The 57,671-nt window shown below is 36.1% G+C and carries 60 protein-coding genes and 2 pseudogenes (1 of these 62 running past the window's edge); 42 read left to right on the top strand and 20 right to left on the bottom strand.

The genetic code is table 11. From position 1 onward, the window contains the following. Positions 1–2,188, bottom strand: partial view of a TonB-dependent receptor family protein gene (locus tag J536_RS16945; protein ID WP_032055752.1) — the 5' portion only. 2 nt of this gene lie to the left of the window's left edge; the window shows 2,188 of its 2,190 coding nt (coding positions 1–2,188); the start codon lies at positions 2,186–2,188; the stop codon is cut by the window's left edge — 1 of its three bases falls inside, at position 1. A 497-nt stretch (positions 2,189–2,685) separates the two neighbouring features. Between J536_RS16945 and J536_RS16940 the strand changes: the two genes are divergently transcribed. Together J536_RS16940 and J536_RS16935 are read left to right on the top strand one after the other, a co-directional pair. Continuing rightward, the gene (locus J536_RS16940) at positions 2,686–4,920 is read left to right on the top strand and encodes a TonB-dependent receptor (RefSeq protein WP_017386725.1); all 2,235 of its coding nucleotides are present in this window, start codon (positions 2,686–2,688) and stop codon (positions 4,918–4,920) included. Positions 4,921–5,014: 94 nt separating this feature from the next. Further along, positions 5,015–5,698, top strand: coding sequence for a Fe2+-dependent dioxygenase (locus J536_RS16935; RefSeq protein WP_005073730.1), 684 nt, complete (start codon positions 5,015–5,017; stop codon positions 5,696–5,698). Positions 5,699–5,739: 41 nt separating this feature from the next. On the opposite strand, the gene J536_RS16930 is transcribed toward J536_RS16935, so the two are convergent. The 3 genes from J536_RS16930 to J536_RS16920 form a co-directional block, all read right to left on the bottom strand. Further along, complete coding sequence (locus tag J536_RS16930) at positions 5,740–6,135, bottom strand: Fur family transcriptional regulator (RefSeq protein ID WP_005073733.1); 396 nt, start codon at positions 6,133–6,135, stop codon at positions 5,740–5,742. 399 nt (positions 6,136–6,534) lie between these two features. After that, entirely contained in the window at positions 6,535–7,050 is a 516-nt protein-coding gene (locus J536_RS16925; protein WP_031944603.1) for a hypothetical protein, read from the bottom strand. Positions 7,051–7,163: 113 nt separating this feature from the next. Further along, on the bottom strand, positions 7,164–7,886 hold the full coding sequence (locus tag J536_RS16920; RefSeq protein WP_017398409.1) for a GMP synthase: 723 nt from the start codon (positions 7,884–7,886) through the stop codon (positions 7,164–7,166). 266 nt (positions 7,887–8,152) lie between these two features. Between J536_RS16920 and J536_RS16915 the strand changes: the two genes are divergently transcribed. The 10 genes from J536_RS16915 to J536_RS16870 all read left to right on the top strand — a co-directional run bounded on the left by J536_RS16915 (position 8,153) and on the right by J536_RS16870 (position 14,396). Then, positions 8,153–8,383, top strand: coding sequence for a hypothetical protein (locus J536_RS16915; protein WP_032063425.1), 231 nt, complete (start codon positions 8,153–8,155; stop codon positions 8,381–8,383). Positions 8,384–8,533: 150 nt separating this feature from the next. Beyond that, positions 8,534–8,908 carry a TonB C-terminal domain-containing protein gene (locus tag J536_RS16910; protein ID WP_032063424.1) on the top strand — a complete coding sequence of 125 codons (375 nt, stop codon included), beginning with the start codon at positions 8,534–8,536 and terminating at the stop codon, positions 8,906–8,908. 265 nt (positions 8,909–9,173) lie between these two features. Then, entirely contained in the window at positions 9,174–9,443 is a 270-nt protein-coding gene (locus J536_RS16905; protein ID WP_017386729.1) for a hypothetical protein, read from the top strand. Between the two features lie 307 nt (positions 9,444–9,750). Then, the gene (locus tag J536_RS16900; protein WP_017386731.1) at positions 9,751–10,209 is read left to right on the top strand and encodes a hypothetical protein; all 459 of its coding nucleotides are present in this window, start codon (positions 9,751–9,753) and stop codon (positions 10,207–10,209) included. A 186-nt stretch (positions 10,210–10,395) separates the two neighbouring features. After that, complete coding sequence (locus J536_RS16895) at positions 10,396–10,596, top strand: hypothetical protein (protein WP_002114613.1); 201 nt, start codon at positions 10,396–10,398, stop codon at positions 10,594–10,596. A 183-nt stretch (positions 10,597–10,779) separates the two neighbouring features. Continuing rightward, positions 10,780–11,289 carry a hotdog fold domain-containing protein gene (locus tag J536_RS16890; RefSeq protein WP_017398403.1) on the top strand — a complete coding sequence of 170 codons (510 nt, stop codon included), beginning with the start codon at positions 10,780–10,782 and terminating at the stop codon, positions 11,287–11,289. 16 nt (positions 11,290–11,305) lie between these two features. Beyond that, positions 11,306–11,878: a lysozyme gene (locus tag J536_RS16885; protein ID WP_017398402.1), complete on the top strand. Its 573-nt coding sequence runs from the start codon at positions 11,306–11,308 to the stop codon at positions 11,876–11,878. Between the two features lie 559 nt (positions 11,879–12,437). Next, positions 12,438–12,680, top strand: a complete 243-nt coding sequence (locus tag J536_RS16880; protein WP_017398401.1) for a hypothetical protein — start codon at positions 12,438–12,440, stop codon at positions 12,678–12,680. 183 nt (positions 12,681–12,863) lie between these two features. Further along, positions 12,864–13,970, top strand: a complete 1,107-nt coding sequence (locus J536_RS16875) for a minor capsid protein (protein ID WP_032063423.1) — start codon at positions 12,864–12,866, stop codon at positions 13,968–13,970. A 162-nt stretch (positions 13,971–14,132) separates the two neighbouring features. Further along, positions 14,133–14,396 carry a hypothetical protein gene (locus J536_RS16870; protein ID WP_014207061.1) on the top strand — a complete coding sequence of 88 codons (264 nt, stop codon included), beginning with the start codon at positions 14,133–14,135 and terminating at the stop codon, positions 14,394–14,396. Between the two features lie 56 nt (positions 14,397–14,452). On the opposite strand, the gene J536_RS16865 is transcribed toward J536_RS16870, so the two are convergent. Next, positions 14,453–15,307, bottom strand: a complete 855-nt coding sequence (locus tag J536_RS16865; RefSeq protein ID WP_032063422.1) for a DMT family transporter — start codon at positions 15,305–15,307, stop codon at positions 14,453–14,455. Between the two features lie 222 nt (positions 15,308–15,529). On the opposite strand from J536_RS16865, the gene J536_RS16860 reads away from it, so the two are divergent. From J536_RS16860 to J536_RS16845, 4 genes are all read left to right on the top strand, one after another. Next, positions 15,530–16,399: a LysR family transcriptional regulator gene (locus tag J536_RS16860; protein WP_005073761.1), complete on the top strand. Its 870-nt coding sequence runs from the start codon at positions 15,530–15,532 to the stop codon at positions 16,397–16,399. Positions 16,400–16,588: 189 nt separating this feature from the next. Continuing rightward, the gene (locus tag J536_RS25305) at positions 16,589–16,720 is read left to right on the top strand and encodes a hypothetical protein (RefSeq protein ID WP_002114618.1); all 132 of its coding nucleotides are present in this window, start codon (positions 16,589–16,591) and stop codon (positions 16,718–16,720) included. 274 nt (positions 16,721–16,994) lie between these two features. Beyond that, positions 16,995–17,282 (top strand): hypothetical protein, encoded by a 288-nt coding sequence (locus tag J536_RS16850; protein ID WP_002114606.1) that lies wholly within the window; start codon positions 16,995–16,997, stop codon positions 17,280–17,282. Positions 17,283–17,529: 247 nt separating this feature from the next. Continuing rightward, positions 17,530–17,892 carry a NirD/YgiW/YdeI family stress tolerance protein gene (locus J536_RS16845; protein WP_032055769.1) on the top strand — a complete coding sequence of 121 codons (363 nt, stop codon included), beginning with the start codon at positions 17,530–17,532 and terminating at the stop codon, positions 17,890–17,892. A gap of 91 nt (positions 17,893–17,983) precedes the next feature. Here the strand turns inward: J536_RS16845 and J536_RS16840 are convergent, their stop codons facing one another. Beyond that, the gene (locus J536_RS16840) at positions 17,984–18,490 is read right to left on the bottom strand and encodes a GNAT family N-acetyltransferase (protein WP_032055771.1); all 507 of its coding nucleotides are present in this window, start codon (positions 18,488–18,490) and stop codon (positions 17,984–17,986) included. 54 nt (positions 18,491–18,544) lie between these two features. On the opposite strand from J536_RS16840, the pseudogene J536_RS25720 reads away from it, so the two are divergent. Together J536_RS25720 and J536_RS16835 are read left to right on the top strand one after the other, a co-directional pair. Then, positions 18,545–18,661 (top strand): annotated as a pseudogene (locus tag J536_RS25720) (hypothetical protein). Between the two features lie 37 nt (positions 18,662–18,698). After that, complete coding sequence (locus tag J536_RS16835; protein ID WP_032055773.1) at positions 18,699–19,127, top strand: PPC domain-containing protein; 429 nt, start codon at positions 18,699–18,701, stop codon at positions 19,125–19,127. Between the two features lie 68 nt (positions 19,128–19,195). On the opposite strand, the gene J536_RS16830 is transcribed toward J536_RS16835, so the two are convergent. Both J536_RS16830 and J536_RS16825 read right to left on the bottom strand, forming a co-directional pair. Next, positions 19,196–20,779 carry an ATP-binding cassette domain-containing protein gene (locus J536_RS16830; protein WP_032055775.1) on the bottom strand — a complete coding sequence of 528 codons (1,584 nt, stop codon included), beginning with the start codon at positions 20,777–20,779 and terminating at the stop codon, positions 19,196–19,198. Between the two features lie 261 nt (positions 20,780–21,040). After that, complete coding sequence (locus J536_RS16825; RefSeq protein WP_002115225.1) at positions 21,041–21,484, bottom strand: universal stress protein; 444 nt, start codon at positions 21,482–21,484, stop codon at positions 21,041–21,043. A gap of 290 nt (positions 21,485–21,774) precedes the next feature. On the opposite strand from J536_RS16825, the gene J536_RS16820 reads away from it, so the two are divergent. The 3 genes from J536_RS16820 (at position 21,775) to J536_RS16810 (ending at position 23,062) form a co-directional block, all read left to right on the top strand. Further along, positions 21,775–22,002 (top strand): hypothetical protein, encoded by a 228-nt coding sequence (locus J536_RS16820; RefSeq protein ID WP_032055776.1) that lies wholly within the window; start codon positions 21,775–21,777, stop codon positions 22,000–22,002. 175 nt (positions 22,003–22,177) lie between these two features. Beyond that, positions 22,178–22,348 (top strand): hypothetical protein, encoded by a 171-nt coding sequence (locus J536_RS25300; protein ID WP_032055777.1) that lies wholly within the window; start codon positions 22,178–22,180, stop codon positions 22,346–22,348. 270 nt (positions 22,349–22,618) lie between these two features. Beyond that, positions 22,619–23,062, top strand: a complete 444-nt coding sequence (locus tag J536_RS16810) for an RDD family protein (RefSeq protein WP_005073782.1) — start codon at positions 22,619–22,621, stop codon at positions 23,060–23,062. Between the two features lie 60 nt (positions 23,063–23,122). On the opposite strand, the gene J536_RS16805 is transcribed toward J536_RS16810, so the two are convergent. Further along, a complete protein-coding gene (locus J536_RS16805; protein WP_032055778.1) occupies positions 23,123–24,298 on the bottom strand; it encodes a benzoate/H(+) symporter BenE family transporter in 1,176 nt (391 codons plus the stop codon). Positions 24,299–24,484: 186 nt separating this feature from the next. Between J536_RS16805 and J536_RS16800 the strand changes: the two genes are divergently transcribed. Next, positions 24,485–24,958, top strand: a complete 474-nt coding sequence (locus J536_RS16800) for an Lrp/AsnC family transcriptional regulator (RefSeq protein WP_002115169.1) — start codon at positions 24,485–24,487, stop codon at positions 24,956–24,958. A gap of 50 nt (positions 24,959–25,008) precedes the next feature. On the opposite strand, the gene leuE is transcribed toward J536_RS16800, so the two are convergent. The 3 genes from leuE to J536_RS16785 all read right to left on the bottom strand — a co-directional run bounded on the left by leuE (position 25,009) and on the right by J536_RS16785 (position 27,746). Then, complete coding sequence (leuE, locus tag J536_RS16795) at positions 25,009–25,659, bottom strand: leucine efflux protein LeuE (protein WP_032055779.1); 651 nt, start codon at positions 25,657–25,659, stop codon at positions 25,009–25,011. Positions 25,660–25,732: 73 nt separating this feature from the next. Beyond that, entirely contained in the window at positions 25,733–26,722 is a 990-nt protein-coding gene (tal, locus tag J536_RS16790; protein WP_017387331.1) for a transaldolase, read from the bottom strand. 130 nt (positions 26,723–26,852) lie between these two features. Then, positions 26,853–27,746 (bottom strand): LysR family transcriptional regulator, encoded by an 894-nt coding sequence (locus J536_RS16785; RefSeq protein WP_005073797.1) that lies wholly within the window; start codon positions 27,744–27,746, stop codon positions 26,853–26,855. Between the two features lie 90 nt (positions 27,747–27,836). On the opposite strand from J536_RS16785, the gene aceI reads away from it, so the two are divergent. Next, positions 27,837–28,271 (top strand): chlorhexidine efflux PACE transporter AceI, encoded by a 435-nt coding sequence (gene aceI, locus J536_RS16780; RefSeq protein WP_032055780.1) that lies wholly within the window; start codon positions 27,837–27,839, stop codon positions 28,269–28,271. Positions 28,272–28,335: 64 nt separating this feature from the next. Here aceI and J536_RS16775 read toward each other — a convergent pair whose 3' ends face one another. Beyond that, complete coding sequence (locus J536_RS16775; protein WP_032055781.1) at positions 28,336–29,904, bottom strand: acetyl-CoA C-acetyltransferase; 1,569 nt, start codon at positions 29,902–29,904, stop codon at positions 28,336–28,338. Between the two features lie 235 nt (positions 29,905–30,139). On the opposite strand from J536_RS16775, the gene J536_RS16770 reads away from it, so the two are divergent. The 3 genes from J536_RS16770 (at position 30,140) to J536_RS16760 (ending at position 33,791) form a co-directional block, all read left to right on the top strand. Then, complete coding sequence (locus J536_RS16770; RefSeq protein ID WP_019767650.1) at positions 30,140–31,531, top strand: 3-oxoacyl-ACP reductase; 1,392 nt, start codon at positions 30,140–30,142, stop codon at positions 31,529–31,531. 74 nt (positions 31,532–31,605) lie between these two features. Further along, positions 31,606–32,460 (top strand): MaoC family dehydratase, encoded by an 855-nt coding sequence (locus J536_RS16765; protein ID WP_032055783.1) that lies wholly within the window; start codon positions 31,606–31,608, stop codon positions 32,458–32,460. A gap of 71 nt (positions 32,461–32,531) precedes the next feature. Continuing rightward, on the top strand, positions 32,532–33,791 hold the full coding sequence (locus tag J536_RS16760) for a serine hydrolase domain-containing protein (protein ID WP_032063421.1): 1,260 nt from the start codon (positions 32,532–32,534) through the stop codon (positions 33,789–33,791). 46 nt (positions 33,792–33,837) lie between these two features. Here the strand turns inward: J536_RS16760 and J536_RS16755 are convergent, their stop codons facing one another. Continuing rightward, complete coding sequence (locus tag J536_RS16755) at positions 33,838–34,416, bottom strand: TetR family transcriptional regulator (RefSeq protein WP_016145712.1); 579 nt, start codon at positions 34,414–34,416, stop codon at positions 33,838–33,840. 124 nt (positions 34,417–34,540) lie between these two features. On the opposite strand from J536_RS16755, the gene amvA reads away from it, so the two are divergent. From amvA to J536_RS16730, 6 genes are all read left to right on the top strand, one after another. Further along, on the top strand, positions 34,541–36,019 hold the full coding sequence (gene amvA / locus J536_RS16750) for a multidrug efflux MFS transporter AmvA (protein ID WP_032063419.1): 1,479 nt from the start codon (positions 34,541–34,543) through the stop codon (positions 36,017–36,019). A gap of 258 nt (positions 36,020–36,277) precedes the next feature. Continuing rightward, positions 36,278–38,059 (top strand): metalloendopeptidase CpaA, encoded by a 1,782-nt coding sequence (gene cpaA / locus J536_RS16745; RefSeq protein ID WP_032063418.1) that lies wholly within the window; start codon positions 36,278–36,280, stop codon positions 38,057–38,059. Positions 38,060–38,081: 22 nt separating this feature from the next. Next, entirely contained in the window at positions 38,082–38,714 is a 633-nt protein-coding gene (gene cpaB, locus J536_RS16740; RefSeq protein WP_017480918.1) for a metalloprotease secretion chaperone CpaB, read from the top strand. Between the two features lie 123 nt (positions 38,715–38,837). Next, positions 38,838–40,949 (top strand): DNA polymerase III subunit gamma/tau, encoded by a 2,112-nt coding sequence (locus J536_RS16735; protein ID WP_032063417.1) that lies wholly within the window; start codon positions 38,838–38,840, stop codon positions 40,947–40,949. 144 nt (positions 40,950–41,093) lie between these two features. Further along, entirely contained in the window at positions 41,094–41,246 is a 153-nt protein-coding gene (locus tag J536_RS25715; RefSeq protein ID WP_153301268.1) for a hypothetical protein, read from the top strand. Between the two features lie 26 nt (positions 41,247–41,272). Continuing rightward, complete coding sequence (locus J536_RS16730; RefSeq protein WP_032063416.1) at positions 41,273–43,501, top strand: phosphocholine-specific phospholipase C; 2,229 nt, start codon at positions 41,273–41,275, stop codon at positions 43,499–43,501. A 48-nt stretch (positions 43,502–43,549) separates the two neighbouring features. On the opposite strand, the gene J536_RS16725 is transcribed toward J536_RS16730, so the two are convergent. Beyond that, positions 43,550–43,984, bottom strand: a complete 435-nt coding sequence (locus J536_RS16725; RefSeq protein WP_032055796.1) for an acyl-CoA thioesterase — start codon at positions 43,982–43,984, stop codon at positions 43,550–43,552. Then, entirely contained in the window at positions 43,984–45,141 is a 1,158-nt protein-coding gene (locus tag J536_RS16720) for an iron-containing alcohol dehydrogenase (RefSeq protein ID WP_032055798.1), read from the bottom strand. Before J536_RS16720 ends, J536_RS16725 begins: the two co-directional genes overlap by 1 nt. A 341-nt stretch (positions 45,142–45,482) precedes the next feature. Between J536_RS16720 and J536_RS16715 the strand changes: the two genes are divergently transcribed. Both J536_RS16715 and J536_RS26020 read left to right on the top strand, forming a co-directional pair. Continuing rightward, positions 45,483–45,812 carry a YcgJ family protein gene (locus tag J536_RS16715; protein ID WP_185126873.1) on the top strand — a complete coding sequence of 110 codons (330 nt, stop codon included), beginning with the start codon at positions 45,483–45,485 and terminating at the stop codon, positions 45,810–45,812. Between the two features lie 289 nt (positions 45,813–46,101). Further along, the gene (locus J536_RS26020) at positions 46,102–46,332 is read left to right on the top strand and encodes a hypothetical protein (protein ID WP_005068773.1); all 231 of its coding nucleotides are present in this window, start codon (positions 46,102–46,104) and stop codon (positions 46,330–46,332) included. 181 nt (positions 46,333–46,513) lie between these two features. Here the strand turns inward: J536_RS26020 and J536_RS16710 are convergent, their stop codons facing one another. Then, complete coding sequence (locus J536_RS16710) at positions 46,514–46,981, bottom strand: winged helix-turn-helix transcriptional regulator (RefSeq protein WP_017480922.1); 468 nt, start codon at positions 46,979–46,981, stop codon at positions 46,514–46,516. 62 nt (positions 46,982–47,043) lie between these two features. Between J536_RS16710 and J536_RS0104585 the strand changes: the two genes are divergently transcribed. The 5 genes from J536_RS0104585 to J536_RS16690 all read left to right on the top strand — a co-directional run bounded on the left by J536_RS0104585 (position 47,044) and on the right by J536_RS16690 (position 51,242). Continuing rightward, positions 47,044–47,271: a tautomerase family protein gene (locus J536_RS0104585; RefSeq protein ID WP_002115197.1), complete on the top strand. Its 228-nt coding sequence runs from the start codon at positions 47,044–47,046 to the stop codon at positions 47,269–47,271. A gap of 256 nt (positions 47,272–47,527) precedes the next feature. Continuing rightward, the gene (locus tag J536_RS16705) at positions 47,528–48,031 is read left to right on the top strand and encodes a low molecular weight protein-tyrosine-phosphatase (RefSeq protein ID WP_032005952.1); all 504 of its coding nucleotides are present in this window, start codon (positions 47,528–47,530) and stop codon (positions 48,029–48,031) included. 19 nt (positions 48,032–48,050) lie between these two features. Further along, on the top strand, positions 48,051–49,085 hold the full coding sequence (murB, locus tag J536_RS16700; RefSeq protein ID WP_032055802.1) for a UDP-N-acetylmuramate dehydrogenase: 1,035 nt from the start codon (positions 48,051–48,053) through the stop codon (positions 49,083–49,085). A gap of 4 nt (positions 49,086–49,089) precedes the next feature. After that, positions 49,090–50,214 (top strand): YdcF family protein, encoded by a 1,125-nt coding sequence (locus J536_RS16695; RefSeq protein WP_032055804.1) that lies wholly within the window; start codon positions 49,090–49,092, stop codon positions 50,212–50,214. Beyond that, complete coding sequence (locus tag J536_RS16690; protein ID WP_002115207.1) at positions 50,214–51,242, top strand: alpha/beta hydrolase; 1,029 nt, start codon at positions 50,214–50,216, stop codon at positions 51,240–51,242. Before J536_RS16695 ends, J536_RS16690 begins: the two co-directional genes overlap by 1 nt. 56 nt (positions 51,243–51,298) lie before the next feature. Here the strand turns inward: J536_RS16690 and J536_RS16685 are convergent, their stop codons facing one another. From J536_RS16685 to J536_RS16675, 3 genes are all read right to left on the bottom strand, one after another. Then, on the bottom strand, positions 51,299–51,793 hold the full coding sequence (locus J536_RS16685; RefSeq protein ID WP_002115218.1) for a hypothetical protein: 495 nt from the start codon (positions 51,791–51,793) through the stop codon (positions 51,299–51,301). Between the two features lie 62 nt (positions 51,794–51,855). Further along, positions 51,856–52,911, bottom strand: a complete 1,056-nt coding sequence (locus J536_RS16680) for a linear amide C-N hydrolase (protein ID WP_002115231.1) — start codon at positions 52,909–52,911, stop codon at positions 51,856–51,858. A gap of 209 nt (positions 52,912–53,120) precedes the next feature. Then, entirely contained in the window at positions 53,121–54,794 is a 1,674-nt protein-coding gene (locus J536_RS16675; RefSeq protein WP_002115187.1) for an FMN-binding glutamate synthase family protein, read from the bottom strand. Positions 54,795–55,476: 682 nt separating this feature from the next. On the opposite strand from J536_RS16675, the gene J536_RS16670 reads away from it, so the two are divergent. The 3 genes and pseudogenes from J536_RS16670 to J536_RS16660 form a co-directional block, all read left to right on the top strand. Further along, positions 55,477–56,007 (top strand): spore coat U domain-containing protein, encoded by a 531-nt coding sequence (locus J536_RS16670; protein ID WP_005068793.1) that lies wholly within the window; start codon positions 55,477–55,479, stop codon positions 56,005–56,007. An 83-nt stretch (positions 56,008–56,090) separates the two neighbouring features. Next, positions 56,091–56,798 carry a molecular chaperone gene (locus J536_RS16665; RefSeq protein WP_032063415.1) on the top strand — a complete coding sequence of 236 codons (708 nt, stop codon included), beginning with the start codon at positions 56,091–56,093 and terminating at the stop codon, positions 56,796–56,798. 40 nt (positions 56,799–56,838) lie between these two features. Further along, positions 56,839–57,671 (top strand): annotated as a pseudogene (locus J536_RS16660) (fimbrial biogenesis outer membrane usher protein); the annotation flags it as partial.

The raw sequence follows: 57,671 nt of genomic DNA, 5'->3' as shown, positions 1-57,671 counted from the left end.
AAAAATCAAAAGATGTTTGTAGATAGAACGTACGTGGCAGTCCTACATACTTACCGCCAGTAGAGTCTGTTGAGCGAGTAAAATATTGCTTATCAAAGACGTTTTTGATTCCACCAGCGATTTTTAAACCTTTAACTTGTGAACTTAAGTCATAAGAGGTACGTAGCGCAAAAGTGGTGTAACCCGGAATATCTCCATATTTACCATCAGCAGTTTCTTCTGTTTGATAGACATTACTATCTGGAAGATCTGGTGAATGCTGCTTAGATTGAGCAAACATATCCGCATTTAAAGACCATTTATCTACTGTGTAACCTAACCCAACATTACCGACATGCCGCGAGTAAAACGGTAGGTCTTTATCTTTAAATTGACCAGCTTCAGCCACTGCTTTGGTAAAAGTATAGTTTCCATATACTTTTAAGCCTTCCAGTGCATCAGACAATTGTCCGAAATCATAGCTAATACCTGTTTCGACACCTTTATGGCTGGTTGCCCCTAAATCTGTCCAGATTCCGTTATTAGCAGCATCACGAACCAATGAAAGCTCTTTATCAAAGTCTAAATAGAACACGGTAAATTCGGCATTTAAACCATTGCCCAAATATTTGGTGCCAATTTCATAGTTGTTCGACTTTTCAGGATGTAAGCCTTCGGTTGTAGCCGTTGCGGTTGTTCCTTCAAGACGAGCTAATTGACTGTATTGCTGTGGACCGAACGATACGCCTGCGTTTGCAAATATATTCCAGTTTTCATTTGCTGAGTACATCACGGATAAACTTGGTAAAAATTCGTCTGAATCAATTTTTGGATAAACAGTATTAGGTTGTCCTTTGTTATAACCTGTGAAGTTATTATGGGTTTCAATTGATTCGAAACGAACACCCGGTGTAATCGTCCAACGGCCGAGTTCCATACGGTTGTCGATATATACAGCATGTGCTTTAGTACCGCCTTCACTACTACTACGCGGAGCAAAATCTGGCACTGATGAACCTGCTGCATAAGATGCAGTACGTCCTGCAAATTCAGAACTTTCTTCTTTTAAATAGCGATAGCCAACCGTTACTTCATTTTGAGTATTACCAAGTTCATAAATGCGAGAGTAACGCGGTTCAATTGCATAGACTTTATAATCGCGTGGAGCAGAATCGAGGCGTTTTTGCCCATTCGCTAGTGTAGTCTCAAGATTACTAGTACGGAAAGAGTCGATGTAGTAACTCAAAACCTCGAAGTTATTTTTTTCATCTTTATGGTTATAACGTAAAGAGACATCTGTACGTCGACCTGCAAAATAGTTCTTTTCACCAGAAGATTGATAAGGGTTTTCAGCATATTGCGCCTGAGTTAAACCCTCTGGCATTTCACCACGACCTTCATAATGATGCAGATTTAAAGCAACCGAGTCTTTATCATTAAATTGATACGCAGACTTTAGCATTACATCATCGATATCAATCTTATTGTTAGCTTCTCGATAACCATTTCCTTTAGTCCCTGAATATAGAAGGGCAAGGCCTAAACCATTATCTAAAGTTCCTCCCACAAATAGATTAGGGCTCAGTTTTACGTGGTCAGTACCAGAAGCATATTCTGAAGTCAGGCTAACAGTTCCGCTAAAATCTTGAGGAATTGAGCGAGTCGCAAAGTTAATAATTCCGCCTACGTTTTGAGGCCCAAAACGTACCGAACCTGCACCGCGCACAACGTCAACTGACTCAATATTACCAATTGAAACAGGAGCTAAAGATAACTGTGGCTGACCATAAGGTGCAAATGAAAGTGGAACGCCGTCTACTAGAACTGTTGAGCGAGGTGATAGGCGAGATGCTAGACCACGAACCCCAATATTGAGTGAAACATCACTACCACCTGTTCCGCTGCTATCTTGAGCTTGAACCCCGGGAATTTGTTTTAATGCTTCTCGGATTGAAGTTGCAGCTGTTTCATCTAAACGCTTACGGTCAATAATAGTTCGAGCGCCAGCATGCTTGTGAACAGTTTCTGCATTTGCTTCTTCTAACCAGTTACCTTGTGCCTTAATGGTAATAGTCGGTAAAGCACTAGCAGTTGTATCTTCAGCATGTACAGGAAGTGCGAGATAAGTACAAGCAATTCCGATTGCATAGCTAAGTGTAGAAACTTTGAACCTAAAATTTGGTAGTGAAAGAGGGGTTGAGCGGTCCATGTTGATGTATCGAAATCCTAAACGATAATTATAATCATTATAGCGAAAAAGTAACAAAATTTTATAAAACGGTTTAGTTTTTTTCTAAGAATTTTAAACTTTTTCTAAAAGGTTACTTTTGATAATAATTTCAAAGAGCTGACTATGATTTAGATATAGATAATAAGATTCTAGCTAGACATTGGCTGTTAAAAGATCGAAGCCCTCTTATGTACAGCCACATATAATTTCTATTTAAAGACACAGTAAGTATAAAAGTAGTGGTGAGATCAAAAGTACACTATTACAAACTTAGTGTAGATAATCAGGTAATAAGTTGACTTTAAAGGCTATTTGTGTGAAATTGAAAATAATTTCATAAATATTTTTAATTAAAATCAAATAATTATTAATTTTTATTGAACATTTGTTATAGGATTTTTATATTAAATTATTGTTTTAATAATCAATAATCATTATTATTTGCGCTAATATTTACATGAACACACAAAATATATATGGAATTTATTAAGTCTCGTAAGAAGATTGCTAAATCAGCAATAGCTTCTTCATTATCAATTGTAGCTACAACTGCAATGGCTGCTCAGGAAAATTCTGTAGCGCTTCCATTAATTCATGTTCAAGCAGATGCAGAAGTTGCACAGAGCCTTAAAGTTGATAAATCGGCTAACTCTAAATTTGTCGCACCTCTGTTAAATACACCAAAATCAGTTTCAGTAATTTCAAAACAACTTATTGAAGATACCAAAGTAAATACTTTAAGCGACGCACTTCGTACTGTACCAGGCATTACCTTAGGTGCTGGAGAAGGCGGTAACCCGAATGGGGATCGACCATTTATTCGTGGTTACAATTCAGAAAGTTCGATGTACGTTGATGGTATTCGTAACTCATCATCACAAAACCGTGAAATGTTTGCTATCGAGCAAGTTGAAGTGACTAAGGGGTCTGCTTCTTCTATGGGTGGTGCAGGTTCTGTTGGCGGTAGCATCAATATGATTTCTAAAGTTGCTAAAAAAGGTGACTTTTTAGAAGGCTCTGTACAAGCAGGTACCGATAATTATCAACGTATCACATTAGATGGTAATAAAGACTTCGGTAATGGTACTGCTGGTCGCGTTGTTCTTATGGGGCATAAAAATGAAAAAGCGGGTCAAAGCGATGGCGCTGAATACAAGCGTGTAGGTATCGCACCTAGTATTACATTTGGATTGGATACACCAACACGTGCAACTTTAAGTTATTACTACTTAAGATCTGATGACACTCCAGATTCAGGTGTTCCATATAATTACGATACGGCTAAAAAGGCAACTGTTGGTAAGCCTGTTGATGTTAAACAAGGTATTTACTATGGTTTAAAAGGTCGTGATTTCCAAAAACAAGAAAATCATATTGGTACTTTTAAAGTAGAGCATGATTTAAATGAAAATCTTACTCTTGCTAACACCGTACTCTACAGCAAATCAAAAAATGATTACCTTTGGACTCAGCCAGATGATTCAAAAGGTAATGTAGCAAACGGTAAAGTTTGGCGCCGTATTAACTCTCGAATTACTGACACTGATATTTTCACCGATCAATTATCTTTAAGAGGTAAGTTTAATACTGGAGCTATCAAGCATAGCTTTAATGTCGGTGCAGAATACAGTGATCAAGAGTCAGATAAAGGTAGCTACACAACAACATATCCGGGGTACGCAGGTTCTACAACGGGCGGTTTTAATAGTGATTGTGCTATTAATGATGCATGGTGTACTTCATTAACTAATCCTAATTCTAAAGATGCGTGGTTAGGTGGTCGTATCGCCAATAAAGCAACTACGACAACGACTACAAAAAATACTTCTGTCTATTTATTAGATAATATTGAGTTTAATCCTCAATGGTTACTTGATTTAGGTGTTCGTTGGGATAAGTTTGATACCGAACAGGTGACAAATGCCACTGGCGCTAAAATCGAGAGTAATAAAGATTTTGTTACTTACAATGCAGGCGTAACTTTCAAACCTACTGAAAATGGTAGTATTTATGCAAGTTATGCAACTTCTGCTAACCCTGTAGGTGTTGATGGCGGTGATGGTTCTGAGTCAATCGGTCAAGCTTATATGGACCTTAAACCAGAAGAAAGCCAAACCATTGAATTGGGTACAAAGTGGAACGTTCTAAACGAAAAACTTAATTTAACTGCTGCCATTTTCCGTACAGAGAAACAAAATACACGTATTCAAGTTGACTCAAGCACTTATACGAATGGCGGCGATAGTAAAGTTGACGGTATTGAACTTTCAGCAAACGGAAATATCACTGATAAATGGGCTGTGAGCGCAGGTTACACCTACTTAGATAGTGAAAATACTGATCCAGGGCCAAGTTGTAGTCGTGCTGGTGTATGTAATCCAGAAAATGCAGCTAAAGGTAAGCAACTTCCAAACGTGCCTAAAAACTCTGCAACTTTATGGACTACATATAAAGTATTGCCTCAAGTTACTGTGGGTGCTGGCGCTTTCTATGCTGACAAAGTATATGGTGATGCAGCTAATACAAAATGGGTTCCTTCATATGTTCGATATGATGCAATGGCTCGTTATGACGTTAACAAGAATGTTAACTTGCAACTTAACTTAAATAACCTTTCTGATAAGCGTTACTTTACTAAAGCATATGCTTCACACTATGCAACTGAAGCAGAAGGCCGTAGCGCAGTATTATCAGTTAACTTTAAATACTAATAAGTTTAAAAATTTATTAGTTTGAATAAGTAATCTAAAATAGCCTCAATATGAGGCTATTTTATTAATTAAAGCTATTTTTAAAGGTATCGCCGTGATTCACCATATTCCTAATGTACTTAATAAAGACCAAGTCCAGTTTTTCCGTCAAGAAATGGACAAAGCAGAATGGGTTAATGGAAAGGTCACTGCTGGTACACTTTCAGCTACAGTAAAACATAATCAGCAATTGCCTGAAGAACATCCTCTAACTCATCAACTGAGCAATATCATTCTTGATGCTTTAGGAAAACATCCATTATTTCTATCTGCCGCAATTCCCCTAGATATAATCCCACCATTATTTAATCGCTATGAAAATCATGAGTCTTTTGGTTTTCATGTAGATAATTCAATACGCCTAATACGTGGCAGTAATCAGCGTTTAAGAACAGATTTATCGTGTACGGTTTTTTTAAGTGAGCCAGAAGAGTATGAAGGTGGGGAACTCGTAATTGAAGATACGTATGGATATCATGAGATTAAATTACCTGCTGGTGATATGATTTTGTATCCATCTACTAGTCTACACGAAGTCACCGCTATTACTTCAGGCTGTCGTATAGCGTCTTTTTTCTGGGTTCAGAGCATGATTCGTGATGATGCAGAGCGACATATGTTATTTAATCTAGACCAAACTATTCAAAACTTACGTATGCAACTAGGTGATGATCATAAAGAAGTTTTGAACTTAACCAATACTTATCACAACTTAATTCGTAAGTGGGCTGAGGTTTAAATAACAAGGCGAGTAATTAAGTAGCGTAGATTATTTATAGGTTACTTATAAATATTTACTTCAATATTTAACGCTTTTTCATCAATTTTTTTCAACAGGCATTCTAGTAGTTCTTCTACTTTTTCATCATATTCAAAAGGATGAGATTTTCCAGTTTTGGTATTAATAAGATTTAAACTAATTTTATTAGAGGCTGGTCTATAAATCCCTCTATTACTTTTACCCAAAACAACTCTTTTAATTAATTTTCTATGTTCGAGTTCCGCTAAAGTACGATATGTCGTGGCTAGACTAATTTTTAAATTTTTCTTTTGAGATAGTAGGTATATTTCTTCTGCAGTTATTCCCTTATCGTTCTCATGTAAAAAACGAAAAATAGCAACTCGCGAAGGTGTAGCTGATAAACCCGTTTCCATTAACGCTTGATGATAATCCATTTAGTTCCTCTGCTAATGGCTTCTTTACATTTAAATTGATTACTAAGGCTTTTTTAGTAGCAGGTAAAAAAATCTATTTGAAAACCAATGATATTAGGCTTAATTGTAAACCATTCGGTATAAAAAGTATTATGATAAAAAGTAAAAATACTAATAGAAATAACAAAAGTTAGCAGTCGATTCTTTTTTAGAAGCTCATATTTACCATACCATTAAATTTTTAGACTCTCATGACTGAGTTCTATTTTGCTCAATGATCTCTGTTAGCTTTTCACATGATTGATTTACTTTTGCTATAGGTGAGAGGCTGCAATACCTATGAATTGAGAGCTGTAAAGATGAAGGAAGTGGCATTCCTAAAAGTAACATTTAATAAGCCCTCCGAAGAGGGCTTCAAATTTATTTAAAGTTAGGTTGATTTAAGATTTTGTAGACCTTTTCTTTATATACATCATTAGAAATAACGCCTTTATCTCGCTGTTGTTTTAGCGATTTAAACTGTTGGCCACGAATTTCTCTTTGAATACTCACATTATCATGATGTCTAATGTAGTAAAGACTACGCTCATGATCGCTCATATTCACTGTTTCATCAGTAAACGAAGAAGGCTTTGCTTCATTTTCTTGATATTGTTTTGCAATTTCAAAAAAATCTACGTTTTGAGAATGAGGGGAATTAAATGAATTTTGTTGTTCAGTCAGCTGATGGTTCTGAGTGTTAGTATTTACTTCAAGCATACTTTTATGCTGGTTAAATCTAGGGCGGTTATATTCTTGTTTCGTTTGAAATGTGTTTGTTTCAGCAAAGATGGAAGAAGAAAAAAGCCCAATATTTAAAGATAAAAAAGTTAATAAAAATCTATTCATTTCTTTGGGAGTCCAATTGAAATTGAGTAAATTACTGTATTGTAACATTAAAATTTAATTTTTGAAGGTTTGACTTCAAGAGTGCTTGATCAACTGGTAAATAATAACATCTGTAGCGGAGCGTAAAAGCCAATTTAAAAAGGCTTTTTACACTCATTTTTTTAAGATCGTTTTGAATATTCTTCTTTCAATTTATCCAGAAAAATAAAGAGGTTTTGATTCATTTCTTGATAGTCATGCTTCCGTAATTCTTCACGAGTATTCACAAATTTATAATTGTGAGCATCATTTAACTCGACTTCTGAATGTTGAATCAGTAATTCAACTACTTCTGAAGTTAATTCCATATGACATTGTAGGCCATAAACTAATTTGGAATATTCAATAATCTGTCTTGGACAGCCTGCGCTAAAAGCAATAATTTTCGCGTTGGGAGTTAAACCTGGCATGTCGTTATGCCAATGGCCAACTTCGGTCATTTTTCCTAAGTGAGAAAGCTTAGAATGTATTATTCCGTATTCTGTAAGCATAATTGGAAACTTACCAATTTCTCGCTCTGGACTATGTTCAAATTTGGCACCTAAAGCTTCACCGATCAATTGAGATCCTAAGCATACTCCAATAACCACTTTATTTGCTTCAATTGCTTTTTTAATCATTGCTTGTTCGGCTAATGAATTAAAGTGAGGGCACATATCTAATGTTGTATCAGGACTTTGTGGGCCACCCATTATAATAAGAAAGTCGATATCTTCAACAGAACTTGGCAAAACTTCATTTAAATACACTCTTGAATAGGTAATTTTGAAGTTATTCATTTTGCCCCAAATTTCATATGCGCCAGGCGCTTCAAAATCTTCATGAACAATAAAATGTAACCGCATAACAATCCTTAAAATCTAAACATTAATAGGTCGATCATTGGTTAAAAATCAAGGAAATATTAAAAGTAGAATAGGGCCTTTAATACATCCAGTTTTGAAAACTTATATGGGCCAGCTTTATTTGTTTTTATCGAAGTTGGAATTAGTTATTTCTTTTTAAAATACATTCGATATATTTATTGTTAAGTTAAACTAAATTATTCTGGTGTGACAATAGCAGTTCAATTTGTTAAATTGTTTAGCTTTTATCAAAGTGGACAAAATTTATGAAGACATTTTTAGTTATATCTTTATTGGGTTTTGGGCTAATTGGTTGTGCTTCATCTCCATATAATTCTCAAGAAAATTATTTGAATAAATCTCCAATAGTTCCAGAGAATAAAGCTTTTAATAGTTTTAAAACACCTGAACACGGGATTTTTACTGATCGAGATGTCTATAATATAAATATATCAGAAAATTCGAATCTAAATTTTCGTTATGAAGTTCCTTTTTAAAGAAAAATAATATATTAACTAAAAAGGACGGAGCAAAGGTGTTAAGCCACCTTTGCTAACTCATAATAATCAATGATTAATACAACCTTTTGGGTGGTTTTTTAAATTTTAAACTGTTAAATTTTAGTTATTGAAAACAAGGTATTTTAAATGAAAAACTTCACTATTGTTGCTTCTTTATTTTTGTTAGTTGGGTGTGCCACAGATCACAAACAAGTCACTCCTGCGCCAGTGGCTGATAATAAAATTATTTCAGAGGCTGAAAAATATAAAAAACAATATCAAAAGAAAATTTATAAAACATGGGATATTCCCAAGTCTTCTACAGGTATGAGTGCAAGCGTTAAAGTCTTTTTAACGGATACTGGCGAAATTGAGCAAATTATCTTTTTAGATAAAGAAGAGCAAAAATTTAAAACAAGTATTGAAAAAGCTATCTGGCGTTCAAGTCCATTTGTTTTACCATCTAATCCGGAAGTAAGAAAACAAGCAAGAAAATTCAATATTAAATTTCAGGTAAAATAAAAGAAGATCTTACTAAAAATGAGGTGCGAATTTAAGGGTTATACGTTTGTATTAAATTCGCCCCGTTGTTATAAATATCTGTGGTATTATTTACTTTAAAATTTTGAGGCTGCAGAAATATTAAATATATTAGTTAATATTTTTTGATAAACAAAATATAAAAATTAATAACATTTTTATCAAAAAGTTAAAGAAATAAAACTTTAAATACATGGCGAATTAATATACAAGAATATGTAAATCTAGAAGTTTATCAAGAAAAATTATGAGTGAAGTGAAGAAATCTTTTAAAGAAAGTAAGACAACATCAGTTGTAGCATGGGTTGTGATTTTGTTTGGAATTGTCTTAGGCTTGGCTTTTATTTTGTCATATGGGCAAGTTGAAACTCGAAATGATAATTTAGACATTATTCAAGTGTGGTCTAAAGAAATGGTCACTGTTGGTCTTTTTATTATATTTAATGGACTACTTTTCGGTTACTTGTTTTTAAAAATTAGTAGTATTTTGAATCACCTTGAAAACAATAAAAATTAAAAAATATCTTAGTAAATTAATATCTTGTATAAGTATATTTCATCTAAAATGGATGGTAAGTTAGTATTGGAAGTATTGCTCATCTATAAAAATAAATTGAAAGAAAAATTTTCAAAATCTTCTTTTATTTTGGTATTTTATGTTGCATGTTTCGCATTTTTAAATGTTTTTGATAAGTAATTTACTATTAGCTTTCAAAAACCTTGTATTTCTTACATTTAGTTGATGAGTTTTACCCTATCTTACATAAAAAAATAATAGTTTAAAGAAGTATATAAATATACGCATGAGAAGATAGGAGGTTAAGATGCCAAAATATCTAGCAATAGCAGATAAGGTTTATAAAAAAATTAAAAATGACAACTTGTTTTCTGATGATGTAATAGAAAATTTAAATTGTTTGGTTGGGCTTATTCGTAATGCGATAAAAGGTACTGAATTCAAATTAAAGTATAATTTTATTAATTTTGAAGACTGCTTAACCAAGCCCATCGAGCAATGCTCGGTAAAAGTTGATTTTAGTCTTATGCCTAAGTTTGATAATGAAGGTGAGTTTATTTTATGGCTTGCAGGATTTATTGAAAGAATCACTGAGGGAGGTAAAGCCAAACTTCCTCCTATTTCTCAATTGGTCCCTCAAGGCTTTAGTATGGGAAATGAAAATATTCCAGTAACTACTTTACCAGTAAAAGAAGAAAATGCAGAAATGATTGTTAATTATTTTAAATCAGATGATTATATTAAAAATAATAAACTACCTTCTTAAAATATATAAAAGTTATAAGCCAATTATCTCTATCAATTTAGAGCTTAGTAACCGCCTTCGAGGGCGGTTTTCTTTGTTATATGTATCTTAAAGTGTCTGTTACATAAATGATGATTGTTTCATGTTGAATGTATCTGTTAATTATTTGAGCATGGTATGAGACAAGTGAAGTAAAGGATAAATCTCATGATAGATGAAGAAAAACCCTTAAATTTTGATGATGATGAAGAGCCTCTTGATTTTGCAGATGAAGAATTTATTGATGATAAAAAAGAGGATGAGTTGTATAACAGCATTACCAAAGATGGCTCTAGTGTCGATCCGGCAGATGATGGTGAGCGACATATTCGACCTGAAGATGGCGATCCCATAGAAGTCGAAGAATAATCTATAGCCCAATTTTATATTGGGCATTTTAATTTTTAGCTTATTTGGTTGAACAACAACAAACCCTAGATGTTATTCAAAAATTATCATTAATGACTTAAAAAACACGAAAGTTAAGCAATGAGTCTAGAGATATGAGGCTATATATTTATTAAATTCTTATTTTCAGCCAGAAGTAAAACTATGAGTAATTATATTTATAAATTTGCCAACCAAATCAAACATAACGCTGTACCACCAATTAATGACGTTTTGCTCGCTTTTAGAACATTGAAAGCAATACCAGGTGGATTAACGTTGTTGTCAAAAGTTGTTAGCCGTGTTGCTCCATATTTTCAAACAGTAAATCCAATTATTCAAAAACTAGATGCTGACGTGTGTGAAGCTTTCATCAAAAAGAATAAATCAGTCGAAAATCACATAGGAACAGTTCACGTTATTGCCATATGTAATGGATTAGAATTTGTTATGGGTGTACTAACCGAAGCATCTATTCCTCAACATTTAAGATGGTTACCTAAAGGCATGAATGTAAATTATGTCGCCAAAGCCGATTCTGATATTAAAGTCGTCGCAACAATTGATGAAGAATGGAAAGTTGGCGATATGCAAATAAAAGTAAATGCCTATAGAGCAGATGGACAGCCTGTAGTTCAAGGGTATATTACACTTTGGGTTACAGAGAAAAAGTAAGATGACAGAGGATTAGATGCAAAAAATATTGGATTATCTTTGCAAGCTTTTTACTACTCAGTCTCGGTCACGTGCCGCTACAAATAGCTCGATTGCTACAGCAACAGACAATGGCGATCAGGAAATGGGTTTTGCGGTAGATGAGATGTCTCTGAGTCAGGTAGGGGTAAACCATATTTGTAATTTTGAAGGATTAAGACTCAGTGCTTATGATGATGGCATAGGTGTCTGGAGCATTGGTTATGGCACAACCAGATACCCAAATGGTTTGAGCGTTCAAAAAGGTGACACATGTACTCTTGAGCAGGCCAAAGTATATATGCAGCATGATTTGAAAATATTTGAGCGTGCAGTCAATGGCGCTGTAAAAGTTCCTTTAACGCAAAATCAATTCGACGCATTAGTCTCTCTGAGTTATAACATCGGCGTAGGAGCCTTTAAAAAATCGACCTTATTAAAAAAATTAAATTCAGGAGATTACAAAGGGGCCGCAAACCAATTTGATGTATGGGTAAACGCAGGTGGTAAGCGTTTGGCTGGATTGGTTAGACGCCGCGCTATTGAAAAAAAATTGTTTTTAGGATCATAGTCTTTTTAATTTTTATAGGGTTTTATCAGAAAAGCTATTCCGATCTTTATAAAATTTAAGCATGAAAAAAGCCTGATGCTACGAATCAGGCTTCAGTATTCATCGACAATAGGAGTTGATGAACAAGACCAATCTAACAGACCTGTTCAGTAAAGGCAAACCAAGGCTTGAATTGCTGAGTCAGATAAAAGTAATTTTTCCAAATTACACACATTAAAAAAGCCCTTGCTCGAAAGCGAAGGGCTTAGTCATTCATTGATCTACCAATGAACTATATAAGGCTCATCTCATACTAAGGTCAGTATATCTGAAATTGGAGCAACTGAGAAGAAAACCTTATAAATAGCTTTTCATTCTATTTAAAATTAATTTATTTGGGCATATAGCAAGTTACATCATTGGTAAATCAATACACAAAAATTGCACTTTGCATTTTTATGGATGTGGTATTTGTGTAGGCTCTGATTGGCTTGGGAAATAAAACAATAGCTATCTTTTAAAGGTTCAATAAAGTTTTGAACGAAGACATCAGGAGCCAGATATAAGCAAGGAAGTAAATATGAATTTAATTAGATTAGAAGAATTATCATTGATGAGTAATGCGGTTTTAACACCTCAATTAAACAAGTGGCCATGTATACAATCACCAAATTTAGAAGATACTGATTGTCAGAAGCATAGAGATAGTTTTTCCGAACAATCTGTTAAAAAATTTCATAAAGAATGGCGAAAACAACAAAAGAAAATACTTAAAAATATTCCGAGTAATGCTGTTTTACTCAGCATTAAAGAGATTGTGTAGTTAGACACGAGACAAGTTTATAAAGATATAAATTACAAGGATAAGCTGTTAGCTAAATAACTTTACGTAGGTACACTTGTTAGTCATAACTTATTCTAGAGATATTAATAATAAGCAAATTATATAAGGTAAGACAAACAAATAGAAAATAACAAAAAGGGCAATTCTGTAGAGGTAATTTTTATGGTTAATCTTCATCAGAAATCACTTTTTGATGTTCTGACTCAACATCAAGCTTATCTATATCGAGCATCTTCAAGATCGGTCAATGAACTTCTTAATTTATTTAATTCCGAAACAGTTAACATGCTTACCAAGTTAAGTAATTTGTTAGATGGACTAAATGAAAAGGAAAAAACAGCGCTAGCAGGCGGACTTTACTCAACAGCTCCATTAAAAGAGATACGTGCACTAATTTCTCAATGGTTTAATGTAACGAATGATGCACTCATTGATACGTTTACTGTCTCTGCTGTGGCATTGGCTGTCTATGAAGTCAGATATATGTCAAAAATTTTTGGTGGCAAACATAAAGAATTAAAAGGTGAACAGCTCTATAAAGCTGCTAAACGTGTTCCTTTAGCAGGTGGAGCATTGGTAGATGAGTTATTTTCTACAATTGCAGAGGTGGCCCGTCAAAGAGTGGAGTATGCAATTCGGGATGGCCTCAATACTGGAGCAACGAATCAACAAATTATTCAAAGGATTCGAGGGACTAAACGCCTTAAATATGAAGATGGACTACTAAATAGCTCTAAGATTGATATTGAACGAACTGTGCGTACGATTCGAAGCCATATATCCAATCAGGCCTATTTACACAGCTATAAACAGTTAAAGTTTGAATATGTCAGATTTGTAAGTGTGCTTGATGGTAGAACCTCAAAAGTATGTGCAGCCCTCGATAGTAGTGTGTGGAATATCAATGATCCTACAAAAAAAGTTCCGCCTTTGCATCCTCATTGCCGCAGTATTCTAGTTCCAACTCATGAAGATGGTCAGCTAGTTGGTAGCCGAGCCTTTATTATGGATAAAAGAAAATTTAGGGATATTCCTAAAAATGAACGTGAACAGTTAATTGGCCAATTAGATGCAAATATGTCATTTAAAGAGTTTTTTAAACTAACAGATGATTTCTTTCAAAAAGAGTGGTTAGGGCCTAAAAGATATCAACTATATAAAGAAGGACAATTCGACTTTGAGAAGTTTTTTGATCCAGAAGGACGGTTGTATACACTTGAGGAGCTTAAAGAACTTGATGAACGAGCTTTTAAAGCATTGGGATTGTGAGATAGAGTAGAAATATTAGAGATAAGATTTTTATCTTGAATAATATTTTTAGTTTTAACTAAATACACACACTTAAACAATTAGTTGAAAAAAGTTTCAATAATCTAGCCAGATAGCATGTTAAGTTTTTCTCAATCATAAAAATTTAGAAAGGATCAAAACATGAAATTTTCCTACCAAGATCTTGCTGGAAATAATATTGAAGTGGAATGTGAAAGTTATATTCATATTCCATCAGGAGCAGCTGTAAAATCCACAGAAGCCGGCAATTACCATATTACTGAAAATTTCAGCTTCTATAAAAAAACTGAAGCTGATTCTGTGCCCATCTATCGATTTGCTATTGATCGTAATTTCAATGTTTTTAATAGCGATGAACTGCCAGCATTAGCTCAAATTGGTAAAGATTGGAAAAACTTAGACTAGTCTTTAACTCAGCATAAAGCCCTCAGTCGAGGGTTTTATAATGTACTTTAAATGAGTTATTTCTTTTTAAATACAAGTGTTAAGCCTATTAAAATCGCAATCATTCCTATTAAGCCTGCAAGCGGCAACTTATTTTTTAAAATTAAAAAATCTAAAAGTGCAGTAACAACAGGGACTAAATAGAATAGGCTTGTCACATTTACAAGATTGCCCTGATTTAGAAGTCGATAAAGTAAAAGTTGAGCAACTACAGAAATTAAAATTCCAAGGAATAAAACCGAAATAATGAGTTGTGAATTCCACGTTATTTCAAAATGTTCAAATGGAACTATAAATAAACAAACTAGAAGGCTAACTACATATTGGAGCGGTAAGACATCTGTTGGGGCTTGTTGAATGTTTTTTTGCAAGATAGCACCAAAAGTTATACAGATCAGTGCTGCTAAGGCAAAGAATATTCCGATTGGAGCGATAAAAGACATAGTTAAGCTTTTCCACACTAAAAGTATGAGTCCGGCTAAAGCAATCAATAGACCTAATAATCTCTCTTTTTGTAAACTCTTTTCTAAAAGACAAAGCGTCAAGATTGGCTGTATGCCCATGATTGTGGCCATTAAACCAGGGGTGACTCCGTGAGCCATGGCTTTAAAATAACAAATTGAATAACCTGCAATAATGAGGAGTCCAGTTAATAAAACTTGCTTTCGAGTTCCATGCTTAGGTAAAAGTCTTCTTCTAAAAATAGCAATTAACAATAGAACAAACAAAGCTGTGGCAAAGCGCAGAATTAATAATGCTATAGGTGAGGCACTGTCGAGTCCCCATCGAGTAAAAATCGCAGCACTTCCCCAAAGTAAAACGAAAGTGGATGTCGCACTTTGTGACGCAAGCATCTGTTTATTTAGGCGCATAAAACCTCCTCCTAGTGCGTAATACCTAAGAAATACGAAGTGATAAAATTGTTAGTAAGGACAGTGATTAACGAGTTATTCAGTTGTTAATCAATTCACCGTTAGCGACGTTAAAAATAAATTGTTTTAACTTCTTATAAGCTCAGTATGAAAGAGACAATAAATAAAGAAAAGCGCATAATTCTTTTATATACTATTTGAAAATCGAATAGATAAATTCTAATGACTTTAAAAAATTTACAGATTGATTGGCTAAAGTGTTTTGTCACCGTAGTAGATACAGGCTCTTTATCAAACGCAGCACCTGAGTTATATCGGTCACAGTCAGCTGTTAGCATGCAACTAAAAAAACTTGAAGAAGCCCTACATTGCCAACTTTTAATACGAACGCACCGACAAATTGAATTAACGTCTCAAGGACAGCTACTTTTAGGTTATGCGCGCCGTATTCTTGACTTACATGCAGAAGCCCAAATGGCTTTTCACGGAGATGAGCTGAAGGGGCGTATACGCCTTGGGGTGCCCGATGATTATGCTGCAAAATATTTAACGCCTGTACTTAAGCGTTTTGCTCCACGTTATGGAGGTGTTGAAATTGAATTAATTTGTGAGCAGTCTACTTCGTTAATACCACGGGTAGAAACTGGGGATATAGACTTGGCATTAATTTCGAGAGATAACGCTCGTCAAGGAACACTTTTATTTCATGAACCAATGGTGTGGGTAGGCTCTCCACAGTTTGAACTCTGGCGAGAAGATCCACTCCCAATTGCAGTTTATGAAAGTACTAGTCAAGCCAAAAAGAGTGCTATTAATTCTTTGGCCTTACAGGGACGCCGTTATCGGGTAGTATACAACAGTTCAAGTTTAGCTGGTCAAATTGCAGCAGTGGAAAGTGGTTTAGCAATTGCTGTGTTCACACAGTGTAGTGCGCCTGAGCATTTAACTATTTTAAGTGCTGATCATGGCTTAGGACCTTTAGAACCTATGGAGGTCGCTGTTTATCGGAGTCGGGCATCTTTGGAGTCTAAAGCTGTGGATCACTTATATGACTTACTCCTCAAAACGCTCAGGCATTCAGTTAATATTTAATTTAAGTTTATTTTAGGTACTGGGCTTTGAAATTGTTGAGTTAAATTTAAATGAGCACTTAAAGTCAAAACTAAATAGCTTTACATTTTTGCGCTAAATCTACAAAAAAGCCTAGAAACCTATGCTGATCGTAAAACTAATAAAAAGTATTTATTAACTCATCAATCTGAATAACTCATGAGGTGAAACATGACAAAAATTATAGCGACCTTGGGTTTAGCCGCCTTTATTTCTTTGAGTGTGAGTGCTTGCCAAGGTGAAAACGACACAAAACAGCAAGATAAAACCACAACTCCTCATTCAATGGATAAAGATTCATAATCTAGTTGAATGCCCAAAGCCCATCGTAAGATGGGCTTTTTTATATCTTTTTATTTTTGTCTTAAAGTGTGATTTGTAACTCAAAAGATTTATTTTTAATGGCACTGTTCAAAATATGTTGACTAATACACTCGGTTTTAAATATATTTAAATTCGACACTAATTATTTTAAATAGAACTCTATATTTAAAGTAAATTAGTTCAAATATCCTCAGATCAGAAATTTAACCTTTAAATTTGATTATAAAAATATTAACTAATCAAGGAGGTAGGTATGGACGCTAAATTTCATTCTGAAAATGAATACGGTTTTATCTTAAATATATTGAACAACTATGTTGTTATAAAGAAGACATTAAAAGATGATCATTATCCTTATGATTCATTTGGTTATCTTCTTGCTCTTTATCAACCACTAAAAGTCTATATCCCTCAGCTTCCACATCCAAAAATTTATATTGAGGTTGGTGGAATTTCTTATGACAGAATGATTGTTATGCAAACTGAGGACGAGACAGAAGCCATAAATATTTTATTGAGTTTAGGACAACTTGTTGCCTAACAATGAAGTGATATTTAAATGCTGAGTTTAATTTACTTAAGAAAAAGCTTTCTTAAGTAAATTCACGAAAAAATAAAGACCATAAAATAGTTGTTGGAAAAGAGAACTTAAAGAAATTTTTTAATATTACTATTTATTCTCATTAAAAAAAGATCCTAATAAGATACAAAAAGCCACAAAAGCTAAATCTATAACTTTAAAAGAATTTGTTTATATAACTAAGAATATTAAAAAGTAGGTAATCGTCATGAAAAAAATACTTTTAACAGCGTTGGCTGGATTTGCTTTATTAGGAAGTAGTGCTGTGATGGCTAAACCAGATGCTGCTTTATTAAAAGAAGCAACAAAAAATGTAGTCACGGTGGCTAAAGTAAAAACTTTGGCTGATGAATCTGGAGTAACTTTAACTGGTACGATCGTAAAGCATATTGCTGGGGATCATTTTGAGTTAAAAGATGCTACGGGTTCAATCATAATTGATATCGATGATGACTTATGGAAACCTCTTGAACTAAAAGCAGGGGATAAAGTACGTGTCGTTGGTGAGGTAGATAAGCATAGAGTTAAGCCTACCGATATTGAAGTTTTCCAAATTGAGCGTGTTAAATAAAAGCTAATGTTTTAAGTAAATATTGTTCAAAACCAATGAAAAAGAAAACTCCTATTTTTAGGAGTTTTCTTTTGAAGATAGTAATTTTTTATTATTGCGTTGCATTAAAAGCCTCATGGTATTTGACATTAGCTTTTGGAATATTGCCCGAGAAAGTTAGAGCCTGAAAATATTCACTCGGTACATCAGGAAAAATTAGCTCAGGATAATTTTTAAAACCAAATCGGCTGTAATAATTTGGATCACCTAATAAAACACATCCTTGAGCGGCAAGTTGTTTTAATTTTTCTAGTGATTTATTGATGAGAAGAGAGCCAACACCGCATCCTTGTTTATTTGGATGAACTGAGATAGGACCTAAACCATACCAACCTATTTCGCCTGAGCTAATCTCAACCGGAGAAATAGCAATATGTCCAATAATAGACTCATCTTCAATTGCAACTAGAGAAATAGTAAGTTGTCCGTGATCTCTTAGACTATTAACAATAAAATGCTCGGTATGACTTGTGTGCTCAGCATTTTGAAAAGCTGCTTTTGTCAATTCTTCAATGGCTTCAATATCTTCGGCTTGCTCATCACGAATAATAATATTCATTAAAAATTCTTCCAGACTTATAGATTATTCATATACTTTAACTTTTAAATAATTATTGAAAAGAAAGATAATTTAGATTTCTAAGATACTTTATTTGTTACTGGTTATAAAAAGCAACTACTACTCATCAAACTCATACATAAAGTAAAATTTTATAAAAATTATTTTTAATATAATCATTGTAAAAATAATTTCGAGGGTCAATAAATTGAGGAAAATCATTAAAACATTATTACTATCTACGCTTATTTCAGCTACTTCGTTCACTATCTATGCCAAAAATAATGAGCAAAAAGTTAATTTTTTACAAAGTTCACCACATACCACTTTAACTGGAAAATTTCAGGGCTACGATGATGTAAGGTATAGAATTTATGCAAAAAAAGGCCAAATATTAAAATTTGATATCAATAGTCTGGGGAATTTAGCCTACATAAATATTTTTGCACCTGGTAAGAAGCCAGGTAAAGATAACGCATTATTGATTGGCTCAACTATAGGTTTTAAAGGAGAGTTTACTTTACCAGTTGACGGTGATTATATTATTCAAGTTTATCAAATGCGTAATAGTGCTCGTAAAAATAAAACTGTCAAATATACTTTAGACCTCGAGTTATTAAATAAAGTGAAAAAATAATAACTGATGAAATTTACTAGCTCTCAAATGAGAACTAGTAAATTTGAAAATTGGTATATTACTAACTATTACGTTAAGGAAAATGACTCATGAATGCCCGAGCTTTCAACAAACAGTTGATCGTGTGAAACGAGCAATACCGCACCTTCATAACTCTGAATAGCATTAGCAAGTAGCTCTCTAGATTCAATATCCAAATGATTTTCTGGTTCATCTAATAACAGAAGTTCAGGTGCAGGATTTAACTGGCTAAGAGCCAATAAAGCTACTTTTAATTTTTCACCACCACTTAACTGAGACAATAGTTGGGTACCTTTATCCCCACGAATTCGAAGTTGACCTAGCAAATTTCTCCATTCGAGTTCTGAAAGTTCATTATTCATGTGAGATAAATTTTCAATAACAGTCATTTCATCACACAAAAAGCTAAAGTTCTGGTCGAGATAGAAACACTCTACAGATAAGTGAATGCTGTCACAGGGTTGATTGTTCTCTGCATGAATTGCCTTAAGTAAAGTTGATTTTCCAATACCATTTTCTCCTGCTATGTGAATTTTTTGAGCTGCTTGTACAGCTAGATCGATGGGTTTTTGAGTACCATGTTTCAGTTTCAATTTTTTAATCCGCAGAATTTCACCAGATTTCTTATGAAAAGACGGGAAGAAAAACTGTTGAGGTTTAACCGTTTCGAGAAACAATTTCTTATCTTTTAAATCATTTTGACTGTTCGAAATCTGACGTTGGTGTTGAGACTGTATAACAGCAATGCTTTGGCCTGCTTGTTCCTTTTTAAAGTCGAGCAAAATCTTGGCTTGAGAATTTGATTCTCTTAATTTATTGCCAGCACGCTCTCGTTTTTGAGCTTTCATTAATACATCATGTTGCTTTTGCTTCATGTGCTTAACTTCACGTTGGCTCTGTTGAATAGATTGCTCTAGAGCTGCAATATTGGTTTGATACTGCCCATAAAATTTTTCATAATTTCCGGTGGTGTGATGTAGACCATGTTCATTTAAATGATAAATATGATCGACTTCATTTAATAAAGTCCGATCATGGCTAATGATAAGACTACCTGCCGGGTGTTTTTTTAAATGATCGATTAACCATTGTCTAGATTCCTGATCTAGATGATTACTAGGCTCATCAAGTAATAGATAGTGATCTGATTTTAAAAATAAACAGCTTAGAGCCAATTTGGTTTTTTGACCTTCACTTAAATTTTTAACTGGGAAATCTAAATCTGTTGGTAGACCAGCAGATTCTAAGAGGTTGTTCCATAAAGTGGGCAGGTCCCATTTACCTTCCAATAAATCATAATCATCGAAGTCGGCATTACCTTGTTCAACTCTTTTAAAAGCATCGTAAATATCTAAAATATCTAAGGCTTCAGCAATCGTCAGTGCTGTCAAACGATGCAATTGAGGTAAATACGCATGTTTTACATGCCAGGATATTTGCCCTGATGTAACAACTGAATCTAATGCAAGCGTCTCATTTAAAAATTGCATAAGCAAAGATTTGCCTTGGCCATTACGACCAATTAGGGCAGATACCTGATTCGATTCAAGACTAAAATTTAGATGCTTAAACATTACCTTTGAAGGGAACTCTAAGGTAAGTTGCGATATTACACATGCCTGCTGAGTCATAAAAAAACCTCATAAATACAGGATGTACAAAATAGGAGAATGATAATTTTTAATAGAGACGGTAAATCACAAAAATAGTCTATTTTGCACATCAAAAAAAGAAAAAATTGATGAGAAAAAAGACTTACTTCATTGGCGTGACTCACGAAATTGATGGAATAGTGAACTATTCTATAGGGTTTTTTAGTGGGTGTAAAATTTCTATAAGTTATTTTATTAAAAAACCCAATCATAGGATTGGGTTTTTATCTTTCAAGAATTTTACTCTTTTACGACTAAAACTTGAATCTTGGTGCTATTTAAAACATCTTGAGCAAAACTTCCCAAAATTAGTTTTTGGAAACCTTTACGGCCATGCGAACCAATCACAATCAAATCAGAACCTAAGTCTTCTACGGCTTTCAAAATACCATCTGAAGAAATTTCACCTTGGATGATTTGAGTCTCTGCATCAATACCTTCTTCAGCACATAAAGCTTTAACTTTTGCGAGAGTTTTTTCTGCGTTGGCACGTGCTTCAACAAAATAATCTTTTACAACAGGTGAGATGTAATAAAAATCTACGCCACTAAAAGGATCTACCGCAACCAAACTAATGGCGGTCAATTTACTACCAAATGCTTTTGCAATGTGAGCTGCTTGTCGAGCTGCTGCTAAAGAAATCTCAGAACCATCTACTGGTACAATAATATGTTGGTAATTCATGATGTTATTCCTCTTATTTACAGTTGTTATATGTATGAAGCTTTTATTAATTAAAGATTAACATATTTCATTCTATGGAGACATCTATTCAATTAAAAGTAATTGAAATTAAATAAAATAAATATAAATCAAATAGTTGAATTGATTGCTTTGCTGGTTTTGAACTGATAAGTATGCTATAGACCAATAATTGTTAATATTTACATGAAAATTACAAAAAATTACGGTTCATATTTCTGTCACAAAGAAGCCGTATAACAAAATAGTAAATTAAAGGGGGGCTAAGAAAGATGGCAGATTTAACAGCAAAGAAAGTCAATAAACTCATTGAAGAGTTTAGTCAAACAGGTAAAGAACCTCAAAAGTTAATCATTGGCTACAAAACTTATGCAAGACTGATGACTGAAGATAAATTTGCAGAAAAAGTTGTTCCTTCACTAGAAGACTCAAAAGAACGCTTATATAAAAACTTAAAAATTAAACTTGTGACTGAAAAACATTATTTTGAAATTAGATAAAACTTATGTGAACTTCATCACTGTCTATTAAACTAAATTAACACTAAATAAGTTTAATAACATTATTAATGTATGATGATACAAATTAATAGTGTAATCAACATTTGAAAACAGCAATCGTTTATAAACTCGATAGAATAAATTGCTTTTATTTTAAGTAGTGGAATAAATTGAAATGCCAACAATCAGTGTAATTATTTTTTATATTTTAGCTATATTAGGCGGTATAACAATTGTTTATGGATTAATCAGTTTAAGTGTTTTTTTAATTACAATCGGATTGGCTCTATTATTTGTAGCACTTTTATTAAAAAAAGAATTTAAAATAGATATTTTATTTTGGTAATAAATATAATATTTATTTGTAATTTAATTTATATATAAACGTATTTCGATATAACTGACATAAAAAAATGTCAGTTTTTAAAAGATTAAATTAAGTTTTTGTAGAGATATGTGGTTAATGATGTTTTTTGATCAAAATAATTACAATAAAATATAAAAGTAAGAAATTTAAAATTTATTTAAGTATTTAAAAATAAAAAAGTTTCAATTAGGATAAAAGTAAAGTAGTAAGACCATTTTAGCTATTAAACAATAACAAAGTGAGGTAGGCATGACTTATAAGTATGAGTATGCAGGGTTCTGGTTAAGATTTGGCGCAATGATTATTGATAGTCTTATTCTTTGTTTAGCAATTATTCCAGCCGCATGGATTTTTTATCGGGGAGATTACGACTTAGTATTTGCTACAGGCTTAAGTAGTCAGCCACAAAACTATTGGTTTGACCTGATTGTGAACTACGCATTTCCTTTTTTATATTCAGTTTTATGTTGGTTGTATTTTGCAGGTACACCTGGCAAACGTTTGATGCGCTTAAAAGTTTTAGATGAAAAAACAGGTAATAAGCTCACAGTCATGCAAAGTATTATTCGATATATTGGCTATATTCCATCAATTTTAGTATTTGGTATTGGTCTTTTTTGGGTGGCATTTGACGCTAAAAAACAAGGCTGGCACGACAAAATGGCAAAAACAGTCGTAGTAAGAGAGTTATAAGAAACTATACTAAAAAGCGTTCATAGCATTGAAAATAGGGAGCTATGAACGCTTTTTTTATTAGCTTTTTTTGGATTTAAATTTGAGAACAACAAATACAATAATTCCGACCACCAATCCCCAAAATGCTGAGCCGATTCCGAAGAATTGAATACCCGAAGCGCTACATAAAAAGGTAAATAATGCAGCTTCACGCTCTTCAATTTGAGCAAAAGCAATCGCAATGTTGTGGCTGATCGTACCAAGTAATGCAATACCCGCTAAAGCTACAATAAAAATATGAGGGAAAGACATCAATAAACTTGTGAGTGTTGCAGCAAACAAACCCATTAAGATGTAGAAAAAACCGCAGCTTATACCTGCAATATAGCGTTTGCTTGGGTCAGGATGAACTTGGTCGTCTAAGCTTACGGCAGCACTAATCGCAGCAATATTGACGCTATAACAGCCAAACGGAGCAAGCACAACTTGGGTTAAACCTGTCCAGCCAATGAGTTGATTCACGTGTGGTTTGTAGCCATAACTTTTGATCATGGCAATACCCGGTAAATATTGAGAAGCCATACTAATCACAAACAGTGGCAGTGCTAAGCCCAAAAGTGCTGACCAGCTAAAGTCAGGACTAATCCAAACAGGTTTTGCTAAAGACCACTGAACTGTAGGCATATGAAATTCTAAAAAGACAGGGCATAGGGCAATACCTGCAATTACGGTAAATACAATGCTATAACGCGGCCATAATCTTTTTGTAATGACATAAATGCTAAGTAAGGACAAAACAAATGCCCAATCATTTTGTAAACTTGCGAAAAGCGAAATACCAAATTTGAGTAGCACGCCTGCCAGCATGGCACTTGTTAAACTTTGAGGGATGTATGACAGCGCTTTTTGAAAAATACCTGAAAAGCCTAAAATAGCTGTTAGTAAACCACCAACTAAAAAAGCACCAATCGCTTCATTCAAACTATATCCACTACCTGTTGCCATAATTAAAGCAAGACCAGCGGTTGACCACGCCGTTGCTACAGGATATTTAAATTTCCAAGAAAGAATGAGTCCTGATAAACCAATACCCAAACCCAAAGCCCAAAACCATGAAGTGATTTGTTCAGGTGAAGCATCTAAAGCTTGAGCCGCCTGAATCACTAAAACGGCCGAAACACTAATACCAATAAGAAAGGTAATAAAACCAGCAAAAACTGCCGGAATTGAAAAATCTTGAAGAATTTTTTGCATGATACGTATTCTAAACCCAAGAAAAATTAATAGGCTTCTGCCATTGCTTCCAGTTGGGGTGAATTTAACAATTTTTTTTACGAAGGTGCTTTCTATTTTTAGATTAAAAAATAAATAATGTTTTTAAATTATTAAATAATGCTATTATTTATTTCATAAATAACAATGAATCAAGAATATTATTTTATGGATGAGAAAGCTGAAAATTTAACTCCACTAGAACTGAAAATTATGCGTGCCTTACAGGAAAATGGGCGTTTAAGTAATGCTGAATTGGCAAAACTAGTAGGTATTAGTACATCATCTTGTTGGAATCATACTCAGCGTCTTTTTAAGATTGGAGCAATCTTGGATGTTCGTGCTCGGATCAATCCCAATACGGTTCAACGTGGTACTGTGGTGTTAGTCGGTGTAGTTTTGGATCGTTCAACCCCTGACAGCTTTCAAGCATTTGAACAAGCTTCGGGTGATTTGGAAAATGTTTTAGAGTGTTATCTGGTGGCCGGAGAAGTCGATTATTTTCTAAAAATTCGTGTTAAAGATTTAGCAGCGTTTAACCGATTTCATAGTGAAAAGATTATTGCTTTACCTGGGGTAAGACAAGTCAGAACTTTTTTTGTACTTAATGAAGTTAAAACAGATGGCATGCTGGACTTTTAGCAGTTCATATGTTTTAACTTTCTAATGCAAAAGTTATTAGATTAAAATAATTAAATCGTTGAGGTTGCTAGTTTTAAACCAAATCCGAAAAATAGAATTCCGACTAAAAAGATTCCGCTTGCTGCAATTTTATGGTTCTCTTTAAAAAATGCCGAGAGTTTAATTCCAGAGAAGATTAATGCAGTTAAATAACTAAAGCTAATGATCTGTAAAATAATTGCTAAAATTAAAAAGCTCAGAGCAGGATAAGCATAATCTGGTTCAACAAATTGAACAAAGAAAGAGAGGAAAAATAAAATCGCTTTAGGATTGAGTAAACTAATACTGAGTGCTGTTTTATAAGGATGAATTTTATCTAAAGCAGGTAAATCAGCCATTTCTGGTTGAGTTTGATTACGTTGTTTCCAGCGTTGAATACTGCCTTGTAATAGTTTAAAGCCTAAATAAGATAAATAAAGTGCACCTGTTAATTTAAGAATGACAAATATCCATGGGAATGCCTTAAGTAGAGAAGCAGCACCCAGTACGGTACAGAGCATTAAAATAAGGTCACCAGTGAAAATACCGAATGCACCCATATATCCGGTTTTAATCCCGTAGCGTGAAGCAATTGACATCACATAAAGAGAATTGGGTCCTGGCAATAACACAATTAGGAATGTACCAATAATATATGTTGTTAAATCTGTTATGCCGAACACGAGAAACCCAATAAAAAACCGATTTTTGTCATGATAACAAAAATCGGCAATTTTGTATGAAAAGTGCAGTTTTTTAAGATTTTATTTCCGCATCAATTCCAAAAGACTGACGTAACAAAAGGCTTAATTGATCTCGTGCTTTAATAAAGCCATCAACACCACCTTGTAAAAGCTGGAATGCCATTAAGTCATGGTTAAGTTCATCTTTAAAACTTTGCTCATCTTGAGCTGGTCTAACAATCGCTTCTGCTTGTTTTGCTTGAGATGCATCAAGTGCCGCATCGACTGTACGGGTATCTTGCTCAAGCTGGGTAAGTAAGCTTGGCGAGATGGTTAGTAAATCACATCCAGCTAAACCAAGCACTTGATCAATACTACGGAAGCTCGCACCCATCACTTGAGTTGGAATGTTTTGCTGTTTGTAGTAAGTGTAGATTTTCTTAACTGAAACTACGCCTGGGTCTTTTTCGATTGGGTAAGCATCTACACCTTCAGCCTTTTTGTACCAGTCTAAGATACGGCCGACAAATGGTGAGATTAAAGTCACTTTAGCATCTGCACATGCTTGCGCTTGGTGTAAACCGAAAAGCAGAGTCAGGTTACAAGCGATCCCTTCAGCTTCAAGTACCTTAGCAGCTTGAATGCCTTCCCAAGTCGACGCGATTTTAATCAGAATACGTGACTGATCAATACCATAACCTTTGTAAAGTTCACATAATTCATGCGCTTTTTTAATGGTTGCTTCGGTGTCATATGAGAGAGCAGCATCAACTTCTGTAGAAACACGGCCTTCAATGAGTTTCAAAATTTCTACGCCAAATTTTACGGTTAAAATATCAATGGTTCTTTCGATTAACTCATCGTTGCTATAGCCTTCTTCTTTGGCTTGATAATAAGCATCTTCAATCAGCTCTTTGCTTTCTGGTTGTTCTGCTGCTGCCGTAATCAATGAAGGGTTAGTCGTTGCGTCTAATGGACGGAATTTACGAATTGCATCAAGGTCACTACTGTCGGCAACAACGGTCGTTAATGTTTTTAATTGGTCAAGTGCTGTATGAGTCATTGATATTCAACATCTTCGGTAATAAATCTTATCTTTTCTTTATAGCACAAAGTCTATTCATGCTGTCGATATATCAATTGTTATATTTCAAAGAAAAACGTTTAGGTTCTGCATCTAATTTGAAATATTTTTAAGGTAGTGGTTGCATTCGTTGCTTGCGGATATGTTCAATCAAAAATCTAGCAGCGGCACCAAGCTCACTTTCTCGACTCCATACCAAGTCGACATAATATTCAAATCGGGGAGTGAAATCTAATAAATCCAATACTTTAAGTTTATTTTTTAATTCAGGATTTTCTTTAAACATTTCTTGAGGAAGTACACCCCAACCCAAATTGCGCAAGATCATTAAACAAGCGGAGTGGTGGTTATCGGTGCGCCAATAATGTTTCGAAAAAAGTAATTCTGGTTTTAACGTCTCATCTCGGCTTGCAACTACAATTTGTCGTGTAGTGAGGATCTGCTCATAAGAAACCTGATTTTGGCTTGCTAGAGGATGGCTGTTTGAAATAACTGGAATTAGAGCTTCCTGCTTGAGCTCTACGAATTGTTCTCTGTTATCTAGGTGCTCGCGTTCAAACATCAGTGCAAGTTGGGCAGACCCGTCTAATAACATTTGCAGAGCATCTTCTTGAGGGGCAGAGACAATATTAATTTGTAGGTCTGGAAAACGGCTCTCTAGAAGACAAATATAGTCTGTCCAATTGGTGTGTAAAAGTTCAGACACAATCACAATAGTTAAATTAGCTTCTAACCCTGTACTTAAGGCGTGGGCATGCTGTTTCCATTGATTCATCTCAATCAAAAGCTGAGAGGTCTTTTCATATAAAACCCGTGCTTCGTCAGTAGGGACGGGTTCGCGGCCTTTACGGTCAAATAAAGTTAAGTCTAGATCAATCTCTAAGTTGGCAATAGACATGCTTACAGCCGAAGGAACTTTGCCAAGTTTACGAGCTGCTGCAGAAAAAGAGCCGGTCTCAATCACGGCTTGAAACATGAGTAGTTGTTCTTGATTAATATTCATCTGTCAAAAAAACTGAAAGAACCTGATTAGATTAATCAATATTATAAAAATAAAATGCACATTATCCAAGTTATTATTGAGTATTTAAAAATGTTGATTTCCAAGAGAAGGCTCATTCATGCAATCAGTTATGAAGGAATTTTATTGGTCATCATTGCGATTGCATTAAGTTTTATTTTTGATATGCCAATGGACGTAACCGGTACACTCGGTGTGTTTATGGCAGTGGTTTCAGTTTTCTGGAACATGATTTTTAACCACTATTTTGAAAAAGTAGAGCATAAATATAATTGGGAAAGAACGATCGCTGTGCGGATTTTACATGCGATTGGTTTTGAAGGTGGTTTGCTGATTGCAACTGTACCAATGATTGCATATATGCTTCAGATGAGTGTCATTGATGCACTTATTTTAGATATTGGTTTAACCTTATGTATTTTGGTTTATACCTTTATTTTCCAGTGGTGCTATGACCATATTGAAGATAAATTTTTCCCAGATGCCAAAGCTGCATCACTTCATTAAGCTAATCTATTGAAATGAAATAAGCACCCAAATGGGTGCTTATTTTGTTAGGTCGTTATAGAAATTATTTTTCTACAATCGCAACCACACCTTCACCACCTGCTGTACAGATCGAGATTAATGCGCGGCCTGAACCTTTTTGATTAATCAATTTAGCAGCAGTTGCTAAGATACGACCACCAGTTGCAGCAAATGGATGGCCTGCACCTAAAGATGAACCATTTACGTTCAGTTTAGAACGGTCAATTGAACCCAAAGGTGCATCTAAACCAAGACGCTCTTTACAGAATTTTTCATCTTCCCAAGCTTTCAAAGTAGATAACACTTGAGATGCGAATGCTTCATGGATTTCATAGAAATCGAAGTCTTGAAGTTTAAGGTTTGCACGCTTAAGCATGCGAGGCACCGCATAAGCAGGGGCCATTAACAAACCTTCTTTAGGACCGTTCTTACCAATAAAGTCAACAGCTGCTGTTTCAGAGAAAGAAAGGTATGCTAAAACTTCATGACCGTTTTCTTTTGCCCATTCTTCAGAAGCAAGCAATACCACAGAAGCACCATCAGTCAACGGAGTTGAGTTACCCGCTGTCATTGTTGCAGTTTCGCCTTTACCGAAAACTGGCTTCAATTTAGCAAGTTTTTCAACTGTGCTGTCTGCACGTAAGTTGTTGTCACGGTTAAGACCTAAGAAAGGAGTCATTAAGTCATCAAAGAAACCACGCTCATAAGCAGCAGCAAGTTTTTGATGGCTGCTTGCAGCTAGCTCGTCTTGTGCTTCGCGAGTGATACCCCATTCTAAAGCAGTGATTGCTTGGTGCTCACCCATTGAAAGGCCAGTACGCGGTTCACCGTTGCTTGGTGCATCAAGAAGCTTTTTAAAATCAATTTTTGTTAAAGCTTTAAGGCGGTCTTTACCTGTTTTAGCTACATTGAGCTCAAGTAAAACTTTACGTAAACCATCACCCACAGCGATAGGAGCGTCAGAAGTTGTATCTACGCCACCTGCAATACCTACATCGATTTGACCAAGCGCAATTTTGTTTGCAACAACAAAAGCTGCTTGTAAACCTGTACCACAAGCAATTTGAATGTCATAAGCAGGAGTTTCAGGAGCAAGATCTGTGCTCAATACAACTTCGCGAGTCATATTAAAGTCACGGCTGTGTTTTAAAACAGCACCAGCAACGACTTCACCAATACGCTTACCTTGTAAGTTAAAGCGCTCAACCAAACCATTCAATGCTGCTGTCAGCATGTCAGAATTAGACGCTTTAAAATAAGCAGTATTTGAACGTGCAAATGGAATACGGTTGCCACCAATAATTGCAACGCGGCGAACAGTGTTTTGGCTCATGGTTTTATCCTGTTGAACAGAAGTTTTGGTTTTTGTTGCTTTTGGTGCTGCAGCTACATTTGAAGATGTAGAAGTAGTTGCTGTAGCCGCGCTCTTGGTGCGAGGGCTACGTGCAGGTGCAGTCGTTGAACGAGTACGTGTCGTTTTTGATGTATTAGTTGCTGCTTTAGGAGTAGTGCTGTTACGCTTAGCCGTGTTAGAAGCCGACTTTGATGTATTTGACACTTTTTCCTGAGCAGAATTTTCGACTGCTGGATTTTCTTGAGTTGGTTTGCTCATAAGGCTTTTCCAAGCATAATAACGATATTCTTGTAAGCTACCTTAACACAATTCAAATAGACCTGTATTGACTAGAATGACATTGTAGATAGCATTCAGGTCAAGACATCCAAAGATGAAGTCAAGTATGATTTGGAGTAACTCTAATGAACGACTGCTTTCATATTGTTTCTATCCATCTCATAACATAATGAAGCCTGTCGTAGAAAATTCATTTCTTTGAGAGATAATAATCATGACTGATCAATACCAAGCATTTACACAATCTCCTATTGGTAAATTCGTTGTTAAAAATCTGGGTTTACCATCGCCAGTTGTATTAGAGCGTTTTGAAAGTGCTCAGCCAGTAGTGAATGGTGCAGTATTGGTTGGCGCAGCGCCGTCAAGTGTATTGTCTGGTGCGATTGCACAAGTACTTAGCAATGTTCATGCAGATAGCTATGTAGGCAATAACGTTGCTTTGCAACAAGAAGCTGCAAAAGTTGGTTTAAATTTACGTCCATTCAATGCAGGCGATAAAGAATCAAAATTCAAAGCAGTTGTATTTGATGCATCTGGTATTCAAAACTCAGAACAGTTAAATGAACTTTATAAATTCTTTAACCCGATTGCACGTCAAGTTGCGACTTCTGGTCGAGTGATTGTGATTGGTACAACTCCTGAAACTGCAAAAACTGTAAAACAGGCGATTGCTCAGCGTGCACTTGAAGGCTTTATCAAATCTGTAGGTAAAGAATTTAAAAAGGGTATTACTGCTCAAGTTGTATATGTAGACGAAGGTGCTGCTGCAAACCTTGAATCAACATTACGTTTCTTACTTTCTCCACGTTCAGCTTATGTATCTGGTCAAGTGATTCGTGTATCTAAAGCAGATGTAGTTGATGTTGATTGGGCAAAACCACTTGCTGGAAAAACTGCGTTAGTAACTGGTGCAAGCCGTGGTATTGGTGAGGCGATTGCACATGTGTTGGCGCGTGACGGTGCGCATGTTATTTGTCTAGATGTACCACAACAACAGGCTGACCTTGACCGTGTAGCGGCTGATATTGGCGGTTCTACATTGGCAATTGACATTACAGCTGCTGATGCGGGCGAAAAAATTAAAACTGCTGCTGCAAAACAAGGCGGTTTAGATATTATCGTTCATAACGCAGGTATTACACGTGACAAAACTTTGGCAAACATGAAGCCAGAGCTTTGGGATTTGGTAATTAATATTAACTTGTCTGCTGCTGAACGCGTAAATGACTACTTGTTAGAAAACGATGGTCTAAATGCAAATGGCCGTATTGTTTGTGTATCATCAATTAGTGGTATTGCGGGTAATCTTGGTCAAACAAACTATGCTGCGTCGAAAGCAGGTGTGATTGGTCTAGTGAAATTTACTGCGCCTATCTTAAAAAATGGTATTACCATTAACGCAGTAGCACCCGGCTTTATCGAAACTCAAATGACTGCGGCAATTCCATTTGCAATTCGTGAAGCTGGTCGCCGTATGAACTCAATGCAACAAGGTGGTTTACCTGTTGATGTAGCAGAAACAATTGCATGGTTTGCATCAACTGCTTCTACAGGGGTAAATGGCAACGTTGTGCGTGTATGTGGTCAAAGCTTGTTGGGCGCTTAAGCACTTTTAGCTAAATAGGGGTGCTTGTGCATCCCTTTTTTATTCAAGAATCTATAAATTATAAAAGGTTAGGTATGAATACTCGTCATTTTAGCCAGCTACCAAAAGCGGCATTGGCTTATCCAAAAGTAGTGCAAGGTTTAATTTTTAAAAAGCCGAAAGGCCCAAAAATATTACCGCAAGTTGAATATGTGGTAGATACCCTAGAAATTGATCAGAACCACCTCAAAGCTTATAACGAAGTATGTGGCTTTCAAAATAATGGCTTTGTACCAGCAATTTATTTAGCGGTGCTTTCTCAAAGTTTGCAAATGCACATGATGACGGCAGAAGCATTCCCATTTCCAATTTTAGGTTTAGTCCATATTCGTAACCAGATTAAACAGACCAGACCAATTGCTGTGACTGAAAAATTAACTTTGTCATGTAAATTTGGGGAACTAAAACCGCATGATAAAGGTGCTCAGTTCGACTTTATTACCACGGCAAAAGTTGGCAATGAAGTGGTGATGGAAGGCTTAACGACTTATTTATCTCGCCAAAAAGTTGAGAAAAGAGTAGGTGAGAAAGTCAAAGAAGAACAAGCACCAGCTTATGTTCCAAAGGCAGAGTGGAATATTTTAGAAAACACAGGCCGCCGTTATGCGAAAGTGTCTGGTGATTTTAACTTAATTCATATTCATGCCATCACTGCAAAAGCATTTGGCTTTAAGCAAGCCATTGCGCATGGTATGTGGAGCAAAGCTAAAGCATTAGCAAACCTTGAATTACCAAATGCTTATGAAGCAGATGTATGGTTTAAGCTACCAATGTTCTTACCGTCAAAAGTTGAGTTTTTAACTGCAAATGCAGATAAAAAGACTGATTTCTTGATTCGTAATGCCAAATCACAAAAACCACATGTTGCAGGAACTGTAAAAGCATTATAAAAATATCAGCAGCCTGAACAGAGGTTTGGGCTGCTTTTGAGCAAAATAACAAAAAATGCAAGGAACTTCATGTGATTAAAGAAATTTTACTGGCCGATACCCATAACTATCACGGTATTTTAGATGAACGTTTTATTGATTTAGCTCACCAGTTTAGCCGTCTTCAAGATGCTAGAACAGGACAAGGTGGAGCTGCTTTAGCGGTTTATTTTAGAGGTCAGAAAGTTGTAGATATCTACACCGGTCTAAAATCACAAACTGAAGCTTGGCAACCTGACACATTGGCAGTCTGCTATTCTACAGGTAAGGGCATACTTGCAACTTTAGCGCATATTTTAGTAAGTGAAGGTTTTTTAGAATACGACAAACCAATTTCGACTTATTGGCCTGAGTTTGCTCAAAATGGAAAAGAGCAAATGACATTGCGTCATGTGCTCAGCCATCAAAGCGGCATGTTTGATGTGCGAAATATCATCGAAAGTGCGCGAGAAATGCTCGACTGGTCACATATGTTAGATGTGGTCGCGGCGACTAAGCCAAGATTTCTTGCAGGAGAGGGTAATGCTTATCAAGCTTTAACATTTGGTTGGCTTGTGGGTGGTGTACTTGAAAAAGCAACTGGTCAATCTTTAGATCAGCTCATGCAAAAATATCTTGTTGAACCGTTGCAGTTAGACGGTGCTTATTTTGGGACGCCTGAAAATGAGTTGGATCGTGTAGCACGTTTAATTATTCAACCAAAACCAAAAAAACCAGCGTCTACTCAAGTTGAAAAACCTAAAAAGCCACAGACGCGCAAGAGTTCACTCTCTGAAAAAATGATTACGTGGACTGGACAAGACCCTCAAGACTTTCAAGATGCCATGATTCCAAAAGGAATGAAACATCTTAGTTTCTTTAGTGACGAGGGGTTGCAAGCAGTCATTCCAGCAGCAAACGGCACATTTACTGCAAATAGTCTTGCTAAAATTTATGCGATGCTAGCAAATCAAGGTGAATGGGATGGACAGCAACTTATTCGCCCAGAAGTATTTAAAGAACTTAGTACTATTCAAAGTTATGCACGTGATCGTGTCATGCCAATACCGATGAATTGGCGCTTAGGATATCACCGTATTATTACCATGGGCAAACGTGCAAAAAATGGTTTTGGGCATATTGGTTACAATGGTTCAGGAGCGTGGTGCGATCCTGAGCGTGATCTTAGCTTTGCCTATACCCATAACTTCCAGATTGGTTCAATTACAGGCGATTATCGTTTGTGGGGGCTGACCCAAGAAGCCTTACGTTGCATCGACCAAATTTTAAAAGGTCGTAAAGGCTGGTTCTAATTTTAGTATTTTAAAGCTGGCATTCTAATCAATGCCAGCTCAACATTTATAATAATTCTAGGCGAATAATCGCTTCGGTATGGCGCTTGAAGTCTTCTTCAGCTAAACCATGTAAACCAAGTTTATAAATACCTTCTAAGCCGCAAACAAAGGCAATGAGTCGCCATGCAATGTCTGTGGAATTTGATCTGTTTTTAAATTCACCTTCTTTTTGGCCACACTCAATCGCTTGCACAATTGTTTCATGCCAACTTTGCATGGCAAGGTTATAAGCCTTTTGTATTTCTGCATCTTGCTCAATCAATAGTTCAGCTTCATTCCATAAACGTAAGTAGGGCTGAAGTTTGTCGATATTTTCTGCACCCAATAGGATGAAGAGTCTTTGAAATTGGCTGGTTGTTTGGAGAGTTTGTTCAATTTCATCGAGCTGTTCCATCAGCTTTAAAAAAGCTTCAGCTTTTAAATGAGATGCCGAAGAAAAGTGGTGGTGAACTTGTCCGGTAGAGGTTTGTGCTTCTGTTGCGATTCTACGTACCGTCATGGCTGTAAAACCTTCAGCCAAAGCAACTTGCATGGCAGCTTGCAGAATCATTTCTCTGCGTTGATCGCGATTAAGATAGGCCATGTTTTTTCATCTGAATGAATTTGACATAAATTACATTAAAACTAAAAGTTGGACAAGTGTCCAATTGTGTATATAATAACCATAATTTGAACACATGTCCAAGTTTTGGATATTGAAGAGCGTTATGCAAAAAAAATGGTTAATCCTGACAATTATCGTCCTTATTTATTTACCGGTTACGATTGATGCAACGGTGATGCATGTTGCAACACCATCTTTAAGTGCAGCATTGAATTTAACTGCCAATCAGCTTTTATGGGTTATTGATATTTATTCACTGATTATGGCGGGTTTGATTTTGCCAATGGGTGCACTCGGTGATCGTATCGGCTTTAAAAAATTATTATTTATAGGAACCGCAGTTTTTGGTGTGGGTTCGTTAGCTGCGGCTTTTTCTCCAACTGCCTATGCCTTAATTGCTTCTCGTGCTGTCTTAGGGCTAGGGGCAGCTATGCTTATTCCTGCCACTTTATCCGGCATCCGTAATGCCTTTACCGAAGAAAAGCAGAGAAATTTTGCACTTGGTCTTTGGTCTACAGTGGGTGGTGGTGGAGCAGCTTTTGGTCCATTAGTCGGTGGTTTTGTACTAGAACACTTCCATTGGGGAGCTGTATTCCTTATCAATATCCCGATTATTTTAGTGGTTCTGGTCATGATTGTGATGATCATTCCTAAACAACAAGAGAAGACTGATCAGCCAATTAATTTAGGACAAGCTTTAATCTTGGTTGTAGCCATTTTAAGCCTGATCTATTCAATCAAATCGGCAATGTATAACTTCTCGGTACTTACAGTCGTGATGTTTGTAATTGGTATAAGTACTTTAATCCACTTCATTCGAAGCCAAAAAAGAGCTACGACGCCAATGATTGATCTGGAATTGTTTAAACATCCAGTGATTTCTACCAGCATTGTCATGGCTGTTGTTTCTATGATTGCTTTGGTTGGTTTTGAATTACTCTTGTCTCAAGAGTTGCAGTTTGTACATGGTTTTTCTCCATTACAGGCAGCCATGTTTATTATTCCATTCATGATTGCGATTAGTTTAGGTGGTCCATTAGCTGGAATTTGTTTAAATAAATGGGGGCTTAGACTTGTATCTATTGTTGGTATTTTAATAAGTGGATTTAGTCTATGGGGACTTGCCCAGCTTAACTTTTCGACCGACCACTTTTTAGCATGGACGTGTATGGTCTTTTTAGGCTTTAGCATTGAGATTGCCTTACTTGCTTCAACTGCTGCGATTATGTCATCTGTACCTCCGCAAAAGGCGAGTGCAGCAGGTGCCATTGAAGGGATGGCTTACGAGCTTGGGGCTGGTTTGGGCGTTGCTATATTTGGGTTAATGTTATCTTGGTTTTATAGTCGTTCAATTATTTTGCCAGAACAGCTTCCAACGGACTTAATTGAAAAAGCGAGTATCTCGATTGGTGAAACCATGCAATTAGCATCTAACCTTGAAAATCCTTTAGGAGGGCAATTAATTGCAGTTGCGCAGCAAGCTTTTAGCTATGCGCATAGTTGGGTGCTTACCATTTCAGCTATTTGTTTCTTCCTTTTAACTGTATTTGTCTGGTTGAGCTTTCCAAAGAAAGTAAATTAAAATTAAAGGATAAAAAGAGACACTACCTTTCTTTTTATCCTTAAATATCTTTTTAATATTTTCTACATATTAAAAATTGGTTATTTAATTCTCATAAATAAACTATTCTTTAAAAAGGTTCATATTTTTATTTCAAAATGATTCAGTAGTCATGTAATTGAAATTTAATGAAAAATTAATTGTTGTGAAATTGACTGCGTAAAAATGGTTTGCTAACCTGCTATTCGAAAAATCTAAAAACAAATAAAAGAGGCTGCTGTGAATTTTAAATTAAAAACATCACTCATTATTGGAGCAATTGTTGCGTCTTCACTTGTATATGCCGCAACTGTACTTTCACCAAATCAGAATAATAATAGTGGATCAATTCCATCCGGTTATTCAGATTTAGAATTTAATCTAGCAAATGGGAATTGGGTCAAAAACCTTACTTTACCCACAAGCGCTAATAATTTGGACAAAATTACAATTCGTTCTAGTGCTGCCTATAGTAGTTATTTAGATACTTCTAATACCAATATTCCGTTAGAGGTTTTAAAGATAAATAGTGGTGATGTTTACCAATTCATCTTTAATAGTAGTCAAAATAAATGGATCGCTCAGTTAGCGACAGTGAGTCCTACTAATGGTGCGACCTATGAAGTCGTTCCATTAACAACTGCATCAATGCAAAAAGTATTTATTCAAAATGACAAATGGGCACAAACCATAGCATTACCGAGTGATGTACGTGATGGAACAACCGTACAAGTTGTTTCTACAGCAAGTGCAAGTTCGGACATTGATAAAACAAACTTACTATTCCCGAGCAGTTTTATATTAAAAAATGGATCTGAATATTGGTTTAAATATTATTCTGCTTTAGGAAAATGGGTTCCAGAATATATAAAACCACAGAAGTTAAATGTTCAGCAAATTGGAACATCATTAGCGACAGTTAATAGTCCACTTACAGAAATTTCATTTGGAGATGGAAACTGGGTTTCCAATTTCACTTTGCCGACCACTGCAAGTGATCGAGATAAAATTATTATTAAGTCTACAGCGACTTGGTCTGCAAAAATTAATAATACCAATATTAATAGCCAAGCGACCCTAACGCTTAAAACAGGCGATCAATATGAGTTTATGTATGTAAGCGACAAAGGATATTGGCAGTTGATCTCTTCACCTACAAAGGTGATTGATTCAGCCGCAACAATCCCTGCAACTTTACCGAATATGACTCAGCCTACTTTAAAGGTAAAACTTTCTACCTCAAATTGGCAGCCAACCTTACAACTACCTGCTAAAGCTCAAGTCGGCGATAAAGTTGTTATTGTGTCAAATGCATCGGCAGACACCTATATTAATGCTGCTAATGGCTTGTCTACCGCAATTAAAAATGGTGAAAATCGCCGTTTTATATACACCGCTCAAGGCTGGACCGTAGATAGTTATACAATTGATATGTTGTTGGTTTCTAGCCCAGAGGTAAACTCAATTTTAGGAGAGAGCGCTGCAAAACTTAGAATGATTGAAGGCGTAAATTTAACGAATTTAACTGCTGAAAATTCGAATGCACGTTTTTATTTAAGAGATGTAGGTTATCTAACTTATAAAATCCCTGCTACCACTTTAAAAGAAGCAATCTCGTCTGGACGAGATGACACCACGGTACAAAATGAGCGTAAACGTGTATTGGCAGACGGTGTTTATTATCAAGGTAATGAACCTGGTGACGGTGGTTGTGGTTGGGCTTGGATTAATGCTTCTGCATATAACATGATTGGTGCAAATGATATTGCAGGTTGTTCTTTCGCTGCTATGCGTCATGAAGTTGGGCATAATCTTGGCCTATACCATAATGGCTCAACCAATATTGGTTCAGGCTTTGCTCATCCTTTAGGAAGTACTGCAATGGGTGGTAATAACATTAATTTTTATTCGAGTCCCTATCTATATAACCCTAAATATGGTGTACGTTTAGGTGTAGAAGGAAAAATTGATGCGGTCAGTGTCATTAATCTGAATGCACAGAAAATTTCTCTATATAACTAATCTCTATTTTTAGCTGTAAATAATGAAGAAAAATAAATTGTTAATAGGAACTGCTATCGCTTGTGTGGCGTTAGCAGTTTTAATCTGGTTTGCCTTTTCACAGCAAAGCTCTTCTGCTTTAACATCGTCTTCAGAAAATGGGCAAGGGACTGGGCAAAAACTGGCAGATAATCAGAATGAATTTGCTCGTCAAAATATACTGAATTTGAGTTCGTCCGAAAAAGAAAGATTGTCTCAGCAACAGATTGTTTTTAATGAAATAGAAAAGGATCAACTGCCTTCTAATGTTAATTTTCCACTAATTAAAAATGCAGAAGGTATGGTCATTAAATATGATCCAAATGTGATTGAACTTAAAAAAGTGGGTGACACTGTTAAGTTCCAAATGTTGGAATATGGCATTAATCGCACGGGTAAAATTGTAGAAATCGAACCTGTTGACCAAGATATTGTTCGGTGGACCGGTAAATTTGATCAGGGCGATCCGAATCAAAATTTCTTTACCATTACTCAAAGTCAAAAAGACCATTATACGATCATGCAAATTTTTACCGAGAAGGGAAATTATTCGGCTGAAATTAAGGATGGTGTGGGGCTCGTGCAAACGATGGATGAGGGTGTTACAGATCAGGAGCTTCATCATGATCATCCTTAGACAAATAAACAGTTCTGGTAGAGAAAAGAAGCCAGTTCGCAGTTTATCTGTACGGATATGAGCTTTATGCGTTCACACTCTTTTAAAAACAAAGTATGCTTATGCCTGTAACAAGGAGCATACATGTATCAAGTACTTGCTAGAAAATACCGTCCACGTAATTTCAATGAGTTAGTGGGGCAAAACCATGTTTCTCGTGCATTAAGTAGTGCATTGGAACGCGGTCGTCTTCACCATGCTTATTTATTTACAGGAACGCGTGGTGTAGGTAAAACTACAATTGCACGTATTTTAGCCAAGTGTTTGAACTGCGAAACGGGTGTGACTTCTACGCCATGTGAAGTCTGTGCAACGTGTAAAGCGGTAAATGAAGGCCGTTTTATTGACCTGATCGAAATTGATGCTGCTTCAAGAACAAAGGTAGAAGATACGCGTGAACTTTTAGACAACGTTCCGTATGCGCCAACGCAAGGACGTTTTAAGGTTTACCTGATTGACGAAGTACATATGCTATCGACGCATTCTTTTAATGCGTTATTAAAAACACTAGAAGAACCACCAGAACACGTTAAGTTTCTATTTGCTACGACTGACCCACAAAAGCTACCGATTACAGTTATTTCACGTTGTTTGCAATTTACTTTACGGCCTTTGGCTGTCGATGAAATTACCAAGCATCTTGGCGCTATTCTCGAAAAAGAACAGATTACTGCTGACCAAGATGCAATTTGGCAAATTGCTGAATCTGCTCAAGGTTCACTGCGTGATGCATTATCTTTAACTGACCAAGCCATTGCTTATGGTCAAGGTTCAGTACATCATCAAGATGTTAAAGAAATGCTGGGTTTGATTGATCGTACGATCATTTATGATTTGATTTTGGCGATTCATCAAAATCAACGTGAGAAAGTTAGTCAGCTTTTATTGCAATTTAGACATCAAGCGCTAGATGTTTCACTTGTGCTTGATCAGCTCATTTCGACATTGCATGAATTGGCAATTTTGCAATATCTACCTGATTTGAGTTTGAAATATAGCGATGAAATCAATCGCAAAATCATGCAATTGTCTAAGCTGATTTCTGCTCAAGATTTACAGCTTTATTACCAAATCGCATGTAAAGGACGTTCAGACTTGCAACTTGCCGTGACGCAAGAGCAAGGTTTTGAAATGTGTGTTTTACGCTTGTTGGCATTCCGTCCTTTAGCGCCTAATGAAATTTTAGTATCAGAGTCTGTTCAACAAAATGAGCAAGCAATGGTAGGGCTAAATCAACAAGTCCAGCAAACAGCTCAGGAGATTACTCCGGTAAATACGGTTCAGCCTGTTGAAGTTATTAACCAACCCGCTATGGTTGAACCTGAACCTGAACCTGAACCTGAACCTGAACCTGAACCTGAACCTGAACCTGAACCTGAACCTGAACCTGAACCTGAACCTCAGTCTAATCAGGATTTAATGGTATTTGACCCAAATCATCATGAGCTGATTGGGCTTGATTCAGCAGTTGTTCAAGAGACTATTAGTGTTCTAGAGGAAGATTTCATTCCTGTACCAGAACAAAAGTTAGTACAAGTTCAGGCAGAAACACAAACTAAAAATATTGAACCTGAACCAGCTTTCACTGCTGAACCTATGGATTTATTTCAAACGCCTAACGCTGAATTTTCGCTGGGCCAAGATACGCCTATAACTCCTGATTTGTCTTCTGAACCTGTTATTGAACAACAGTCATTTGTACAAGCCGAAGTAATGGTTCAAACAGAAATAGTTGCCGTTGTAAAAGAGCCTAGTGCAACTTATAACGGTCAGTTGATGCCTCAAGATATCTTGAAGCTTTCTCCTCAAGTTTTGGAAGGTGAGTGGACACTCGAAAAGTGGGAATATTGGTTTAGAAATAGTCAGCTTTCTCCAGCCGTTCAAGAACTTGCTCAACATGGTGTGATGACTGGTGAAATTGGTAGCAATACTATTTTCCATATTCCTCAAGAATATGAAAATATGCTGACCCAATTACAACAAGGCCTTATTGATGCATTAAATGAGCAATGGCCGAATACTCAATTTACAGTTGAATATGGTGCTTTGAATACATCTACCCCTTATACCATTCAAAGTGCACGTAAAGAAAAAGCCTTTCATAGAGCAGTTGAGCTATTACAGCAACAGCCAGTTATTAAGAGTCTCATAGAAACTTTTGATGGCGAACTACAAAATATTCAATTAAAGCCTTAAATTCATCTGATTTTGATCTGGTGCAGAATATGAAAATAATAGACTTTTCATATTTTTCACTGGATTGAAATATTTGGGTCATGTCACTGTCATTGTACTTTTCTATGTTAGCCATTTTAGATTTTAAATGGACTATATATCGTTATGAAAAGGCAATGCACTGGAATAAATAGTTTTAAATATTCATATTTTTTATTAATCGGCGCGATTCTGCTGAGTGGTTGTAATGACTCGGCAAATGATAATTCAAATACACCAGATACAGGTAAAAAGCCTGTAATGCGCTGTGCTCCATAAACTTAAATAATAAAAAGAACCTGATCATGATTACACGTCGTAAATTTTTAAATTATTCTTTAAATATGGGTTTTGGTGCTGCGGCATTGGCAGCTTTCCCATCTAGTATTCAAAAAGCTTTAGCAATTCCTGCAAACAATAAAACTGGCACCATTCAGGATGTCGAACACGTTATTATTTTAATGCAGGAAAACCGATCTTTTGATCATTACTTTGGAACGTTAAAAGGTGTTCGAGGTTTTGCTGACCGTTTTACAATTCCACTGCCAAGTGGCCGCCGTGTGTGGGAGCAGCTTAGAAGTAATGGGCAAGTTTTAACGCCTTTTCACTTAGATGGTACAGCCAATAATGCACAGCGTGCAGATGGTACGCCACATACTTGGAACGACAGTCAGCTGGCTTGGGACAATGGGCGTATGGCGAACTGGCCAACTCATAAAACTGATATCTCAATGGGTTATTTTAAAGAAAAAGAAATTCCATATCAGTTTGCGCTTGCAAATGCTTTTACGATTTGTGATGCCTACCATTGCTCTATGCACACTGGAACAGATGCAAACCGTTCTTATCATTTAACTGGTACAAATGGTGCAACACCGACCAAGCGTTCGTTTGTAAACAATGAGTGGGACTGGATTGATGGTAACCCGGCGACGGCAGACCGTGGTTATACATGGAAAACTTATGCCGAACGCTTAGAAGAAGCAGGGGTAAGTTGGATTTGTTATCAAAATATGCCGGATGAATGGGGCGATAACATGCTTGGGGCATTTCGTTCATTTAGAAAGGCGAACATTGCTTCTGGTTATCCGGTTGCAAGTGGCGGAGAACCGAATAAACCGTATGCGGATACGGGTCAAAAACTACCTTATAAAGCCTATGATGCTGCAACGGATAATGCCAAAAATCCATTATATAAGGGCATTGCAAATACGCTACCGGGCAATAAACCAGAAGAATATCTTGACGCTTTTAAACGCGACATTCGGGAAGGTAAATTACCTCAAGTCTCTTGGATTAACGCGCCATCGATTTATTGCGAACATCCAGACCCTTCAAGCCCAGTTCAAGGGGCTTGGTTTATTCAAGAAATTATTGATGCTTTAACTGCCGTGCCAGAGGTTTGGAGTAAAACAGCACTCATTATCAATTTCGATGAAAATGATGGTTACTTTGACCATGTGCCGTCGCCATCAGCGCCATCTCGACTCAAAAATGGCCAGTACGCAGGTAAATCGACATTAAGTAGTGCCGATATGCAGGACGAATATTTTGATCATGCTGCACCTGAGGGAAGTCATTCACAGCCTACACCTGATGGACGAGTTTATGGACCAGGCCCTCGTGTTCCGTTATATGTGATTTCCCCATGGAGCCGTGGTGGTTGGGTGAACTCTCAAGTGTTTGATCATACTTCTGTGCTCATGTTTTTAGAAAAACGTTTTGGTGTGAAAGAGCCGAATATCAGTCCATACCGCCGTGCAGTATGTGGCGATTTAACTAGTGCATTTAATTTTAAAACACCAAATGCAGATGTTTTACCGCAGCTGAATGGTAAACAAACACGTGTGCAGGCCGATGAGTTAAGAGAATATCAAGAAGCTTTGCCAGCTGTGCCTGTACCAACGGATATTAAGTTACCGATTCAGCAAAGTGGCATACGTCTGTCGCGTGCACTACCTTACGAACTGCACACCAGCGCGCGCTGTAATACTGATGGTAAAGTGCAATTGATTTTCTCTAATACAGGTCAGCAAGCAGCTGTTTTCCATGTATATGACAAGCTCAACTTAGACCGTATTCCAAAGCGTTATATTGTTGAGCCGAATAAAACTTTAGATGATGAATGGGACGCTTTAAAAGATAACTTGGGCCGTTATGACCTATGGGTACTTGGCCCAAATGGCTACCATCGTCATTTCAAAGGGAATACTCAACGTATTGTTGATAGTGGTATTAAACCTGAAATTCGAGTGTGCTATGACATTGCCAATGGTGATGTTTATGTCGAACTTATGAATGATGGTACTAAGGATACAATATTGACAGTAAAACCTTGTGCATATCGACAAGATGCGCCGCTGCAACTTACCGTAAAAGCGGGACAGGTTGTTAAGCAACATTGGGCGTTAGCTGATGTAGGGCATTGGTATGATTTTGAAATCACCAGTCAGAGTGATCCATATTATTACCGACGTTTTGCTGGTCGAGTCGAAACGGGTGAAGATTCCTTTAGTGACCCTGCAATGATGTAAGCTAAAATGAGGCAAAAAGAGCTGTGTATTTTCTTTTTGCCTCATTTTTTATAATAAGAAATTCTCTAAAACCTCACGAACTGTCTCGGAAATTGGCACAGTCTTACGCGTTTCGCGATCAACAAACACATGTACAAAATGTCCTTGAGCTGAGGCTTGGTTCTGACCTTGTTTAAAGATTGCTAATTCATAACGCAATGAAGTCGTACCGATTTTACCAATCGCAACACCTACTTGAATAATTTCTGGAAATGACAATTCCTGAAGAAAACTACAAGCTGAATCGACCACTAACCCAATTGCTTTTGCTTTATGAATATCAAAACCTGTTTTTTGGATGAGCAAAGCATTGGCCGCTGTATCAAAATAACTATAGTAAGTCACATTATTCACATGACCATAAATATCGTTATCTGCCCAACGTGTTTGAATGTCCAAAAAGAACTTAAATTGACCACGCGTTTTTAAAACTGGTTTAGTCATTAATGAATCGCCTGATAAATTGCCAAAGCAGCGGCTTCTGTCATGTCACGTGGGTTATTTTGTAGTAAACGGGTTTGCAGCATGGCATCTTGAGCAAGTCGAGGTAAGCTGGACTCGTCAATACCTAAATCACTAAGTCTTAAAGTCAAACCACTACGGTCTAAATGGTTCTGCATGTGGTCAATAAACAGATCACATAAACCATCGGTGCTGCCATTACTATATGGATCAAGCCATTGCATAAGCTCTGCATAGTATTTTTTTGCATTTGGTGCATTAAACTTTAATACTTCAACCAGTACTAGGGCGTTGGTATGACCATGCGACAAATGAAAATGTCCGCCCAGTGGATAAGCTAAAGCATGTACCGCAGCAACGGGCGAGTTTGCAAAGGCTTGACCCGCGAGCATTGAACCAAATAGCATGTTTTGACGTGCTTCTAAATCGTTACCATCTTTAAGAACTTTCGGTAAGTTATGGTTTAACAATTTCAAAGCATGCTTGGCTAAAATATCCGTATAAATATTTTTTTTATGTTTAGAGGTATATGCTTCAATAGCATGTACCATCGCATCAATACCTGTTGCAGCGGTAATATGTGCTGGAAGGTTTTGAGTAAAAGTAGCATCAAGAATCGCAGTGTCGGCGTATAGTACTGGAGAGACAATCCCCATCTTTGTCGTCTCACCTGTAGTGACAATTGAGATTGGCGTTACTTCTGAGCCTGTACCGGCTGTAGTAGGAATCAAAATAAGCGGAAGACGAGCTGTAGTGACTTGGTTTACGCCGTACATCTCTTGCAAACTTTGGGTCTGATTAGGGTGGGCGAGTAAAGCAATAACTTTTGCAACATCTAGAGAACTACCACCACCAAAACCAATAATGGCATCAACATTTTGCTGTTTAGCGTAATTGGCTGCATCTAGTACTACTTGTTCAGGTGGATCAGCTTGCACATCAGCATAGATGACATATTCAATGTTGAGGTTATCTAAAATTTGCAGGATGGGGTGGTGTAATTGATTTTTAACCATGCCTGCATCGGTGACTAGCAATAACTTACGGTAAGCATTTGACGACAAAACATTCTGTAATTCTTGTATAGAGCCTAAGCCAGAGATGATATTTGGAACAGTTTGAAATTGAAAATGGCTCATATACATTATTTCCTTATTTTTGAACATTATTGTTGAATGGTTCTATAAGATTCAATCTCCGAATAAGTTAGCATAAGAAACTTTAAAATAAAGTAGTTCTGACGTGACTATACTTTTCTTAAGCCTTGTGCCACCCATAGATAAATACTTTTTTGCAATGTAGGGTCCGAAATGTAAGTGAGGATTACCAAGATATTTAAACGCTCGTCGAAAAGTGGGCTTTTTGTTATTTATAGGGATCTGTAGATTTTCTGGCAAGCTTCTAATTTATATAATGCCTTAACAATTTATAATTTTATCGGTTCTAAAAAGTGAAAATTTCTAAAACTTTTCTTAGTATTATGGGATGTACGTGTTTGATGCTTAGCTCGGCAGCAATCGCGAAAACCAGCTCTAGTGTATATTCGCCTACAAAAGGTGTAATTTGTGACAAATATATTTGTGCTGACAAAAAAGGTGTTTCTAAAAAGCTTACAGCTAAATACTTAGGCACTTATAAAGCGAATAAAGCCTTCTCTCAAGGTGATTTTGATACTTCAGCGTTTACGCTCTCAAATGGTGTGTTCTGTGATACTAAAACAAAACTATGCCATGTTGATCGATACTTTGAGAATGGGCGTCGCAGTAAAATTGATAGAACTATGACAGATAAGCTTTTTAAAAATAAATGATTTTTCTATTGCAGAAATGAGGTAAATATCTCTGATAGATGAGTCTATAAAAGTAAAGTTAAATCGCAAAAGACCCCGCTAACTATCGACTAATGGCGGGGTTTTTTATTATTAAGTATTTCTGTAATATCAATTTAATAGTATAGGGTGAAAAAATACTAAATGATCAGGGGTAACAATTAATAAGGGAGGGTTTAGTTTTCGGTAGGATCTTTTCTGATTGAGAAGGGAAAAAGGATCTTTTTATTATTAAGAAAAAACATAATTTTTAGGTGGAATTTAAATAGTGATGTACACAATTAGATATGTTCATCGGAACAACACTTACTATATCGCTTCGAACAACGAAGGAAATTTTATTATTCTTGAGTCACTTGATTCAGAGTTTCGTATGGGCCACCAAATTTCATATGATGGTGAAAAAGTATTTAATCTGACACTAAATGATGAAACGGATGCAGTCATTAAACTTGAGAGTAACGAAAAAGGAGCCTATGAGTACTTACATTCAGTTAAGTAAATAAGCTTTTTTATTCTTAAGTATTTCTGTAAGATCCTTCCGTTGCTTTAAACAACAATAAACCTGAATGATCAGCGCAAAAGTCATAAGGGGAAAGCCTACTTGAAAGAGTAGGCTTTTTTTATTTCTTTATAAAAGCATACTGAAGACTTTATGATCAGGGTAGCTGAGTTATAAAAATTTATTTTTTACTATGAATGAGCTTAAGTTCCAAATTCTTAAAATCTATAACTTGATTAGAAGAATCAACAAGTTTTAATTTAAGTTCATCATCAGTACTCTTATTAAAAACTTTCACCACATCTTTACCAGCTTCAATAAAATTACCGCCAGACTCAAGCATGGCGAGTAAGACAATATTTAGACTTTTGCCTTTTTTAGTGAGTAAGTATTCTTTACGTTCTCGCTCACCAACTTCTTTATAAATTGATAATTCAAATATTTCTAATTGGATGAGATGCTTTAGACGATTAGATAAAATTTGCTTTGATATGCCTGTATTTTCTAAAAAATCATTAAATTTTGTTACCCCATAGAAGGCTTCTCTTAACAAGAGAATCGTCCATCTGTCATTCAATATTTCTGTAATTTTGAAGATCCCACATACATCTACTGGAAATTTATGATCCGGAATAATTTGATTTGACATCACTGGGAGCTCCAATTAGTATGGGTCTATAATTTAGACCTAGCCTTAATTCAGGTAGCATTATGCCATTTATAAATATACAAACTATAGAAGGTTTACTAGATAAAGATAGTAAGGCTGAGCTTTTCAAGCGAATAACGGATTTATTTGTGGAAATAGAAGGAAAGGGAAATCCTGCTTTTCGTGAACATGTTTGGATCAGAATTGATGAACATCCTCCTGAACATTGGCAGTTAGGCAGCTTAAGACCAACAAAGGAAATGATTGAATTAATCACTGCATCAAAGTGATGTTTGTAATGCCCTATAAATTAGGGCTTTATTTTTATTTAATTACTACAAAAATACAAGATTAGCTAATTTATCGTCTGATTTATCAACTTTTAATCTATTGATAAACATTATTTTCCTTTTCAACCCAAGTGAGTTTTGACAAAATGCAACAAGTCACGCTGGTCAATTTGGTTCTTATAAACTTATAGTCTGTTAAGATTGTGCATGATCCCGTTTATTTTTATGTAATTCAAATGTTTGGAAGTAATTTCTAATGGAAACACAATATAAGGTGTTATGTGTCTGTTTAGGAAATATTTGCCGTTCTCCCACGGCTGAGGTGGTTTTCAGACATTATTGTGACGCGCATCAACTCAATGTGGTTGTCGATTCAGCTGGAACGAGTAATTATCATCCCAATAAATCGCCTGATCAGCGTAGTCAGTTGCATGCCAAGAAAAGGGGCTATGACTTATCATCTTTACGTGCAAGACAACTTTCAACTCAAGACTTTTTAGAGTTTGATTTGATTTTGGCAATGGATCATCAAAATTTTGAAGATATTCATGACGTGTTGCAAAGAGCCGTTTCCCAATTTGGCGCACATCAAATTCGTGCAAAAGTAGCTTTAATGAGTGAGCATGATCCTGAATACCCACAACAAGCGTTGCCTGATCCTTATTATGGCGGTGCTGATGGTTTTGAACGTGTACTCAATCAATGTGAGTCCAGTAGTTTGGCGTGGGTTAATATTTTAAAAAAACAATTGAATGTTTAAGAATAGGTTTTTCAACACAATGCAAATTCAGAATCAAGTACAGCTTAAGCCATTCAATACTTTAAGTTTAGATGCAACTGTTTCTCACTATACTAAAGTTGGCAATATTCAAGATATTGAAGCAGCTTTAGAGTTTGCTGAGCAGCATCAGTTAAATGTACTTGTATTATCGGGCGGTAGTAATATGTTATTACCGCAGCAGATCAATGCTTTAGTGATTCATCTTGATATTCAGGGAATTGAAGTTTTATTAAACGATGATGATTCTGTGCGGGTTAAAGTAGGCGCAGGCCAAGTCTGGCATGATTTTGTTTTATACAGCACTGAACAGAACTGGTTTGGTTTGCAAAATTTAGCCCTTATTCCAGGATTAGTCGGTGCTTCACCCGTACAAAACATTGGTGCATATGGGGTAGAGGTAGGTGAGTTTATTGAGTCAGTACAAGTGTATGACCGTAAATTGAAGCAAACTCAGACAATTTTAGCGGCCGACTGCCATTTCGCCTACCGCCATAGTATTTTTAAAGATGATCCAAACCGTTACATTATCACGCATGTTACTTTTAAATTGCTTAAACAGCCGCATTTGAAACTTAACTACGGCGACTTGAAACAAGCAGTTGGAGACAATCAGACTGCCGAAAATTTACAAAATCAGGTCATCCATATTCGTCAAAGTAAACTTCCTGATCCAAAAGAGTATCCAAATGTCGGGAGTTTCTTTAAAAATCCGATTGTTAAACCTCAAGAGTTTGAACGCTTAGTCACACAATTCTCAACAATTCCACATTATCCTCAAGCTAACGGAAACGTTAAAATTGCAGCAGGATGGTTAATTGATCAGGCGGGTTGGAAAGGGAAGCAACTCGATATGGTAGGGATGTTCCATAAACAGGCATTAGTTCTGGTGAATTATGCCAATGCATCTCTAGCTGATGTAAGGAAAACTTATCAGGCTGTACAACATGATGTTGATCAGCTTTTCCATATTATGTTAGAACCAGAACCTGTGCTTTATAACAGTTTAGGTTTAATTGAAAATCATACGGAATAGTTTTATGCCAAAAGTACACTTAATGGTACGTTTAGTACAAGTAGTCACCGTGCTATTTGTACTATTAGGCTGTTTCGTGGTTTTTTTATATTCGCCATTTTATTCAAAACTTATTGTAGCTGGGCTTAACTATTTTGTACCTGTTGATGTTAATCAAGTCGCTGCTGAGAGCCAAAGACAGGCTGCATTAAGTGAGCATGATAATTTAGAGCCAGGTTCGAATTTATGGATCGCTCGTCAAGCCTATTTAAAACTGACAGAGCAAGCGTTACGTGAAAAAAGAACATCTGATCTGACCTATATTCAAGAGAATTATAAAGCTTTGCAGCAAATTATTCTTTTAGAAGAAAAGGAACAGGATTCGGAAGAGCAAGCCGTATCTGTAACGGTTCCTTTAGTCGCTAAAAACTCAGAAATTGATGCTGCAGATGAGGCGAGTAGTCCTGTTGACGAAGCACTTTTTATTAATAGTTCTGAAAATAAAGCGCTTACTGAGCAATATACAGAGTTTTTAGCAAGAAAACCTGTGGTACCAGAGCATCAAAAAGCTGTCAGTGAACCTGAACAAAAAGTCGAGTATGTGCGTAAAAATCCATTACCAGTACAACCTAAAAAGTTATCAGAGCCTTATGCAATTGTTGTGTTGGGCGGAGGATTAACCTTAGATAAAAATGGTAAGGATATTGTTGTTAATGGCTATACACGATTGCGATTAGAAAAAACTTTAGAAGTTGAAAAACAAAATCATCTGCCTATTGTACTTAGCGGTGTAGAAGCACCTTATATGCAAGCTTGGTTAAAAGAACGCGGTGTTGATGCAAAGCTATTAGAAAAGCGGAGTATGAATACATGTGAAAATACCCGTTTTAGCTCTTTATTGCTTCAGAAAAAAGGCGGGGCACCAACAGTCATGTTGGTTACAGATGAATATCATATGCCGCGTACACGCCGACTTTTTGCTTTAAATGGTATAGAAACTATTCCTGTTGTAGCTCCAATGCCAACTCCACTGACACGTTGGCAACCAAGTGTGCAAAATTACGATCATAGCCGCCGTGCAAATTATGAATTACTTGCGACAATTCGTGACATGTTGTTTGGCTCAAGTGATTGTCGAGAGGTTCCTTAATGTCAGATATTCCATTTCTCAATCCTGCCGTATTAAAACAATTAGATTTACCGGTTCCTAATCGTGATCTTACGCCGCAGGTTTTGAGTCCGCTTAATTTAAATACATTAGAAGAACCTTCTCGTGATTTGCTGGCCTATCGCAAATTGTATGGTTTACATTTACTTGAATGTGACCATTGGCAAGGCTATGTTCAAATGCCTTTATTCCGTTTGCATGTGCAAGTTTTCAAACCTAAAGTAGAAAAAATACAAGGTACAGTTTGTCTATTGCATGGCTATCTTGAGCATAGCGGTATTTACCAGCCAATCATTCGTGAAATTCTTGAGCAGGGCTTTAGTATCATTACTTATGATTTGCCGGGGCATGGATTAAGTGATGGTTCACCAGCCAGCATTAAAAACTTTGATCATTACCAGCAAGTTTTGATGGCTGTTTATCAATATGTGAAACATGCAGATCAGTTACCTAAACCATGGGTCGGTATTGGTCAAAGTACGGGTGGAGCAATTTGGATGCATCACTTATTAGAATATGCTGAAAAACGCCAAGATCCGATTGTAGATCGAGTACTTTTACTTTCTCCGTTAATTCGCCCTGCAAAAACCGCGTGGTGGCATAACCCCGTTGGATTAGGCATTATTCGCCGTATTAAGCGTCAGGTACCAAGGCATTTTAGACGTAATAATCATAATCCTGAATTTTTGCGTTTTATTCGTTTAAAAGATCCTTTGCAACCCCGAATGATGGGTATGGACTGGATTTTGGCAATGTCAAAATGGATGCAGGAAATGGAAGAGCGACCTGCTTGCCGTATCCCAGTCTGGCTTGCACAAGGTGCTCTTGATCAGACGGTTGATTGGCGTTACAACATTGAATTTATTCGTCGTAAATTTAGACTCCAAACGTTGTTAATGCTTGAAGAGGGCTCTCATCAATTAATTAATGAGCGTGCGGATATACGTGCGGCTTTAACGGGGTTGATTCCTGCCTTTTTGCATGCAAAGCCAAAACATTTTTATTATTAAAAAAATAATGCATCTATCTAAAATTCTAGATAGATGCATGACTTAATCTTTGTATTTTATTTTGAATTTTGATAAAGCTGCATAAAGTTTTTATAAACCGAAGACTGCTTTTGTGGACTATACATATTGCGCTCGATTGTTCCTTTATCTGTTTTGATTAAAACATTCACATTTTGAGCATTTTTAAATTCTTGTAGGAATTGACTTGGAATAACAAAGTAAGTGGTTGAATGTTTAGGTACTAATCGGCTCACATTTGTCTTTTCAGTGGCTTGAGCTGGTTCGTAATTGAATCGTTTGCCATCAATATCAAAAGTCAAAGCGTTAATATCATAAAAGTTATAACTACTACTTAAATGAACATCTACTCGAAGCTGATTTTTTTGATTTTCGTTCCATTTAACCAATAAGCTTGGGCATAGTTCAGTTGGTGAGCAGTTTAGTTGACCAGCTGTCTTTACCTCTTTAGGAGCTGGTGTACTAACCTGTGTGGTGCTACACGCTGCAGTAAGTAGACATGAACCTAATAAGAGTAGAGATTTCTTCATCATATAAATTCCAAGATCGTATGTTTAATATTATTTATACTAAGAGTAATAAATTTTGACATAAATTAACGCGTAGTTGGACCTAAAAATACAAATGGTTTTGCAATTTTAAAGGAAGAGGTGGCATCACCTGCATAGATATGGCTTTGATCGGGTCCTAAATCAAGTCTACGTGTTTTACCATCTTTAAAGTTAATCTTTTTCAAGTCGACCCAAAATACATTTGGTGAGAGGGCAGATTCAAAAAAGTAGAGCATTTGTTTGTGGTCGGCAACAGTTCGCCAACGAGTCGAGGAAATATTAGGTTCTTCTTGAGTATTTAACCCATAGGGAACAGATGCATTGCGAATCACACTAAATACAGAAGCTTGTGCTTGTTTTGTATTATCATTTTTAGGAATAGCATTAATGTAAAATGATGCACGTGCAAAGCGATCAGATGCTCTGTTAGTACCGGGAAGCATAATTGTTCCGCCAATTTGCTTCCAATATTCAACAAGTGCAAGTTGTTTGTCGAAAGTAGGTGAATTGGTCATGACTTGATAGCTTCGGCTATGGTGAATCACTTGTTTTCCACCAATATATTCAATAATTGCACTATCACCTGTTTTATCAGAAATAGATAAATGTAAAGTGGTGAGCCGTGTTTCACCGGGAACATTGTCGGTAATAATAGTGTAGGGTTCTTTTTCTAAGGCCTTAACGGCTTCATCTACAGTTGCAAAATTATCGAGTATATATTGAGCCCATGCTGCAATACTTAATAAAGGCTTATCTGTCTTTTTTGCATTTGGGTATTCAGACTCTACTAGCCATAAAATATTAGCAACTAAACCTGCTTCATTCATCCCATCTGTTGTTGAAACTTCATAACCTGTAGCAATTACACTTCCATATTTTGACGTCCATTTTATTGAGTTGGGACCAGCACTACCGTCACGGCTAACTCCGCTTGGCATAATCCATAAGTTGGTACCTGTATCAACCTTCCAGTCCATTGAGCGAGCGGTAATAATATGTTGGTTATTACCTAAATATACGGCACGTGTACAAGCAACAGCATAGCTACTTAAGCCTACAGCGATTGCAACAAAAGAAGAGATGAATGTTTTTTTCAACATGATGAGGTACCTTCTTGTTATAAGCATAAAAATTTTTATTAAATAAAATTAAAATGTGTACGTTATTTATACTTTTATATTAGGTGAAAAATCTATTAAATACAAATTAAAAGAGGCGTAAAATTTAAGCAAAAATCACATATTAGGTTTAAATCTGGAAGAGCATCACACTATAAAGGTGATGCTCAACTTATAAAAATTAATATAAATTAAAAATGATTGGCATCAGCCATATTCCACATTCGATAGTAGAAATTATCATCGTCATTATTAAGTTCAGATTGTAAAAGTTCACCTTCTTTCAAGAAAAAATGCAACTGAGCATAGTTCTTAATTTCACGGTCATTTACTCGCTGAGCCAAATGATGAGCTTTAATATCAGAAGGATGACGTAAACCTGCTGCAGCAATCATTTCTGATAATGCATGCAAGGTATTTTTATGAAAATTAAATACTCGTTCTGCTTTGGTTGGTACATCAATTGCTTTTTGACGATCTTTGTCTTGAGTCGCTACACCCACAGGGCATTGGTTGGTGTGGCAGCTTTGTGCCTGAATACACCCAACTGCAAACATGAAACCACGTGCTGAATTAACCCAGTCTGCACCGAGTGCAAAAGTGCTAGCGATATCAAAAGCACTAATGATTTTACCACTTGCGCCAATTTTAACTTGATCTCTTAGTCCTGCACCGACAAGAGTATTATGGACAAAGCGTAAGCCCTCTCGTAATGGGGTACCAATATTGTCACTAAACTCAATTGGTGCTGCACCAGTACCACCTTCGGAACCATCTACAACAATAAAGTCAGGAACAATTTTTGTTTCAAGCATTGCTTTAACAATACTCATGAATTGCCAAGGTTGGCCAATACACAGTTTAAAACCAACTGGCTTGCCGCTAGATAATGTTCGCAGCTTCTGTAAGAAATGCATCATTTCAATTGGGGTAGAAAAACTAGAATGCTTAGCAGGAGAAATACAATCATGATCGCGTGAAACGCCACGGATTTGAGCAATTTCTTCGGTAATTTTATGCTTAGGTAAGATACCGCCATGGCCCGGTTTTGCACCTTGTGAAAGCTTTAATTCGATCATTTTGATCTGTGGCAATTGAGATTGTTTAGCAAATTTTTGCTCGTCAAATTTTCCATCTAGGGTACGGCAACCAAAATAACCACTGGCAATTTGCCAAACAATATCTCCACCATTTTCGAGATGATAAGGGCTTAAGCTACCTTCACCAGTATCGTGATAAAACCCACCTAATTGCGCTCCTTTATTGAGTGCTCGAATTGCATTGGCACTTAAACTACCAAAGCTCATGGCAGAGATATTCATAATGGATGCGCTATAGGGTTGAAGGCATTGCGCATTACCCACCTGAATGCGGAAGCTTTTTGGATCAGCTGGTGGACAAGGGCTTATTGAGTGGACAATAAAGCGGTAATTCTCTTGATAGACATCAATAATTGAGCCAAAAGGTTTATCTGCATTTTCGTTTTTAGCACGTTGATAAACTAAGCTTCGTTGCATGCGAGAAAAAGGTAGAGCATCTTGATCCGCTTCAATAAAGTATTGACGAATTTCGGGACGTATATCTTCAAACAAAAAACGAAAATGTCCCATAATTGGGTAATTTCTTAAAATTGAATGTTTATTCTGTAAAACATCATAGAGGCCTAATAGGCTTAAGGCGCCTGTAACTACCCATAAACCATTAAGGAGAGTATCAGAAATAAAATAATAGATACTATGAGGGGTGTAGACGGTTCGAAACCATGTGATGCTGAGCGCAGTAAAAATACATAAAAACCAGAGAGAATGACGTGAAAAAAATGTATTGAGAAATTTATGTCGAATGATTTGTGCTGGACTCGCCATATTGGAACAAATTCCTAATGTTTTACTGATACATACCTTGCCAAGAAGGAACTAAAACCACAAGTATGGAATTGTTAGCTTAAGGACGGTATAACAAAATCCAAAGATTATTAGGTTTGATTTTTCATTTTATTTTTAGAAATAGTTGAGCTAGCAATACATACTTTTAGTAGTGAAGACCTGCCTCTAGCTATTGAAATGTCTAAAAAAATTCTAAAGATGTGATAAAACACTTAGATTTCTTATTCATAAAGTATTATTTTCTTATTCATTTAAAATATATAGAATAATCATATGCTTACTTTTTGTTCTTATTTTTTTGACCAAACTTTAAAAAATTATAAAATATGAATAATTATGGTAAATTTTAACTAATGAAAAATTAAAATTTTTTAGAAAAACTAATAAAAATGTAAATGAAATTATCGAAAATTAATAAAAAGAGTGGGACTAACCATAAAAATTTTTATAATTGAGAAATCAATAAAAATTTTGATTATTAATTGATATTTGGAATGAAACAAACATTAGTGTTTTTGTTGTTTTTTTGTATTATGCGCAACTAGTAGAGTAAAAAAATAACGCTTTGAAAAAACAGTCAGAAGAACTAGTGATTGTGATGGGGAAGGCTAATTTTTACATCTATTAATTTTATTGGCGTAATGTAAAAAGGTTTTTAACCATGAATAAGTCTCTCATTTGTTTATCAGCAATTGCTATGGGTTTAACGTCTATCAATGTTGCAAATGCAGCTAACGCAACCGGTACACTAACTGTTAAAGCAACGATTACAAACAGTTGTGTTCTCAACACTTCTGCAACAGGTACTACGTCAAATGCAATTTTAGACTTTGGTACGTTAAGTTCGCTTGCAAGCAACGTAGATGCAGACACCACAACAACAGGTGGGACTGCAATTAAAGTGTTATGTAACAACACTGTGCCATGGACTTTGGCTTTTGACGCAGGAAAAAATGCTCAATCGACACAACGTCGTATGATTGGTGGGGCGGCTAGCAACGAATACATTCCTTACAACCTTTTCTCAGATACTAACCGTGCAACAGCAATTGGTATTGCAACAACTGCATATAGCGGTACTGGTACTGGTGCAGCACAAACAGTTAACGTCTATGGTCGTATTCCTGCTGGCTCAACTTTACCAAGTGCAGGTAGCTATGTTGACACTGTGACTGTAACAGTGACTTATTAATTTTTAATAAGTTTTATTGCGTCATTGCTAGCTCTTTTTTAAAGGAGCTAGCTCAATTTGAGAAAAGTAGTTCTGGGCAAATCATGAAAAAAAATATCTTTGTTGTGACAAGTTTATTGTTATTTTTGCCTAGTATGCTAAATGCAGCATCAATCCGCCTTTCACCTGTTAGTGTTGAAATATTGAGTGATCAGGCTGCATCTTCCATTAGTTTATATAACCAGTCAAATGAAAGCGCTGATTTGCAGGTGCGTGTATTTGAATGGAGACAAAATGCTGGTCAAGATCAGTTAATCCCTACGGATGAGATTGTAATTAGTCCACCATTTCTAAAACTACAACCTAGTGACTCTTATAACTTACGTGTAGTTAGAATTAACCCAGAGCCTATTTCTGGTGAAAAAACTTATCGTATTATTATTGATGAGTTACCAAAACCGATTGATAGTCGTAAAGCTGATCAAGGGGTTAACGTACTACTACGTTCGTCATTACCTGTATTTGTCGTCAATAAAGATGCGATTACTAAACTGAATTGGTCAATACAACAAGAACAAAATAACGCTTATCTCACCATAAGTAATGTTGGTAATCGACATGCGCTTTTAAATAACTTAATACTTGTCGATACAACAGCAAATAAAAGCTATCCCATTAAAGTAAACACCGTGAACGGTTATATTCTTGCCGGGAAAGCGAGAAATTTTAATATTAGTCCTGATTTTAAATTTCAAGCAGATCATAAATATAATATTTCATTAAATATTAACGGTAAGCAAACATCTCTTTAAAGAGGCACATATGAAATATATCGTAAGTGCCTTATGTGTTATGTACTTACCGATTCATGCTGCTGCTGAATCATTACAAGATAGTACCAATGCTGTCTTACCAAGTATTCCGGAAGTTCCGACTTCTTCTCATCAGGCCTTTCGTTCTGATCAGGGATATATACAGCTATTTTTAAATATTTCTGTTAATTCAAATATTTCTAAAGATTTAATATCGGTACGGCAGGATCAAGATAGAAAACTATATATCCGTTCTCGTGATTTAAAAACTTTAAGACTAAAAATGGATGAACATATCCCAGATAACCAGTGGGTATGTATTAATGATTTAAACGGAATCCAGTTTAAATATCTAGAGAATGAGCAGTTCCTAAACCTAAATGTTCCATCGGATATGTTGACAGGCTATGCAGTGGACCTCAATGGTCAGCAGATCACTAGCCCGAATTTGCTAAAGATGAAGCCCTTAAATGCAGCCATTCTGAATTACAGTCTGTATAACACCATAACCAATGATGAGAACGTTTTCTCAGGTACGGCAGAAGGGATCTTTAACAGTGCAATCGGTAACTTCTCATCAGGGGTTTTATATAACGGTAGTAATGAAAATAGCTATAGCCATGAAAAATGGGTACGACTGGAAACTAAGTGGCAATATGTTGACCCTGAGAAGATCAGGATATATACCCTAGGCGACTTTATTTCCAATAGCTCGGATTGGGGGAGCAGTGTCCGTCTTGCCGGTTTCCAGTGGTCGAGCGCTTATAGTCAACGCGGTGATATTGTCACCTCGGCACTCCCACAATTCTCCGGTTCGGCAGCATTGCCTTCAACCCTAGATTTATACGTCAACCAGCAAAAGATTTATTCAGG

Source organism: Acinetobacter sp. 809848 (genome assembly GCF_000581275.1).
Taxonomy (GTDB): domain Bacteria; phylum Pseudomonadota; class Gammaproteobacteria; order Pseudomonadales; family Moraxellaceae; genus Acinetobacter; species Acinetobacter pittii.
The sequence above is the reverse complement of the archived record's forward strand: the minus strand, read 5'-3'. Positions and strand labels throughout refer to the sequence as shown.

Excerpts from the sequence above, each read along its gene's own strand:
- J536_RS16940 (WP_017386725.1), top strand. The coding sequence starts at position 2,686 with ATGGAATTTATTAAGTCTCGTAAGAAGATTGCTAAATCAGCAATAGCT.
- J536_RS16930 (WP_005073733.1), bottom strand. The coding sequence starts at position 6,135 with ATGGATTATCATCAAGCGTTAATGGAAACGGGTTTATCAGCTACACCT.
- J536_RS16925 (WP_031944603.1), bottom strand. The coding sequence starts at position 7,050 with ATGTTACAATACAGTAATTTACTCAATTTCAATTGGACTCCCAAAGAA.
- J536_RS16920 (WP_017398409.1), bottom strand. The coding sequence starts at position 7,886 with ATGCGGTTACATTTTATTGTTCATGAAGATTTTGAAGCGCCTGGCGCA.
- J536_RS16915 (WP_032063425.1), top strand. The coding sequence starts at position 8,153 with ATGAAGACATTTTTAGTTATATCTTTATTGGGTTTTGGGCTAATTGGT.
- J536_RS16910 (WP_032063424.1), top strand. The coding sequence starts at position 8,534 with ATGAAAAACTTCACTATTGTTGCTTCTTTATTTTTGTTAGTTGGGTGT.
- J536_RS16905 (WP_017386729.1), top strand. The coding sequence starts at position 9,174 with ATGAGTGAAGTGAAGAAATCTTTTAAAGAAAGTAAGACAACATCAGTT.
- J536_RS16900 (WP_017386731.1), top strand. The coding sequence starts at position 9,751 with ATGCCAAAATATCTAGCAATAGCAGATAAGGTTTATAAAAAAATTAAA.
- J536_RS16895 (WP_002114613.1), top strand. The coding sequence starts at position 10,396 with ATGATAGATGAAGAAAAACCCTTAAATTTTGATGATGATGAAGAGCCT.
- J536_RS16890 (WP_017398403.1), top strand. The coding sequence starts at position 10,780 with ATGAGTAATTATATTTATAAATTTGCCAACCAAATCAAACATAACGCT.
- J536_RS16885 (WP_017398402.1), top strand. The coding sequence starts at position 11,306 with ATGCAAAAAATATTGGATTATCTTTGCAAGCTTTTTACTACTCAGTCT.
- J536_RS16880 (WP_017398401.1), top strand. The coding sequence starts at position 12,438 with ATGAATTTAATTAGATTAGAAGAATTATCATTGATGAGTAATGCGGTT.
- J536_RS16875 (WP_032063423.1), top strand. The coding sequence starts at position 12,864 with ATGGTTAATCTTCATCAGAAATCACTTTTTGATGTTCTGACTCAACAT.
- J536_RS16870 (WP_014207061.1), top strand. The coding sequence starts at position 14,133 with ATGAAATTTTCCTACCAAGATCTTGCTGGAAATAATATTGAAGTGGAA.
- J536_RS16865 (WP_032063422.1), bottom strand. The coding sequence starts at position 15,307 with ATGCGCCTAAATAAACAGATGCTTGCGTCACAAAGTGCGACATCCACT.
- J536_RS16860 (WP_005073761.1), top strand. The coding sequence starts at position 15,530 with ATGACTTTAAAAAATTTACAGATTGATTGGCTAAAGTGTTTTGTCACC.
- J536_RS25305 (WP_002114618.1), top strand. The coding sequence starts at position 16,589 with ATGACAAAAATTATAGCGACCTTGGGTTTAGCCGCCTTTATTTCTTTG.
- J536_RS16850 (WP_002114606.1), top strand. The coding sequence starts at position 16,995 with ATGGACGCTAAATTTCATTCTGAAAATGAATACGGTTTTATCTTAAAT.
- J536_RS16845 (WP_032055769.1), top strand. The coding sequence starts at position 17,530 with ATGAAAAAAATACTTTTAACAGCGTTGGCTGGATTTGCTTTATTAGGA.
- J536_RS16840 (WP_032055771.1), bottom strand. The coding sequence starts at position 18,490 with ATGAATATTATTATTCGTGATGAGCAAGCCGAAGATATTGAAGCCATT.
- J536_RS16830 (WP_032055775.1), bottom strand. The coding sequence starts at position 20,779 with ATGACTCAGCAGGCATGTGTAATATCGCAACTTACCTTAGAGTTCCCT.
- J536_RS16825 (WP_002115225.1), bottom strand. The coding sequence starts at position 21,484 with ATGAATTACCAACATATTATTGTACCAGTAGATGGTTCTGAGATTTCT.
- J536_RS16820 (WP_032055776.1), top strand. The coding sequence starts at position 21,775 with ATGGCAGATTTAACAGCAAAGAAAGTCAATAAACTCATTGAAGAGTTT.
- J536_RS25300 (WP_032055777.1), top strand. The coding sequence starts at position 22,178 with ATGCCAACAATCAGTGTAATTATTTTTTATATTTTAGCTATATTAGGC.
- J536_RS16810 (WP_005073782.1), top strand. The coding sequence starts at position 22,619 with ATGACTTATAAGTATGAGTATGCAGGGTTCTGGTTAAGATTTGGCGCA.
- J536_RS16805 (WP_032055778.1), bottom strand. The coding sequence starts at position 24,298 with ATGCAAAAAATTCTTCAAGATTTTTCAATTCCGGCAGTTTTTGCTGGT.
- J536_RS16800 (WP_002115169.1), top strand. The coding sequence starts at position 24,485 with ATGGATGAGAAAGCTGAAAATTTAACTCCACTAGAACTGAAAATTATG.
- tal (WP_017387331.1), bottom strand. The coding sequence starts at position 26,722 with ATGACTCATACAGCACTTGACCAATTAAAAACATTAACGACCGTTGTT.
- J536_RS16785 (WP_005073797.1), bottom strand. The coding sequence starts at position 27,746 with ATGAATATTAATCAAGAACAACTACTCATGTTTCAAGCCGTGATTGAG.
- aceI (WP_032055780.1), top strand. The coding sequence starts at position 27,837 with ATGTTGATTTCCAAGAGAAGGCTCATTCATGCAATCAGTTATGAAGGA.
- J536_RS16775 (WP_032055781.1), bottom strand. The coding sequence starts at position 29,904 with ATGAGCAAACCAACTCAAGAAAATCCAGCAGTCGAAAATTCTGCTCAG.
- J536_RS16770 (WP_019767650.1), top strand. The coding sequence starts at position 30,140 with ATGACTGATCAATACCAAGCATTTACACAATCTCCTATTGGTAAATTC.
- J536_RS16765 (WP_032055783.1), top strand. The coding sequence starts at position 31,606 with ATGAATACTCGTCATTTTAGCCAGCTACCAAAAGCGGCATTGGCTTAT.
- J536_RS16755 (WP_016145712.1), bottom strand. The coding sequence starts at position 34,416 with ATGGCCTATCTTAATCGCGATCAACGCAGAGAAATGATTCTGCAAGCT.
- amvA (WP_032063419.1), top strand. The coding sequence starts at position 34,541 with ATGCAAAAAAAATGGTTAATCCTGACAATTATCGTCCTTATTTATTTA.
- cpaB (WP_017480918.1), top strand. The coding sequence starts at position 38,082 with ATGAAGAAAAATAAATTGTTAATAGGAACTGCTATCGCTTGTGTGGCG.
- J536_RS16735 (WP_032063417.1), top strand. The coding sequence starts at position 38,838 with ATGTATCAAGTACTTGCTAGAAAATACCGTCCACGTAATTTCAATGAG.
- J536_RS25715 (WP_153301268.1), top strand. The coding sequence starts at position 41,094 with ATGAAAAGGCAATGCACTGGAATAAATAGTTTTAAATATTCATATTTT.
- J536_RS16730 (WP_032063416.1), top strand. The coding sequence starts at position 41,273 with ATGATTACACGTCGTAAATTTTTAAATTATTCTTTAAATATGGGTTTT.
- J536_RS16725 (WP_032055796.1), bottom strand. The coding sequence starts at position 43,984 with ATGACTAAACCAGTTTTAAAAACGCGTGGTCAATTTAAGTTCTTTTTG.
- J536_RS16720 (WP_032055798.1), bottom strand. The coding sequence starts at position 45,141 with ATGAGCCATTTTCAATTTCAAACTGTTCCAAATATCATCTCTGGCTTA.
- J536_RS16715 (WP_185126873.1), top strand. The coding sequence starts at position 45,483 with ATGGGATGTACGTGTTTGATGCTTAGCTCGGCAGCAATCGCGAAAACC.
- J536_RS26020 (WP_005068773.1), top strand. The coding sequence starts at position 46,102 with ATGTACACAATTAGATATGTTCATCGGAACAACACTTACTATATCGCT.
- J536_RS16710 (WP_017480922.1), bottom strand. The coding sequence starts at position 46,981 with ATGTCAAATCAAATTATTCCGGATCATAAATTTCCAGTAGATGTATGT.
- J536_RS0104585 (WP_002115197.1), top strand. The coding sequence starts at position 47,044 with ATGCCATTTATAAATATACAAACTATAGAAGGTTTACTAGATAAAGAT.
- J536_RS16705 (WP_032005952.1), top strand. The coding sequence starts at position 47,528 with ATGGAAACACAATATAAGGTGTTATGTGTCTGTTTAGGAAATATTTGC.
- murB (WP_032055802.1), top strand. The coding sequence starts at position 48,051 with ATGCAAATTCAGAATCAAGTACAGCTTAAGCCATTCAATACTTTAAGT.
- J536_RS16695 (WP_032055804.1), top strand. The coding sequence starts at position 49,090 with ATGCCAAAAGTACACTTAATGGTACGTTTAGTACAAGTAGTCACCGTG.
- J536_RS16690 (WP_002115207.1), top strand. The coding sequence starts at position 50,214 with ATGTCAGATATTCCATTTCTCAATCCTGCCGTATTAAAACAATTAGAT.
- J536_RS16685 (WP_002115218.1), bottom strand. The coding sequence starts at position 51,793 with ATGATGAAGAAATCTCTACTCTTATTAGGTTCATGTCTACTTACTGCA.
- J536_RS16680 (WP_002115231.1), bottom strand. The coding sequence starts at position 52,911 with ATGTTGAAAAAAACATTCATCTCTTCTTTTGTTGCAATCGCTGTAGGC.
- J536_RS16675 (WP_002115187.1), bottom strand. The coding sequence starts at position 54,794 with ATGGCGAGTCCAGCACAAATCATTCGACATAAATTTCTCAATACATTT.
- J536_RS16670 (WP_005068793.1), top strand. The coding sequence starts at position 55,477 with ATGAATAAGTCTCTCATTTGTTTATCAGCAATTGCTATGGGTTTAACG.
- J536_RS16665 (WP_032063415.1), top strand. The coding sequence starts at position 56,091 with ATGAAAAAAAATATCTTTGTTGTGACAAGTTTATTGTTATTTTTGCCT.